Raw genomic sequence first — 57235 nt, 5'->3', positions numbered from 1 at the left:
CCCGGCACCCCCTGGGGTGCCGGGCTCCGTCGCGCGCTTCCGGGGTTTACAGTCCGGCGGCGTTCTTGAGGGCGTCGACGCGGTCGGTGCGCTCCCAGGTGAAGTCGGGCAGCCCACGGCCGAAGTGACCGTAGGCGGCCGTCTGCGCGTAGATCGGGCGCAGCAGGTCCAGATCACGGATGATCGCGGCCGGACGCAGGTCGAAGACCTCACCGATCGCGTGCTCGATCCGCTCCGGCTCCACCGTGTGCGTCCCGAAGGTCTCCACGAACAGACCCACCGGCTCGGCCTTGCCGATCGCGTAGGCCACCTGCACCTCGCAGCGCGCCGCCAGACCCGCCGCCACCACGTTCTTCGCCACCCACCGCATCGCGTAGGCCGCCGAACGGTCCACCTTCGAGGGATCCTTGCCCGAGAACGCCCCGCCACCATGCCGGGCCATCCCGCCGTAGGTGTCGATGATGATCTTCCGGCCGGTCAGGCCCGCGTCACCCATCGGACCGCCGATCTCGAACCGGCCCGTCGGGTTCACCAGCAGCCGGTAACCCTCCGTGTCCAGCTTGATCCCGTCCTCCACCAGCCGCGCCAGCACGTGCTCGACGACGAACTCACGGATGTCCGGGGCCAGCAGCGACTCCAGATCAATGTCCGAAGCGTGCTGCGAGGACACCACCACGGTGTCCAGACGCACCGCCTTGTCACCGTCGTACTCGATGGTGACCTGCGTCTTGCCGTCCGGACGCAGATAGGGAATGGTCCCGTTCTTGCGGACCTCGGTCAGCCGCCGCGAGAGCCGGTGCGCGATGTGCACCGGCAACGGCATCAGCTCCGGCGTCTCGTCCGACGCGTAACCGAACATCAGACCCTGGTCCCCGGCCCCCTGCCGGTCCAGCTCGTCCTCATCGCCCTCGACCCGCTTCTCGTACGCGGTGTCCACACCCTGGGCGATGTCCGGCGACTGCGACCCGATCGACACCGACACACCGCACGAAGCGCCGTCGAAGCCCTTCTTCGAGGAGTCGTACCCGATCTCCAGGATCTTGTTGCGCACCAGGGTGGGAATGTCCGCCCACGCCTTGGTGGTCACCTCACCGGCCACATGCACCAGACCGGTCGTGATCAGCGTCTCCACCGCCACGCGCGAGGTCGGATCCTCACGCAGCAACGCGTCGAGAATGGTGTCGCTGATCTGGTCAGCGATCTTGTCGGGATGTCCCTCGGTGACGGACTCCGAGGTGAACAGACGACGGGACACAACGCTCCCTGGGGTTGCAGCGGCTGCTGGCTACTCTGGCTCGGACCGGCAGGGGGCTGCGCCCCTCGACGTTCCGCGAACAGTCTATCGGTCGTGGTCGGGCAATGGACCAGGTGTCTCGCCCGGCGGATGCTCTCGGGTTTCGGAACCGGTCCCCGGTGGGGCACCGATACCCGCGCCGCCGGGGCGTGAATCACCCGGGAGGAGGCGCTTTCCGCCGCCTCCCGGGTGACGCGGAGCGACGGCCCGCCGCACCCCGGATCGTTCCGGCCGCGTCTCAGACCGTGGGACGCAGCCGGGGCAGGACCAGGTCCCAGACCGTCTCGGCGAGCGCTTCCTTCGGCCCGTACGGCACGGGGGTCTCGGTGCCGTCGGCGGCGAGGACCACGGCCTCGTTCTCCTCGGAGCCGAAGGTCCTGCGCTCCCCCACCTCGTTGACGACGAGGAGGTCGCACCCCTTGCGGCGCAGCTTCTCGCGCCCGTTGGCGAGGACGTCGTCGGTCTCGGCGGCGAAGCCGACGACCACCTGCCCGGGCAGTGCCCGGCCGGCGGCCAGTTCGGCGAGGATGTCGGGGTTGCGGACGAGTTCGACGACGGGGGCTCCGTCGTCGCCCTTCTTCTTGATCTTGCCGGGGGCGTAGACGGCGGGCCGGAAGTCGGCGACCGCGGCGGCCATGACCACGGCGTCGGCGTCGGCGACGGCCCCGAGGACGGCCTCGCGGAGCTGGAGGGCGGTGCCGACGCGGACGACGTCGACGCCGGCCGGGTCGGGCAGGCCGGTGTTGGCCTCGACCAGGGTGACCCTGGCCCCCCGGGCGGCGGCGGTGCGGGCGAGGGCGTAGCCCTGCTTCCCGGAGGAGCGGTTGCCCAGGTAGCGGACGGGGTCGAGGGGCTCGCGGGTGCCGCCCGCGCTGACCACGACGTGGCGGCCGGCGAGATCGGGGACGGTGGCGCCCCGGGCGAGGACGCGGCGGCAGACCTCGAAGATCTCGCCGGGGTCGGGGAGCCGGCCCTTGCCGGTGTCGACGCCGGTGAGGCGGCCGACGGCGGGCTCGACGACGACGGCGCCGCGGCGGCGCAGGGTCGCCACGTTCTCCCGGGTCGCCGGGTGCTCCCACATCTCGGTGTGCATGGCGGGGGCGAAGACGACGGGACAGCGCGCGGTGAGCAGCGTGTTGGTGAGGAGGTCGTCGGCGAGGCCGTGGGCGGCCTTGGCGAGCATGTCGGCGGTGGCGGGGGCGACGACGACGAGGTCGGCGTTCTGGCCGATCCGCACGTGCGGCACCTCGTGGACGGACTCCCACACCTCGGTCGAGACGGGGTTGCCGGAGAGCGCCGACCAGGTGGCGGCCCCGACGAAGTGCAGGGCGGAGTCGGTCGGCACGACCCGGACGTCGTGGCCCGACTCGGTGAGCCGGCGGAGCAGCTCGCACGCCTTGTAGGCGGCGATGCCGCCGGTGACGCCCAGAACGACCTTCGGCTTTGCCACGACTTCCACGACTCCCCGCACTCGGATCCCGCACTCGGACACGCACGCGGATGCGTACGGCTCCATGAGACACCACGGGCCCGGCGGATGTTCCGCCGGGCCCGTGGTGGCACGTCTTGCAAGCGCTGCGCGCTTCCTGCTTACTGCGCGGGGCCCTCGATGGCCTCGGACGTCAGCAGACCCGCGTTGATCTCGCGCAGGGCGATCGAGAGCGGCTTCTCGTGGACGTGGGTGTCGACGAGCGGACCCACGTACTCCAGCAGGCCCTCGCCGAGCTGGGAGTAGTACGCGTTGATCTGACGCGCGCGCTTGGCCGCGTAGATCACGAGGCTGTACTTCGAGTCCGTGGCCTCGAGCAGCTCGTCGATCGGCGGGTTGATGATGCCCTCGGGCGCGGTGATGGAAGAGGACACGCTCTACCTTCCGAAGATGGAAAAAGATCAGACAAGCCGTTGGGAACCGGGGATCATTCCCCAGAAGTCAACAGCATCAACGTTAGCAGCTCGCGGGCCACGTCCTCGACGGAGGTGTTGACAAGGGTGGTGTCGAACTCCGACTCCGCGGCCAGTTCGACCTTCGCGGCGCCCAGACGGCGCTCGATGACCTCGGACGACTCGGTGCCGCGGCCGGTGAGGCGGCGGACCAGCTCCTCCCAGCTCGGCGGGGCCAGGAAGACCAGCCGGGACTCCGGCATGGAGTCCTTGACCTGGCGGGCGCCCTGGAGGTCGATCTCCAGGAGGACCGGCTCGCCGGAGTCCAGCCGATCGAGGACGGCGGCGCGCGGGGTGCCGTAGCGGTTGCCCGCGAACTCGGCCCACTCGAGGAGCTCACCGTTGGCGATCAGCTTGTCGAACTCGTCGTCCGTCACGAAGAAGTAGTGGACGCCGTGCTTCTCGCCGGGGCGCGGCTTCCGTGTCGTCGCCGACACCGAGAGCCAGACCTCGGGGTGGACCTTGCGCATATGCGCGACGACCGTGCTCTTGCCGACCCCTGAGGGGCCGGAGAGCACGGTCAGCCGCGGACGTACCTCTGCTGCCATGCGGCGATTATTCCAGTGGTTCACCCCTGCTTGCGCGGGGAGGAGGCCGCATGCCGGGAATGCCCCGAAAGGTCAGGCTCCGGTGGAACCGAACTCGCGCTCCAGGGAGGCGATCTGGTTGGAGCCGAGACCGCGCACCCGGCGGCTCTCGGAGATGCCGAGCCGCTCCATGATCTGCTTGGCGCGGACCTTGCCCACGCCCGGCAGGGACTCCAGGAGCGCGGAGACCTTCATCTTGCCGATGACGTCGTTCTCCTGGCCGGTCTTGATGACCTCCTGGAGGGAGGCTCCGGAGTGCTTGAGTCGATTCTTGACCTCGGCCCGCTCCCGGCGAGCCGCGGCGGCCTTCTCGAGCGCGGCAGCGCGCTGTTCAGGGGTAAGGGGCGGAAGAGCCACGCCTACGTCACCTCGGATGTCGATCTGTCGGATACGGACCGGTGAGGAACCAGTGCCCCACACCAGTGGAGCGACGCCCAACGGAGTGGTCGCTGAACGCCTGCTCTGCCCCGGAGACTAGCGGCCGAGGCCGCTCCAGTCAGCGAGAAAGAAGGAAAAGTCCTGGTCAGCATCGATCGACCAGGACTTTTCCGGCATAACGACCCGCTTTTGAGCCAAGTTTTCGTCAAGGAGCGGAACGACCGGGCGAAACCTCCGCCCCCTCACCCCCCGGACCGGGCCCGATCCGCTCCGACCTGCGGATTGGCCGGCGGGACCCGGACGGAGGTCACACGGCGACGGCCGCGCGGATCTCGTCCGCGTACCGGAGCGCCGCGTCGCGCAGGGCGGTCGCGTCCGGGCCGTGCCGCAGCACCCCCCGGCTGACGTTCGGGACGACGTCGCGGACCGCCGCGCCGAAGACGGCGGGGAGGTCGGCGGGGGTCGCGCCCTGGGCGCCGATGCCGGGGGCGAGGAGCGGACCGTTGATGTCCAGGTCGAAGGAGGACAGGTCGCCGAGGGTGGCGCCGACGACCGCGCCGAAGGAGCCCATGGGGGTCTCCCCCGCGTTCTCCTCGGCCAGGTGGGCGAGCATCGTCGCGGCGACCGTGCGGCCGGCCGGGTCGTCGGTGCGGACGGCCCGCTGGACCTCGCCGCCCTCCGGGTTGGAGGTGAGGGCCAGGACGAAGAGGCCGGCGCCGGACTCCCGGGCCAGGTCGACGGCCGGCTTCAGGGAGCCGTAGCCGAGGTACGGGGAGACCGTGAGCGCGTCGGAGAAGAGCGGGGAGCCCTTCCGCAGGAACGCCTCGGCGTAGGCGGCCATCGTGGAGCCGATGTCCCCGCGCTTGGCGTCCATGACGACCAGGCCGCCCGCCGCGCGCAGGTCGGCGACGGCGCGTTCCAGGACGGCGACGCCGCGCGAGCCGAAGCGCTCGAAGAAGGCGGACTGGGGCTTGAAGACGGCCACGGTGCCGGCGAGGGCCTCGACGACGGTGAAGGTGAAGCGCTCCAGGCCGGCGATGTCGTCGCCGAGGCCCCAGGAGTCCAGCAGGGCGGCGTGCGGGTCGATGCCGACGCAGAGCGGGCCGCGCTCGTCCATGGCGGAGCGCAGGCGGGCGCCGAAGGAGGGGGTCGGGGTCACGGGGCGGCCTTTCGGTTGTCGGCGCCGACGGCCTCGGCGAGGGTGGCGTACGGGGAGGCGGCGAGGCGCGCGGCGAGGCCCTTGTGGATCGCGCGGGCGTAGAACGGGCCCTCGTAGATGAAGGCGCTGTAGCCCTGGACGAGGGTGGCGCCGGCGAGGATGCGCCGCCAGGCGTCCTCGGCGTTCTCGACGCCGCCGACGCCGATCAGGACCAGGCGGTCGCCCACGCGCGCGTGGAGGCGGCGCAGGACCTCCAGGGAACGCTGCTTGACCGGGCGGCCGGACAGCCCGCCGGTCTCCTTGATCAGCTCGGGCGCGGACCTCAGGCCGAGGCCCTCGCGGGCGACGGTGGTGTTGGTGGCGATGATGCCGTCGAGGCCGAGTTCCAGGGCGAGGTCGGCGACCGCGTCCACGTCCTCGTCGGCCAGGTCGGGGGCGATCTTGACCAGCAGCGGGACCCGGCGGTCGGTGACCGTGCGGTCGGCGGCCTCCCGCACGGCGGTCAGGAGCGGGCGCAGGGAGGCGGTGGCCTGGAGGTTGCGCAGGCCGGGGGTGTTCGGGGAGGAGACGTTGACGACGAGGTAGTCGGCGTGGGCGGCGAGGCGCTCGGTGGACTTCACGTAGTCGGCGGCGGCCTCGGCCTCGGGGACGGTCTTGGTCTTGCCGATGTTGACGCCGACGACGGTCCGGAAGACGGGGTTGCGGGCGGCGAGCCGGGCGGCGACGGCGGCGGAGCCCTCGTTGTTGAAGCCCATGCGGTTGATCAGGGCGCGGTCCGGGACGAGCCGGAAGAGGCGCTTCTTCGGGTTGCCGGGCTGGGCCTCGCCGGTGACGGTGCCGATCTCGACGTGGTCGAAGCCGAGCATCGCCATGCCGTCGACGGCGACGGCGTTCTTGTCGAAGCCGGCGGCCAGGCCGAAGGGCCCGTGCATGCGCAGGCCCAGTGCCTCGGTCCGCAGCTCCTCGTACCGGGGGGCGAGGGCGGCGGCGACGAAGGTGCGGAGCACCGGGACGCGGGCGGCCAGGCGGATCCAGCGGAAGGCCAGGTGGTGGGCCTTCTCGGGGTCCATCCGCTTGAAGACCAGGTGGAAGAACAGCTTGTACATCGTCCGGAATATCCCTTGTTCGGTCATGAAGAGGGGGACACCGCGCGGTGGTCGGTGTCCCCCTTCTCCGTACGGGCTGCTAGTCGCGGGCCGCGGTCAGGTGCTCGGCGTGCTCCTGGAGGGAGCGCACGCCGACGCCGCCGTGGTGGAGCGCGTCGATGCCCTGGACGGCCGCGGCGAGCGCCTGGACCGTGGTGAGGCACGGGACGCCGCGCGCGACCGCGGCCGTACGGATTTCGTAGCCGTCGAGGCGGCCGCCGGTGCCGTACGGGGTGTTGACGATGAGGTCGACCTCGCCGTCGTGGATGAGCTGGACGACGGTCTTCTCGCCGTTCGGGCCCTCTCCCTCGCTGAGCTTGCGCACGACCGTGGCGTTGATGCCGTTGCGCTTGAGGACCTCGGCGGTGCCGGAGGTGGCGAGGAGTTCGAAGCCGTGGGCGACGAGCTCGCGGGCCGGGAAGATCATCGAGCGCTTGTCCCGGTTGGCGACCGAGATGAACGCGCGGCCCTTGGTGGGCAGCGGGCCGTAGGCGCCGGCCTGCGACTTGGCGTACGCCGTGCCGAAGACGGAGTCGATGCCCATGACCTCGCCGGTGGAGCGCATCTCCGGGCCGAGGACGGTGTCGACGCCGCGCCCGTGGATGTCGCGGAAGCGGCTCCACGGCATCACGGCCTCCTTGACGGAGATCGGCGCGTCGAACGGCAGGGTCCCGCCGTCGCCGTTCCGGGGCAGCAGGCCCTCGGCGCGCAGCTCGGCGACGGTGGCGCCCAGCGAGATGCGGGCGGCGGCCTTCGCGAGCGGGACGGCGGTCGCCTTCGAGGTGAAGGGGACGGTCCGGGAGGCGCGCGGGTTGGCCTCCAGGACGTACAGGATGTCACCGGCCATGGCGAACTGGATGTTGATCAGGCCGCGGACGCCGACGCCCTTGGCGATGGCCTCCGTGGAGGCGCGCAGCCGCTTGATGTCGTGGCCGCCGAGGGTGATCGGGGGCAGGGCGCAGGCCGAGTCGCCGGAGTGGATGCCGGCTTCCTCGATGTGCTCCATGACGCCGCCGAGGTACAGCTCGTGGCCGTCGTAGAGCGCGTCCACGTCGATCTCGATGGCGTCGTCCAGGAAGCGGTCGACCAGGACCGGCCGGGTGGGGCTGATCTCGGTGGACTCCGCGATGTACGACTCCAGGCGGGCCTCGTCGTACACGATCTCCATGCCGCGCCCGCCCAGCACGTACGACGGGCGGACCAGGACGGGGTAGCCGATCTCGTCCGCGATGGCCTTGGCGTCCGCGAAGGTGGTGGCGGTGCCGTGCTTGGGGGCCGGGAGGCCGGCCTCGGCGAGGACCCGTCCGAAGGCGCCGCGGTCCTCGGCCGCGTGGATGGCCTCCGGAGAGGTGCCGACGACCGGCACGCCGTTGTCCTTGAGCGCCTGGGCGAGACCCAGCGGGGTCTGGCCGCCGAGCTGGACCACGACGCCGGCGACGGGGCCGGCGAGCGTCTCGGCGTGGACGATCTCCAGGACGTCCTCCAGGGTGAGCGGCTCGAAGTAGAGCCGGTCGGAGGTGTCGTAGTCGGTGGAGACGGTCTCCGGGTTGCAGTTGACCATCACGGTCTCGTAGCCCGCGTCGCTCAGGGCGAAGGAGGCGTGGACGCAGGAGTAGTCGAACTCGATGCCCTGGCCGATGCGGTTCGGGCCGGAGCCCAGGATGATCACGGCGGGCTTCTCGCGCGGCGCGACCTCGCTCTCCTCGTCGTAGGACGAGTAGAAGTACGGGGTCCTGGCCGCGAACTCGGCGGCGCAGGTGTCGACCGTCTTGTAGACCGGGCGGACGCCGAGGGCGTGCCGGACCTCGCGGACGACGTCCTCGCGCAGGCCGCGGATCTCCGCGATCTGGGCGTCGGAGAAGCCGTGGCGCTTGGCCTCGGCCAGGATCTCCGGGGCGAGCTTCTCGGCGGCGGCCAGCTCGTCGGCGATCTCCTTGATCAGGAAGAGCTGGTCGACGAACCACGGGTCGATCCTCGTGGCGTCGAAGACCTCCTGCGGGGTGGCCCCGGCGCGGATGGCGGCCATGACGGTGTTGATCCGGCCGTCGGTCGGGCGGACGGCCTCGCGCAGCAGCTCCTCCTTGTCGCCGGGGTCGCCCACGAAGGTGAACTGCGAGCCCTTCTTCTCCAGGGAGCGCAGGGCCTTCTGGAGCGCCTCGGTGAAGTTGCGGCCGATCGCCATGGCCTCGCCGACCGACTTCATGGTGGTGGTCAACGTGGAGTCGGCGGCGGGGAACTTCTCGAAGGCGAAGCGCGGGGCCTTGACGACGACGTAGTCGAGCGAGGGCTCGAAGGACGCCGGGGTCTTCTCCGTGATGTCGTTCGGGATCTCGTCCAGCGTGTAGCCGACGGCGAGGCGGGCCGCGATCTTGGCGATCGGGAAGCCGGTCGCCTTGGAGGCGAGCGCCGACGAGCGGGAGACGCGCGGGTTCATCTCGATGACGATGATCCGGCCGTCGGCCGGGTCGATCGCGAACTGGATGTTGCAGCCGCCGGTGTCGACGCCGACCTCGCGGATGATCGCGATGCCGATGTCGCGCAGCCGCTGGTACTCGCGGTCGGTGAGCGTCATGGCCGGGGCGACGGTGATCGAGTCGCCGGTGTGGACGCCCATCGGGTCGAAGTTCTCGATGGAGCAGACGACCACGACGTTGTCGTTCTTGTCGCGCATCAGTTCCAGCTCGTACTCCTTCCAGCCGAGGATGGACTCCTCCAGGAGCACCTCGGTGGTGGGCGAGAGGGTCAGGCCCTGGCCGGCGATGCGGCGCAGCTCCTCCTCGTCGTGGGCGAAGCCGGAGCCGGCGCCGCCCATGGTGAAGGAGGGGCGGACGACGACGGGGTAGCCGCCGAGCGTCTCGACGCCCGCGAGGACGTCGTCCATGGAGTGGCAGATGACCGAGCGGGCGGACTCGCCGTAGCCGATCTTGGCCTTGACGGCCTCCACGACGCCCTTGAAGAGGTCGCGGTCCTCGCCCTTGTGGATGGCCTCGACGTTGGCGCCGATGAGCTCCACGCCGTACTTCTCCAGGACGCCCTGCTCGTGCATGGAGATCGCGGTGTTGAGCGCGGTCTGGCCGCCGAGGGTGGGCAGGAGGGCGTCGGGGCGCTCCTTGGCGATGATCTTCTCGACGAACTCGGGGGTGATCGGCTCGACGTACGTGGCGTCGGCGATCTCCGGGTCGGTCATGATCGTGGCCGGGTTGGAGTTGACCAGGATCACCCGCAGGCCCTCGGCCTTGAGGACCCGGCACGCCTGGGTGCCGGAGTAGTCGAACTCGGCTGCCTGGCCGATGACGATCGGGCCGGAGCCGATGACCAGGACGGACTGGATATCGGTGCGCTTAGGCACGCTCGGCCTCCATCAGGGAAGTGAAACGGTCGAAGAGGTACGCGGCGTCGTGCGGGCCCGCGGCCGCCTCGGGGTGGTACTGGACGGAGAAGGCCGGCCGGTCGAGCAGCCGGAGCCCCTCCACGACGCCGTCGTTCAGGCAGACGTGGGAGACCTCGGCACGCCCGTAGGGGGTGTCGGAGACCTCGTCGAGGGGGGCGTCGACGGCGAAGCCGTGGTTGTGCGCGGTGACCTCGACCTTGCCGGTGGTGCGGTCCTGGACCGGCTGGTTGATGCCCCGGTGGCCGTACTTCAGCTTGTAGGTGCCGAAGCCGAGGGCGCGGCCCAGGATCTGGTTGCCGAAGCAGATGCCGAAGAGCGGGGTCCCCCGCTCCAGGACGGCCCGCATCAGGGCGACGGGTCCGTCGGCGGTGGCCGGGTCGCCGGGGCCGTTGGAGAAGAACACCCCGTCGGGCCGGACGGCGTAGACGTCCTCGGCGGTGGCGGTGGCGGGCAGCACGTGGACCTCGATGCCGCGCTCGGCCATCCGGTGCGGCGTCATGCCCTTGATGCCGAGGTCGACGGCGGCGACGGTGAACTTCTTCTCGCCGATCGCGGGGACGACGTACGTCTCCTTGGTGGCGACCTCGGCGGAGAGGTCCGCGCCCTTCATCCCGGGCTGTTCCCTGACCTTGGCGAGCAGGGTCTCGTCGCGGACGCCGGCGCAGGCGTCGCCGGAGAAGATGCCGACGCGCATGGCGCCGCGTTCGCGCAGGTGGCGGGTGAGGGCGCGGGTGTCGACGCCGGAGATGCCGACGACTCCCTGGCGCTCCAGCTCCTCGTCGAGGGAGCGGCGGGCGCGCCAGTTGGAGGAGACGCGGGCGGGGTCGCGGACGACGTAGCCGGAGACCCAGATGCGGCCGGACTCGGGGTCCTCGTCGTTGACGCCGGTGTTGCCGACGTGCGGGGCGGTCATGACCACGACCTGGCGGTGGTACGACGGGTCGGTGAGGGTCTCCTGGTAGCCGGTCATGCCCGTGGAGAACACGGCCTCGCCGAAGGTCTCCCCCACGGCCCCGTAGGAGCGGCCGCGGAAGATGCGGCCGTCCTCCAGGACGAGTACGGCGGGAGCCTGGGCGGCTCCCCTGGTGGAGGTCGTCATCGTGCGCCTTCCGTTGCGTTGGTCATGGAGTTGACGGTCTCGACCCAGGCGGCGTGCTCCGCCGCGCGGTCGGACCGGAAGCCGGAATCGAGGAGTTCGCCGCCGTGCTCCCAGGTGATGATCAGGAGGCCGCCCTCGGTGAGGACCTTGCCGGCGATGCCCTTGTCGAGGCGGGCTCCGCGCAGGGCGGCGGCCGGGAGGAAGAAGTCCCGCGCCCCGGGGCGCACGACCGTGATCCCGGCGTCGGTGAGGGTGAGCTCGACGCGGCTGCGGACGCCCAGGCCGTGGGCGACGATCCGGTCGAGCCACTGCCCGGCGGTGGTGGAGCCGTGGTAGCGCCCGTGGAGGGTCAGTCGCGCCTCTCCGGTCCGCTCCGGCGCTCCGGGCAGTTCCGGGAGGCCGGACTGGAGGCTGCCGCGCCACTTCCATCCCTGGCGCATCAGCCAGTACACGAAGGCGACGAAGAGCAGCAGTCCGGCGACCCAGCCGAGCCGTCCGGCCCAGTCGGTCACCTCCGCCGACTTCTGGTCGGCGGCCTCCGCGGCGATTGCTCCCGCGGCGATTGTGATGAGTGGTGTCACGCCAGCTTCCCGTCCACGACCGTTGCCCGGCCCCGCAGGAAGGTGTGGGTGACGCGTCCCGGCAGCTCGCGCCCCTCGTACGGGGTGTTGCGGCTGCGGGAGGCGAAGTCCGCGGGGTCCACGACTCCACGGTAAGCCGGATCGACCAGCGTCAGGTTCGCGGGCTCACCGGGTGAGACGGGGCGTCCGTGGCCCTCGGCCCGGCCGATGCGGGCGGGGGCGAAGGACATGCGGTCGGCGACGCCCGCCCAGTCGAGGAGGCCGGTCTCGACCATCGTCCGCTGGACGACGGAGAGGGCGGTCTCCAGGCCGACCATGCCCATGGCGGCGGCGGCCCACTCGCAGTCCTTGTCCTCGTGGGGGTGCGGGGCGTGGTCGGTGGCGACGATGTCGATCGTGCCGTCGGCCAGCGCCTCGCGGAGCGCGAGGACGTCCTTCTCGGTGCGCAGCGGCGGGTTGACCTTGTAGACGGGGTTGTACGAGCGGACCAGCTCGTCCGTGAGGAGGAGGTGGTGCGGGGTGACCTCGGCGGTGACGTCGATGCCCCGGGACTTGGCCCAGCGGACGATCTCGACGGAGCCGGCGGTGGAGAGGTGGCAGATGTGGACGCGGGAACCGACGTGCTCGGCGAGGAGGACGTCGCGGGCGATGATCGACTCCTCGGCGACGGCGGGCCAGCCGCCGAGGCCGAGCTCGGCGGAGACGACGCCCTCGTTCATCTGGGCGCCCTCGGTGAGGCGGGGCTCCTGGGCGTGCTGGGCGACGACGCCGCCGAACGCCTTCACGTACTCCAGGGCGCGGCGCATGATCACGGCGTCGTCCACGCACTTGCCGTCGTCGGAGAAGACGGTGACGCCCGCGGCGGAGTCGTGCATGGCGCCGAGCTCGGCGAGCTTCCTGCCCTCCAGGCCGACGGTGACGGCGCCGATGGGCTGCACGTCGCAGTAGCCGGACTCCTTGCCGAGGCGCCAGACCTGCTCGACGACGCCGGCGGTGTCGGCGACCGGGTGGGTGTTGGCCATGGCGAAGACGGCGGTGTAGCCGCCGGCGGCGGCGGCGCGGGTGCCGGTGAGGACGGTCTCGGAGTCCTCGCGGCCGGGCTCGCGCAGGTGGGTGTGGAGGTCGACCAGGCCCGGCAGGAGGATCTGTCCGCCGGCCTCGATCACGGTCGCGCCCTCGGCGGAGAGCCCGGTGCCGACCTTCGCGACGGTCTCGCCGTCGATCAGGACGTCCTGCGGCTCGCCGCCCAGTACCTTCGCGCCGCGGATAAGGATCTTGCTCATGGTTACTTGTTCTCCTCGGTGCGCGCGGCGGGGGTGGTGGTGACGGCGGGCTCGGAGCCGCCAAGGAGCAGGTAGAGCACGGCCATGCGGACGGACACGCCGTTGGCGACCTGCTCGACGACCGTGCAGCGGTCGGAGTCGGCGACCTCGGCGGTGATCTCCATGCCGCGGACCATGGGGCCGGGGTGCATCACCAGGGCGTGCTCGGGCATCTTCGCCATCCGCTCGCCGTCGAGGCCGTAGCGGCGCGAGTACTCGCGCTCGGTGGGGAAGAAGGCGGCGTTCATCCGCTCGCGCTGCACGCGCAGCATCATCACCGCGTCGGACTTCGGCAGCACGGCGTCGAGGTCGTACGAGATCGCGCAGGGCCAGCTCTCGACGCCGACGGGGACCAGGGTCGGCGGGGCCACCAGGGTGACCTCGGCACCGAGGGTGTGCAGCAGGTCGACGTTGGAGCGGGCGACGCGGCTGTGGAGGACGTCGCCGACGATCGTGACGCGCCGCCCGGCCAGGTCCCGTCCGAGTCCGGCGTCCCGGCCGACGAGGCGGCGGCGCATGGTGAAGGCGTCCAGGAGGGCCTGGGTGGGGTGCTGGTGGGTGCCGTCGCCGGCGTTGACGACGGGGGCGTCGATCCAGCCGGAGGTGGCGAGGCGGTACGGGGCGCCGGAGGCGCCGTGCCGGATGACGACCGCGTCGACGCCCATGGCCTCCAGGGTCTGGGCGGTGTCCTTGAGGGATTCGCCCTTGGAGACGCTGGAGCCCTTGGCCGCGAAGTTGATCACGTCGGCGGAGAGGCGCTTCTCGGCCGCCTCGAAGGAGATCCGGGTCCGGGTGGAGTCCTCGAAGAAGAGGTTGCAGATGGTGCGGCCGCGCAGGGTCGGCAGCTTTCTGATGGGGCGGTCGGCCACCCGGGCCATCTCCTCGGCGGTGTCGAGGATCAGTACGGCGTCGTCGCGGGTGAGGTCGGCGGCCGAGATGAGGTGACGCATCATCGGGGTTTCTCTCCGTGGTGGGGAGGCGTGAGGGCATGCGGGGGCACAGGGGGGTGCCCCGGCCCCGGCGGAAGGGCCGGTCCGGCTAGGAGGCGGGCTTGGAGCCGAGCAGGACGGTGTCGCGACCGTCCTCCTCGGCGAGCAGGACCTTGACCGTCTCCCGCAGCGACGTGGGGAGGTTCTTGCCGACGTAGTCGGCGCGGATGGGCAGCTCGCGGTGGCCGCGGTCGACGAGGACGGCGAGCTGGACGGCGCGGGGGCGGCCGATGTCGCCGAGGGCGTCGAGGGCGGCGCGGATGGTCCGGCCGGAGAAGAGGACGTCGTCCACGAGGACGACGAGGCGTCCGTCGACGCCGTCGGCGGGGATCTCGGTGCGGCCGATGGCGCGGGCCGGCTTCATCCGCAGGTCGTCCCGGTACATGGTGATGTCGAGGGAGCCGACGGGAATCTCGGTGCCGGTGATGGAGGCGAGCTTCTCGGCGAGCCGGCGGGCGAGGAAGACGCCGCGGGTGGGAATGCCGAGGAGGATCACGTCGTCGGCGCCCTTGGCGCGCTCGACGATCTCGTGGGCGATGCGGGTGAGGACCCGCGCGATGTCGGGGCCTTCGAGAACGGGCCGCGCGTCGTCGCCGTACTGCTGCTGGGTGTCCAGCCGGGTGTCCATGGGAAACGGACCTCCTTCTCCGCCTCACGGGACGGCTCTTAAAGGACGTCTGACTTGCGCGTCAACTCTACCAGGGGTGGTGCGGCGCCCCTCGCGCACCCCCGTGCTCCCCCGGGCGCCGTCCCCCGGGAGGGGGCGGTACGGACCTTTCGGCTTGACGGGTGGGTGTAACGCTGCGTAACCTCACAGTGAGTTACCAGCCGCGCGGCGCAGCCGCATGTCGTCACAGCGTCCGGGAGCGTTATGTCCAGCGAATACGCCAAGCAGCTCGGGGCCAAACTCCGTGCCATCCGCACTCAGCAGGGTCTCTCGCTCCACGGGGTGGAGGAGAAGTCCCAGGGCCGTTGGAAGGCCGTGGTGGTCGGCTCGTACGAGCGCGGCGACCGTGCCGTGACCGTGCAGCGCCTCGCCGAGCTGGCCGACTTCTACGGGGTGCCGGTGCAGGAGCTGCTGCCGGGCACCACGCCGGGCGGGGCCGCCGAGCCGCCGCCGAAGCTGGTCCTGGACCTGGAGCGCCTGGCCCACGTCCCCCAGGAGAAGGCCGGCCCCCTCCAGCGCTACGCGGCGACGATCCAGTCGCAGCGCGGCGACTACAACGGCAAGGTGCTGTCGATCCGCCAGGACGACCTGCGCACGCTCGCCGTCATCTACGACCAGTCCCCCTCGGTCCTCACGGAGCAGCTGATCAGCTGGGGCGTGCTGGACGCGGACGCGCGGCGCGCGGTCGCCCACGAGGAGGGCTGACCCCCTCCGGGGTCGGCAGAAACGTACCGCCGGGGCCCGTGGACGTCATCGACGTCCACGGGCCCCGTGCCGTTGCGGCCCCCGCCCCCGGGAACGGCCCCGGAGCACGCCGAAGGGCCCGCGGCAGCAGGTGCCGCGGGCCCTTCGGCCGCCGGGGGACGGGGGACTCAGGCGTCCGCGTCCCGGCGCAGGCGCGGCTTCAGGTCCTTGAAGCGCGCCAGCAGGCCGTTGACGAAGGCCGGGGACTCGTCGGTGGAGAACTCCTTGGCGAGCTGCACCGCCTCGTCGATCGCGACCGCGTCCGGCGTACCGTCCTCCCAGATCAGCTCGTACGCGCCGAGGCGCACGATGTTCCGGTCGGCGGCGGGCATCCGGTCGAGGTCCCAGTCCACCGCGTAGGTGGCGATGAGCTCGTCGATCCGCGCCACGTGGGACGCGTACCCCTCCACCAGCTGCATGGTGAACTCGTTCACCGGCGGCTGCCGGTCGTCCGTCCGGGCGTGCCGGACCTGGTCCGCGAGGACCTCCTGGACGGAGGCGCGGCGCTGGTCGGCCTCGAAGAGGATCTGGAAGGCGCGCTTGCGGGCCTTGCTCCGGGCGGCCACGGTTAGTCGTTCACCCGGCCGAGGTAGTCGCTGGTGCGCGTGTCGACCTTGATCTTCTCACCGGTGGTGATGAAGAGCGGGACCTGGATCTCGTGACCGGTCTCCAGCGTGGCGGGCTTGGTGCCGCCGGTGGAGCGGTCGCCCTGGACGCCCGGGTCCGTGTGCTGGATCGTCAGCACGACGGCGGCCGGCAGCTCGACGTAGAGCACCGAGCCCTCGTGCTGCGCGACGGAGGCGGTGAAGCCCTCGACGAGGAAGTTGGCGGCGTCGCCGACGGCCTTGCGGTCGACGTGCAGCTGGTCGTAGGTCTCCATGTCCATGAAGACGAAGTAGTCGCCGTCCATGTAGGAGAACTGCATGTCGCGGCGGTCGATGGTGGCCGTGTCGACCTTCACGCCCGCGTTGAAGGTCTTGTCGACGACCTTGCCGGACAGCACGTTCTTGAGCTTGGTGCGCACGAAGGCCGGGCCCTTGCCGGGCTTGACGTGCTGGAACTCGACGACGGACCAGAGCTGGCCGCCTTCGAGCTTGAGCACCATGCCGTTCTTGAGGTCGTTCGTGGAAGCCACGGTTGCGGAATCTCCTGGACTGACGTGGGACCGGGGAGGCGTACGCGCCTCACAGCGCGAGCAGCTCCTTGGTCGTGATGGTGAGTAGCTCGGGTCCGCCGTCCGCCTCCTGGCGCACGACGAGCGTGTCATCGATCCGGACTCCGCCCCGGCCCGGGAGGTGGACCCCCGGTTCGACGGTGACCGGCACACAAGCGTCCAGTTTACCCATGGCCGAGGGCGACAACTGCGGGTCCTCGTCGATTTCCAGTCCCACCCCGTGCCCGGTGAGGGGTACGGCGGTCTCCGCGTGCCCCGCCGCCTTCAGTATCCGGCGGGCCGCCCGGTCCACGTCCCGGTACTCGGCGCCGGGCACCAGGGACTCCCGCGCGGCCCGCTGAGCGGCGAAGACGAGTTCGTACAGGTCGATCTGCCAGTCGGCGGGAGCGGTTCCGATGACGAAGGTGCGGCCGATCTCGCACCGGTAGCCGCGGTAGTCGGCGCCGAGGCAGACGGAGAGGAAATCGCCCTCCTCAACCCGGCGGTCGGTGGGCCGGTGGCCCCGGCGGCCGGAGTGCGGGCCGGTCGCCACCGAGGTGGGGAAGGCGGCCCCGTCGGCGCCGTGGTCCACGAGCCGGCGCTCCAGTTCCAGGGCGAGGTGCCGTTCGGTCCGTCCCACCAGGATCGATTCCAGGAGTTCCCCGAGGGCCTGGTCGGTGATCTCGGCGGCGATCCTGAGGCAGGCGATCTCGTCCTCGTCCTTGACGATCCTGAGCTGCTCCACGGCGCAGGCGAGGTCGGTGAGGCGCGGTCCGGGCGCGACGGCGCCCATCGCCCGGTGGCGGGCGACCGTCAGGTGGTGCTCCTCGACGGCGAGCGCGTCGGCGCCCGCGCGGCGGGCGAGGCCGACGGCCGTGACGGCCGGGTCCCCTCCCCCGGTGGGCAGGACCTGCTGCCGGAGCAGTTCGTCGATCCGTCCGTCCGCCGGTTCACCCCCGGCCGCGACGGGGCGGAGCAGGACGTCCGCCTCCGGCTCCGGGCCGACGAGCAGGACGGATCCCGGCGGGGAACCGCCCGCGAGATAGCGGACGTTGGCGGGGCGGGAGACCAGGGCCGCCGGGCTGCCCGCGGCCGCGCACCGGTCGCGCAGCCGTACACGGCGGTCCGCATACACCTCTGACATGCTCCGAGCCTACGAGGAGCGGGCCGCGGCGGCCTGTTCAGGGCGGCCGACCGGGCGGGACCCGGGTCACCAGGCGGGCGGGCTCGCGATCGCGCGGGCGAGGACGTCGTCCAGGACGCGGGCGGTGGTCTCGACGTCGTACGTGGAGTTGTCGATGATCGGCAGGCCCGAGCCGTACCAGCCGGCCATCCGGCCGTGGATGGCGGCGACCTCCTCGTCCGAGAGGCGCCGGTTGCCGCTGCGCTCGGCGTTGCGCTCCAGGACGACCTCCAGGCCGGGCAGGAGGACGACGGGCAGCAGGCCGGGGCCGACGTGCCGCTTCCAGCCGCCGAGGCCGACGACGGGCCGGTCCGGGAAGACCGCGTCGTCCACGATGCAGGAGATGCCGTTGGCGAGGAAGTTGCGCGCGGCGAAGCCGCAGGTGCGGCGGGCGAGCCGGTACTGCGCCTCGGAGTGCTCGTTCCACCCGGACCGCGGGTCGGCGAAGCCGGAGCAGACCCACTCGCGCACGTCGTCCAGGCTGATGTGGGCGGTGGGCACGCGGCGGCGCCGCGCCCAGTGCCGGGCGACGGTCGTCTTGCCGGCGCCGGCCGGGCCTATCAGCAGCACGGCGAGGGTGGCGGCGCCGGTCCCCGCGCCGTGCTCCGCGGCCGGCGCGGCGGGCGAAAGCGGCACCTGTCCGGTGGGGTCGCCCGGGTGCGGGGCCCCGGGGGGCACCGGCCCGGCGACCGGGGGCGGCGGTACGGGCCCCGGCGCGCCGGACGCCGGGACCGGCGGGGCGTACGGGAGCCCGGGGGCCCCGCCCGGGGGGACGGGGTGGACACCGGGCAGGGGACGGACGTCCGGCCCCGGGTGCGGGGCGGCGCCCCGCGCTACGGGCGGCGGTCCGCCCCTGGTGCCGTCCCCCGCCGCGGGAACGGGGCCGGAGGCCCCGCCCGGCCGCCCGTGCGGTGGCGGCGGGCCCCCCACTGCGTGCTGCATCCGGTGCCACTCCGTCTCGTACGCCTGATGTCCTCCGGGGTCGGTCGTGTACCCCGGACGGCGGAACGTTACCGCCCCCGGCCCCCCTGGGGGGAACGGCCGGGGGCCTCCCCCGGTGCCCCGTCAGCCGGCCAGTTCCCCGGCGAGCGCCCGCAGCGCCAGCCGGTAGGAGCCGATGCCGAACCCGGCGACGGTCCCGGTCGCCACGGCCGCGATCACCGAGGTGTGCCGGAATTCCTCGCGGGCGTACGGGTTCGAGATGTGCACCTCGATCAGTGGCGCGGTCCGCTGGGCGGCCGCGTCCCGCATCCCGTACGAGTAGTGCGTGAACGCCCCCGGGTTGATCACCACCGGGACCGAGCCGTCCGCCGCCTCGTGGAGCCAGCGGATCATCTCGCCCTCGTCGTTGGTCTCCCGCACCTCGACGTCGAAGCCGAGTTCCGCGCCGAGGGCGCGGCAGGACTCCACGAGCCCCTGGTAGGAGGTGGCGCCGTAGACGTCGGGCTCGCGGGAGCCGAGCCGGCCCAGGTTCGGGCCGTTCAGGACGAGGACCGGGCGGCCCGGACGCGGCTCGCTCACGCCGACACCTCGCCGTACGCCGCGACCAGGACGGCCGGATCGGGGCCCTCCAGGACGGTCGGCCTGCCGAGCCCGTCGAGCACGATGAAGCGCAGCAGGTCGCCTCGGGACTTCTTGTCGACCCGCATGGTCTCCAGGAGCTTGGGCCACTGGTCGCCGCGGTAGGTGAGCGGCAGGCCGACGGACTCCAGGACCGCGCGGTGCCGGTCGGCGGTGGCGTCGTCCAGGCGCCCGGCGAGGCGGCCGAGTTCGGCGGCGAAGACCATGCCGACGGAGACGGCGGCGCCGTGGCGCCACTTGTAGCGCTCGTTCTTCTCGATGGCGTGGGCGAGGGTGTGGCCGTAGTTGAGGATCTCGCGGCGGCCGGACTCCTTGAGGTCGTCGGAGACCACCTCGGCCTTGACCCGGATCGAGCGGACGAGCAGCTCGGTGGTGTGCGGTCCGGCCGGCGTGCGGGCCGCCCCCGGGTCCTCCTCGACGAGGTCGAGGATCACCGGGTCGGCGATGAAGCCGGCCTTGATGACCTCCGCGAGGCCGCTGACGTAGTCGTGCACCGGCAGCGAGTCGAGGGCCGCGAGGTCGCAGAGGACCCCGGCGGGCGGGTGGAAGGCGCCGACGAGGTTCTTGCCCTCGGCGGTGTTGATGCCGGTCTTGCCCCCGACGGCCGCGTCGACCATGGCCAGGACGGTGGTCGGCACGGCGATCCAGCGCACGCCCCGCAGCCAGGTCGCGGCGACGAAGCCGGCCAGGTCGGTGGTGGCGCCGCCGCCGACGCCGACGACGACGTCGGTGCGGGTGAAACCGGTCTGGCCCAGGGCCTTCCAGCAGTAGGCGGCGACCTCGGCGGTCTTGGCCTCCTCGGCGTTCGGCACCTGGATGGCGACCGCCTCGTACCCCTGGTCGGCGAGGTCGGCGCGGAGGGCCTCGCCGGTGTCGGCCAGGGCCTCGGGGTGGATCACGGCGACCCGCTTGGCGCGGTCGCCGATCAGGGCGGGGAGCTCGCCGAGGAGCTGTCGGCCGACCAGTACCTCGTACGGCTCCGTACCCGCGCTGCCCGCCACGTGGATGCGGGTCACTTCCTGGTCCGTGCTCATGCGTCCTTCTTGAGTTCCAGTGCCGAGAGGACCGCGTCCGCGACCTCTTCGGGGGTGCGGTCGTCGGTGGCGACGACGGCGCGGGCGACTTCGGTGTACAGGTGGCGGCGCGCCTCCATCAGCTCGCGCCACTGCCGGCGGGGGTTGACGGCGAGCAGCGGCCGCGCGGTGTTGAGACCGACGCGGCGGACCGCCTCCTCGACGTCCATCGAGAGGTAGGCGACGGGCAGTCCGGCGAGCAGGCCGCGGGTGCCGGCGTCGAGGACCGCGCCGCCGCCGAGGGCGAGGACGCCCTCGTGCTCGGCGACGGCGCGGGCGACGGCGGCCCGTTCCAGGGCGCGGAAGTGCTCCTCGCCGTCCTCCACGAAGATGTCGGAGATCTCGCGTCCCTCGGCGGCGACGATGTCGGCGTCGGTGTCCCGGTAGGGCGCGCCCAGCCTCTCGGCCAGGAGCGCGCCCACCGTGGACTTGCCGGACCCCATCGGGCCGACGAGGACGACCAGGGGTCCGGCGGTCACCGGATCTGGAGGTTGTCGAGGTACGACCGCACGTTGCGGCGGGTCTCCGGGACGCTGTCCCCGCCGAACTTCTCCAGGACGGCGTCCGCGAGGACGAGCGCGACCATGGCCTCGGCGACGATGCCGGCGGCGGGGACCGCGCAGACGTCGGAGCGCTGGTGGTGGGCGGCGGCGGCCTCGCCGGTGGCGACGTCGATGGTGGCGAGGGCGCGCGGGACGGTCGCGATGGGCTTCATCGCGGCACGGACGCGCAGCAGTTCGCCGGTGGTGAGACCGCCCTCGGTGCCGCCGGCGCGGCCGGAGGAGCGCCTGATGCCGTCCTCGGTGCGGACGATCTCGTCGTGGGCCTTGGAGCCGGGCACGCGGGCGAGGTCGAAGCCGTCGCCGACCTCGACGCCCTTGATCGCCTGGATGCCCATGAGGGCGGCGGCGAGCCGGGCGTCGAGGCGCCGGTCCCAGTGGACGTGGGAGCCGAGGCCGACGGGCACGCCGTAGGCCAGGACCTCGACCACGCCGCCGAGGGTGTCGCCGTCCTTGTGGGCCTGGTCGATCTCGGCGACCATCGCCTTCGACGCGTCGGCGTCGAGGCAGCGGACCGGGTCGGCGTCGAGCTTCTCGACGTCGGCGGGGGTCGGGCGGACGCCGTAGGGGGCCTTGGCGGCGGCCAGTTCGACCACGTGGGAGACGACCTCGATGCCCGCGGCCTCCTTGAGGAAGGAACGGGCGACGGCGCCGAGGGCGACGCGGGCGGCGGTCTCGCGGGCGCTGGCGCGCTCCAGGATCGGCCGGGCCTCGTCGAAGCCGTACTTCTGCATGCCGGCGAGGTCGGCGTGGCCGGGGCGGGGCCGGGTCAGGGGGGCGTTGCGGCCCGTCTCCTTGAGCTCCGCGGGGTCGACCGGGTCGGCCGACATGACCTTCTCCCACTTGGGCCACTCGGTGTTGCCGATCATGACGGCGATCGGGGAACCGAGGGAGAGGCCGTGCCGGACGCCGCCCAGGAAGGTGACCTCGTCCTGCTCGAACTTCATCCGGGCGCCGCGTCCGTAACCGAGGCGCCTTCGCGCGAGGTGGTCGGCCACCAGCTCCGTGGTGACCGGGACACCGGCGGGGAGACCCTCGAGGGTCGCGACCAGCGCGGGTCCGTGGGATTCTCCAGCCGTCAGCCAACGCAACCTGCTCAACGATGCTCCTCATGCTCGCGCCTGGCACTGCGACGGCGCGCCCGGGTGCGCGGCCCTGGCCCGCCGCCCCCGATCCTCCCACGCCGGAGCGACCGCTCGGTTGCCGGTCCGGTCACCGGACAGGAAGCGCGTGCGGCGGAGCGGCCCGCCCGGTCCCGCCGGTGCTCTCCGGGGCGGCGTCGGCCGGTTCCCGGCGCTGGGAGGGGCGCCTACCGGGCCGCCAGCGCCCGCTCGCCCGCCGCCCTCATGGCGGCGAGGGGGGCCGGCGCGCGACCCGTCATCAGCTCGACCTGGAGGACGGCCTGGTGGACCAGGAGGTCGAGGCCGCCGACGACCTTGCCGCCCCGGTCGGCCCAGGCGGCGGCCAGCGGGGTCGGCCAGGGGTCGTAGAGGACGTCGAAGAGGGTGCCGACGGCGTCGGGGACGGCGGTCGCCAGGGCGTTCGTCGTGCCGGCGGGGGTGGTCGCGATCACCAGCGGGGCCTCGAACGCCTCCGCCGCGCGCTCCCAGTCGGCGGTGCGCACGTCCACGCCGAGCCGCTCGCCCCAGCCGCGCATCTCCCCGGCCCGCGCCTCGCTCCGTACGTACGCGGTGACGGGCCCCGCGCAGACGCGGGCCAGCGCCGCGAGCGCGGAGGAGGCGGTGGCGCCGGCGCCGAGGACGGCGGCGGCCTCCACCTTCTCGACGCCCCGCTCGCGCAGGGCGGCGATCATGCCGGGGATGTCGGTGTTGTCGCCGACCCGCCGCCCGTCTTCCCGGAGGACGACGGTGTTGACGGCCTCCACGGACGCGGCCGTGTCGCTGACCTCGTCGAGCAGCGGGATGACCGCCCGCTTGAGCGGCATGGTCAGCGAGAGCCCGGCCCAGCCGTCGTCCAGCCCCTCCATGAACCCGGGCAGCGCGGCCTCGTCCACCTCGAAGCGCTCGTACGACCAGGCGTCGAGGCCGAGCGCGGCGTACGCGGCCCGGTGCAGGACCGGGGAGAGGGAGTGGGCGATCGGCGAACCGAGGACGGCGGCGCGGCGGACCACCTCACTGGCTCGTGGTGGCATCGAACTTTTCCTTCAGCTTGTTGTGCTCGGCGAGGGTCTTGGCGAACTCGGTCTTGTGCATGCCGTCGGTGGCGACGAAGTAGATCCAGCCGTCCTTCGTCGGGTCGAGCATGGCGGCCAGCGCCTCGTTCCCCGGATTTCCGATCGGCCCCGGAGGCAGCCCCCTGTGCACGTACGTGTTGTACGGGTCCCGGTTGCTGTTGGCCTCCTTCTCGGAGATCTTGATCTCGCTCTGCCCCTTCAGGTAGTTGAGGGACGAGTCGAACTGGAGCTTCTGGTTGGTCTCGTAGTTGTCCGGCTTGAGGCGGTTGTAGACCACCTCCGCCATCTTGCGGAAGTCGTCGTGGGTCTTGCCCTCCGCCTGGACCAGGCTCGCGACCGTGACGAGTTCCCAGGGCCCCGCGACGCCCAGGGACTTCGCCTTCTCCTCCAGGTTCAGCTTGTCGTACTCCTGGTTGGCGCGGGTCACCATCTTGCGCAGCGCGTCCTCGGGCTTGCCGCCCTTGGCGACGGGATAGCTCGCCGGGAAGAGGAAACCTTCCAGCGGGTCCTTGACGTCGGGGTGCTTCTTGGCCCAGGCGGGCAGACCGAGGGAGTCCGCCTTCGCACGGGCGATCTCCTTCGTGGTGCCCGGCTTGAGGCCCAGGCGCTCGTCGAGCTTCTCGTAGACCCAGACGTTCCGCTTGCCCTCGGGGACGACCAGGTTGGCCTGGCTCGCCGGGTTGAGCATCAGCTTGACCGCGCTCTCCGCGGACATCTCCTTCTTCAGCGTGTAGACGCCGGCCTGGATCGTGTTGCCCTTGGGGTCCTTCTGCTGGGCCGACACGAAGGCGTCGACGCTCTTCACGACGCCCGCCTTCTTCAGGATGTTGCCGATGTCGGAACCGTAGGAGCCCTTGGGGATCTCGACCTGGATCTCGCCGCTGCCGCTTCCCGCGTAGTCGGGAACGGCGCCGAACTGGCCCTGCCAGAACTTGTAGCCGAAGTACCCGATGCCGCCCACGGTGCCGACCAGGACGGCCGCGACGACCAGGCAGGCCATGCCGTTCTTGCCCTTGCGCTTCTTCGCCTTGCCCCGGCGTTCGCGGTCGTCGCCGCGGGAACCGCGTCCGCGCGCCGGTTCCTCGTCGTCGTGGTCGTCGTAGCCGTCGTGGTCGTCGCGGCCGCCCCGGTCGTCGTCCCCGCCGGTGAAGAAGGGGTGGTTCTCCTCCTCCGGCTCCGGGTGCTCCTCCGGCGCCCAGTCGATCACCGGCTCCGGCGGACCCTGCCGGCGGCCGGGGGGCTGGGGCGGGGGGTAGGCCCCGGGGGTGCCGTACAGGTCCGGGTCCTGGCCGCCGTACGGATCGGCCGGGGGCGTGCCGTACGCCATGGCCGCCTGGCCCGACTCCCAGCCGCCGTCGTACTGCTGACCGAGGTGCCCGGGCGCGTCGTAACCGCCCTGGTGCCCCGTCCCGTACTGCTGCTGGTCGTAGACCTGCTGGTACTGCTGCTGCTGATGCGGGTGCTGATGCTGTTGCTGCTGATGCGGGTGCTGCTGGTCGTGCTGCTGCTGGTACTGGGGGTCGGCGTAGTCCTGCGGCTGCTGCCGGTACTGCTGCGCCTGCTGCCCGTACTGCTGGTACTGCTGGTACGGGGCGTCCTCGTACCCCTGGCCGCCATGACCCCCGTGACCGTCCCGGCCGTACGGGTCCTGGTGGCCCTGGTCCTCGTGGCCGTACTGGTTCGCCTGCTGCGGGTGCGGGTACTGCTGCCGGCCGTCCCACCCCTGGTCCCCGTAGAGCGGGTCCTCGGGGTGCCACGGTTCGGAGCCGGAGCCCCGGCCATACTCAGTCATCGATCCCCAAAACAGCCGCGAGGCTTCCGGACGATCCGCCTCTCCGTAGTACGGCAGCTGTTCGAACGCCGCCGTATCGCGCGGAACGTTACCGTATCGCGATCAGATGACCGCTTCGACGCCCTCACCGGGCGGATTACCTGATACCCGTTCGGACTCAAGAGCGTTCTGCAGGATGATCACGGCGGCGGCCTGGTCGATGACGGACCGCCCCTTCTTCGCCTTCACGCCGGAGGCCCGCAGGCCCTGGGTGGCGGTGACCGTGGTCATGCGCTCGTCCACCAGCCGGACCGGGACCGGGGCGATGCCCTTCGCCATCTCCCGGGCGAAGGCGCGGACCTTGGTGGCGGCGGGGCCCTCCCGCCCGCTGAGCGAGCGGGGCAGGCCCACGACGACCTCGATCGGCTCGTACTCCTCGACGATCCGGCGGAGCCGCCGGTGGGCGGCCGGGACGTCGCGTCCCGGCACGGTCTCCACCGGCGTGGCGAGGACCCCGTCGGGGTCGCACGAGGCGACCCCGATCCGGGCGTCCCCGACGTCGACCGCGATGCGGCGGCCGCGGCGCATCGTCACGCCGTCTCCCCCACGAGGCGCTCGACGGCGGCGACGGCCTCGCCGACGGCCTCCGGGTTCTGGCCGCCGCCCTGGGCGACGTCCGGCTTGCCGCCGCCGCCACCACCGAGGGTCTTGGCGGCCGTGCGGACCAGCTCGCCGGCCTTGAGGCCCCGCTCGCGGGCGGCCTCGTTGGTGGCGATGACCGTGAGCGGCTTGCCGCCCACGGTGGTGAAGAGGGCGACGACGGCCGGACGGTCGCCCGGAATCCGGCCGCGCACGTCGAGGACCAGCCTGCGCAGGTCGTCGGCGGTGGTGCCGTCCGGCACCTGCCCGGTCACCAGGGCGACGCCCCGGATGTCACGGGCGGACTCGACGAGGCCGGCGGCGGCCTGGAGGACCTTCTCCGCACGGAACTTCTCGATCTCCTTCTCAGCGTCCTTCAGCTTGCCGAGCATGGAGGAGATCTTCTCCGGCAGCTCCTCGGGGCGGCCCTTGACCAGCTCCTGGAGCTGGGCGACGACCGTGTGCTCCTTGGCGAGGAAGTGGTACGCGTCGACGCCGACGAGGGCCTCGATGCGGCGCACGCCGGATCCGATCGAGGACTCGCCGAGCAGCTTCACCAGACCCAGCTGGGCGGTGTTGTGGACGTGGGTACCGCCGCACAGCTCCTTGGAGAAGTCCCCGATGGTGACGACGCGGACCTTCTCGCCGTACTTCTCGCCGAACTCGGCGATGGCGCCCTGGCGCTTGGCCTCGTCGATCGGCATGACCTCGGCGTGGACCTCCAGCTCGCGCGCGAGGACCTCGTTGATCTTCTGCTCGACGTCGGTGAGGACCGCGCCGGGAACGGCGTTCGGGGAGCCGAAGTCGAAGCGGAAGCGGCCGGGCTGGTTCTCGGAACCGGCCTGGGCGGCCGTCGGGCCGAGGGCGTCGCGCAGCGCCTGGTGGGTGAGGTGGGTGGCCGAGTGGGCGCGGGCGATGGCCCGGCGGCGGCGCACGTCGATGGCGGCGTAGGCGGTGGCGCCCACGGTCACCTCGCCGACCTGCACGGAACCCTTGTGCACCGAGACGCCCGGGACCGGCTGCTGCACGTCGCGGACGTCGATGACGGCACCGCTGTGCAGCCTGATGCGGCCCTGGTCGGCGATCTGGCCGCCGCCCTCGGCGTAGAACGGGGTGCGGTCGAGGACGACCTCGACCTCGTCGCCCTCCGAGGCGGCCGGCGAGGGGACGCCGTTGACGAGGAGGCCGACGACCGTGGTCTCGCCCTCGGTGCTGGTGTAGCCGGTGAACTCGGTGGCGCCCTTGCTGTCCGCGATCTCGCGGTAGGCGGTGACGTCGGCGTGGCCGGTCTTCTTGGCCCTGGCGTCGGCCTTGGCCCGGTCCCGCTGCTCCTTCATCAGGCGGCGGAAGCCGTCCTCGTCCACGGAGAGGCCCTGCTCGGCGGCCATCTCCAGGGTGAGGTCGATCGGGAAGCCCCAGGTGTCGTGGAGCAGGAACGCCTTGTCGCCGGAGAGGACCGTGCCGCCGGACGACTTGGTCTCGGTGACGGCGGTGTCGAGGATGTTGGTGCCGCCCTTGAGGGCCTTCAGGAAGGCGGCCTCCTCGGCGAGGGCGACGGTCTCGATGCGCTTGCGGTCGGTGATCAGCTCCGGGTACTGCTCGCCCATCGTGCCGATCACGGTGTCCACGAGGTCCTGGACGACCGGGCCGGTGGCGCCGAGCAGGCGCATGTTGCGGACGGCGCGGCGCATGATGCGGCGCAGCACGTAGCCGCGGCCCTCGTTGCCGGGGGTGACGCCGTCGCCGATGAGCATGACGGAGGTGCGCATGTGGTCGGCGACCACGCGGAGCGAGACGTCGCTCTCGTGGGCCTTGCCGTACTGGACGCCGGTCAGCTCGGTGGCCTTGTCGATGACGACCTTGAGGGTGTCCGTCTCGTACATGTTCTGGACACCCTGGAGGATCATCGCCAGGCGCTCCAGGCCGAGGCCCGTGTCGATGTTCTTGGCGGGCAGGTCGCCGAGGATCGGGAAGTCGTCCTTGCCGGAGCCCTCGCCGCGCTCGTACTGCATGAAGACCAGGTTCCAGATCTCCACGTACCGCTCGTCGTTGACGGCCGGGCCGCCCTCGACGCCGAACTCGGGGCCGCGGTCGTAGTTGATCTCGGAGCAGGGGCCGCAGGGGCCGGGGACGCCCATGGACCAGAAGTTGGGGCCCATGCCCAGGCGCTGGATGCGCTCGGCGGGGACGCCGACGACGTCGCGCCAGATGCGCTCGGCCTCGTCGTCCTGCTCGTAGACGGTGATCCAGAGCTTCTCCGGGTCGAGCCCGTAGCCGCCGTGCTCGACCGGGGTGGTCAGCAGCTCCCAGGCGAGCTTGATGGCGCCTTCCTTGAAGTAGTCACCGAAGGAGAAGTTGCCGCACATCTGGAAGAACGTGCCGTGGCGGGTGGTCTTGCCGACCTCTTCGATGTCGGGCGTGCGCACGCACTTCTGCACGCTGGAGGCGCGCGAGAAGGGCGGCTTGACCTCGCCCAGGAAGTAGGGCTTGAAGGGCACCATGCCGGCGGGGACGAGCAGCAGAGTCGGGTCGTCCGCGATGAGCGACGCCGAAGGGACGACGGTGTGCCCGCGCTCCTCGAAGAAGCTCAGCCAGCGGCGGCGGATTTCAGCCGACTCCATCAGTGGTCCTCATTCCGGTTGAACGAACTCGTGGGGGACGTGAAGTACGTGGGTGCGGGGCCGAGCGCGGCCCTGCGACGGGGTTCCGGAAGCTCCCGGGCCGCGTCCGCGCCGTCGGCGGCGTCGAGCCCGAGCGCCTCCCCCAGCTCGGCCTCCCGCTGGACCATGCCCGCCCTCACGTCGAGGGCGAAGTCCTTGAGGCGGTGGCCGGTCTCGACCGCCTTGTTCGCGGCCTGGGCCGCGAGGCTCTCGGGGGTCAGCTGCTTCAGCTTCCGGTTGACCTTGGTGGTGGCCCACACGCCGGCGGCTGCGCCGGCCGTGAACCAGAACGTGCGGCGGAACATACGGCTCAGCCCTTCTGCTTCCGGGGTCGCGAGAACGGCACGGTACGGCCGACGACCACGGTACGGCGCGCGGAGGCGCGCGGGGCGCCCTCCCCGTCCCGGCTCCGGCCCAGCGCCCGGCGCACGCCGTAGCCGAAGGCGGCCACCTTGACGAGCGGGCCGCCGAAGGTGGAGGCGACGGTGGTGGAGAGCGCGGAGGCGTTGGAGGTGACCTCCTGGACGTCCGAGGCGATGGCGTCCACCCGGTCGAGCTGGGTCTGCGCCGACCGCACCGTGGCCGAGGCGTCGGCGAGCAGGGGAACGGCCTGTTCGGTCACGTCCGCCACGAGCTTGGTGGTCGCCCTGAGCGTCTGCGCCAGCCTCGCCAGTGCCACGGCGAGGAAGGAGACGAGGATCGCCCAGAAGACGGCCACCAGGAGCCCGGCAACCTCTCCACCGGTCACGCTGCACCGCTCTCTGCTGTCGTTGGGCCTTGTGAAAAGTCGTCCCCCGACCCTATCGCGCCCGGACTGCCGTGCCGTACCGCATTACCGCCCGCGTCGGCGCCCTCGCGGCCCGTGGAGGACCGGCGGCGGAAACCGGTCGTACGGAGCGCGCGGGGGTGAGCACGCTCCGTGCCCCGCGTGGCGGAGCGGTCCTCCCGGCGGAGCCGGACCGGTCCGCCGCACGGGCCGCCGGGCCCCCGGGAACGCGGAAGCCCGCCGGCTCCCCCGCCGGAAAGGGCGGGGAAGCGGCGGGCCGGACACCGCGGGGGCGGTACCGCGCTCGCGTCAGCGGGCGTAGTACTCGACGACCAGCTGCTCGTCGCAGATGACCGGGATCTCCTTGCGGTTCGGGTCGCGGTCGAGGCGGAACGCCAGCGCCTTCAGGTTGACCTGGAGGTAGCGGGGGGTCTCGCCGTCGGCGGCGAAGCCACCCTCGCGGGCGACCTCGAACAGCGGCTTGGTGCGGCTGCGCTCGCGGACCATCACGACGTCGTCGGGACGGACGCGGAAGGACGGCTTGTCGACCTTCTGGCCGTTGACCTGGATGTGGCCGTGGACGACCATCTGGCGGGCCTGGTAGATGGTGCGGGCGATGCCCGAACGCAGGACCAGGGCGTCGAGGCGACGCTCGAGCTCGACGACCAGCGCCTCGCCCGTCTTGCCCTCGGCCTTCTTGGCGCGGTCGTAGGCGCGCGCCATCTGGCGCTCGCTGATGTCGTACTGGGCGCGCAGACGCTGCTTCTCGAGCAGACGGACCTTGTAGTCCGAGTTCTGCTTGCGGCCGCGGCCGTGCTCGCCCGGCGGGTAGGGGCGGGCCTCGAAGTACTTGACGGCCTTCGGCGTCAGCGCGATGCCGAGGGCACGCGACTTCTTGACCTTGGGGCGGGACTGGTTCGGCATGAACCAACCTCTCTGTGGGAAAGAAACGGCTTCACCAGGGTTAGGGGAGGTCGCATCCGCAGCCGGGAAACCCGCCGGGTCCGTACGGGACGGACCTGCCGGGCAGCCGCTCCCAGGTCTGGGCACATACGTGCAGCACGCGAACGACCCATCGCCGCTCCCGGGATTCCGGGGGGGGTGATGGGTGGCACGCGACACCTTCGAAGGTGCGCGACGCTCCTGGAGACCCCGTCCGAGGACCGGGTCTCCGACTGACTGTCCCGTTCTGGTGGTGCCGACCGGAGCCGGACACGGGACGCAGCGATCCGGACCAGTGTACCGGGTCCGAGCGGGCCCCGCGCACACCGCGGTCCCGGAGGCGGTCCGGAGCCCCGGGGCCTACTCGTCGCCCCGCAGCCGTGCCCGCACGCGCTCCACCACGTCCGCGTACCTCGCCTCCGCGCCGTAGCGGGTGGGCTCGTAGTACTGGCGGCCGTGGACCGTGTCCGGGGCGTACCGCTGGGCCGCGATGCCGCCGGGCACGTCGTGCGGGTACACGTACCCCCGGGCGTGGCCCAGCGCGGCCGCGCCCTTGTAGTGGCCGTCGCGCAGGTGCGACGGGACCGGGCCCGCGAGGCCGGCCCGCACGTCGGCGAGGGCGGCGCCGATGGCGGTCGTCGCCGCGTTCGACTTCGGGGCCAGGGCCAGGGCGATGGTGGCGTGGCTCAGGGTCAGCGCCGCCTCGGGGAAACCGATCATGGCGACGGCCTGGGCGGCGGCCACGGCGATCGGCAGGGCGTTCGGGTCGGCCAGGCCGATGTCCTCGCTCGCGGAGATCATCAGCCGCCGCGCGATGAAGCGCGGGTCCTCCCCCGCCTCGATCATCCGCGCCAGGTAGTGCAGGGCCGCGTCCACGTCCGAGCCCCGGATCGACTTGATGAGCGCGCTGGCGACGTCGTAGTGCTGGTCGCCGTCCCGGTCGTACGCCACGGCCGCCCGGTCGACGGTCTCCTCGACCGTCCCGAGGGTGATCTCCGCCTCGCCCTTGGCGATCGCCGCCCCGGCGGCGGCCTCCAGGGCGGTCAGGGCGCGGCGGGCGTCGCCGCCGGCGACCCGGAGGAGGTGGGCCTCGGCGTCCTCCGGCAGGGTCACCGCCCCGCCGAGTCCCCGCTCGTCCGTGAGCGCCCGCGCGAGCAGGCCCTTCAGGTCCTCGTCGGTCAGCGGCTCCAGGGTGAGGAGCAGCGAGCGGGAGAGGAGCGGGGAGATGACGGAGAAGTAGGGGTTCTCGGTGGTGGCCGCGATCAGCGTCACCCAGCGGTTCTCGACGGCCGGCAGGAGGGAGTCCTGCTGGGCCTTGGAGAAGCGGTGGATCTCGTCGAGGAAGAGGACGGTCTCCCTGCCGTAGCCGCCGGCCGCGCGCCGGGCGCCCTCGATGACGGTCCGGACCTCCTTGACGCCGGCGGTGATCGCGGACAGCTCCACGAACCGCTTGTCGGTCGCCTTGGAGACCACGTACGCCAGGGTGGTCTTGCCGGTGCCCGGCGGGCCCCAGAGAATCACGGAGGAGGCGCCGGCGGGGCCGCCCGCGCCGCTCCCCACGAGCCGGCGCAGCGGCGAGCCGGGTTTGAGCAGATGCCGCTGGCCCGCCACCTCGTCGAGGGTGCGGGGGCGCATCCGGACGGCCAGCGGGCTGCTGGACGGGTCCTTCTCCTGGCGGTCTTCGGCGGCTGCGGTAAAGAGGTCGGGCTCCACGTTCATGAAGCCTAGGTCACGCCGCCGACAACGCCGCCGGGATCAGCTCGTCCAGAAGTCCCACCAGCGGGTCAGGACCAGCATGCCGATGATCCCGATGTGCAGGGCGGGCAGGACCCAGGTGAACTCGCCGAAGAAGGTCCTCAGCCACGCGGGGGCGGGGATCACGCCGTGGCGCACGTTGTGCGAGGTCACGTACCAGAACATGACGATGGTCCCGACCCAGGCCAGGCAGCACCACAGGCAGAGCGCGTTGATCTCGTACAGCGACTGGTAGGTGAGCCAGGCGCAGAAGCCGACGCCGAAGAGGGTGCCGGCGTGGAGGCCGAGCCAGTACCAGCGGCGGTAGCGGGCGCCGGCGAGCAGGCCGACGCCGATCGCGACCACCATGCCGTACGCGACGAGGCCGAGCATCGGGTTGGGGAAGCCGAAGACCGCCGCCTGCCCGCTCTTCATGATGTTGCCGCAGGAGACGACCGGGTTGAGGCTGCACCCGGGGGTGAAGCCGGGGTCCTCCAGGAGCTTGAACTTGTCGATCGTGATGACCCAGGCGGCGAGCAGTCCGGCCGCGCCGGTGACCACCAGGAGCCACGCGAGGGCCCGGCTCGCTCCGATCGTGCCGGGTGCCGGGTCGTCCACCGCTGCCTTCGTCATGTTTCCGATCCCTCGCTCGCGGGCTGCTGGGCACGGACATTCTGCCGCACGGAGGTCCGTGTCCACCGTTCGGTGGACATAAGGAAGGGCCCGGCCGCTCGCGCGAACCGGGCCCGCTTCCGTGCGTGCGACCGGGCGTCAGGCCAGCTCGGCCCGCACCGCGTCCAGGAGGCCGTCCAGGGCGACCGCCCGCTGCTCGCCGGACTCCATGTCCTTGAGCTGGACGACGCCCTCGGCGAGGTCGCGCTCGCCGGCGACGACGGCGAGGCGGGCGCCCGAGCGGTTGGCGTCCTTCATGGAGCCCTTGAGGCCCTTGCCGCCGAAGGAGAAGTCCGCGGCGACACCGGCCCTGCGCAGCTCGGTGACCTTGCCGAAGAGGACCCGGCGGGCCTCCTCGCCGAGGGCGACGGCGAAGACGCTGGTGGCGGAGGGCAGGTCGAGTTCGACGCCCTCGGCCTCCAGGGCGAGGACCGTGCGGTCCACGCCGAGCGCCCAGCCGACGGACGGCAGCGCGGGGCCGCCGATCATCTCGGAGAGACCGTCGTAGCGGCCGCCGCCGCCGACCGCCGACTGCGAGCCGAGGCCGTCGTGGACGAACTCGAAGGTGGTGCGGGTGTAGTAGTCGAGGCCGCGCACCAGCTTCGGGTCGTCCTCGAAGACGACGCCCGCCGCGGTGATCAGGGCGCGCACCTCCGCGTGGTACGCCGTGCACGCGTCGCACAGGTGGTCACGCAGGAGCGGGGCGTCGGTGAGCTGCTTCCGCACGGACTCGCGCTTGTCGTCGAGGACGCGCAGCGGGTTGATCTCGGCGCGGCGCAGGGTGTCCTCGTCCAGGTCGAGGCCGCGCAGGAAGGTCTGGAGGGCCTCGCGGTAGGCGGGACGGCACTCCTTGTCGCCGAGCGAGTTCAGCAGGATGCGGAAGTTCCGCAGGCCCAGGGAGCGGTACGCCTCGTCGGCCAGGATGATCAGCTCGGCGTCGAGCGCCGGGTCCTCGGCGCCGATCGCCTCGGCGCCGACCTGCGAGAAGTGCCGGTAGCGGCCCTTCTGCGGGCGCTCGTAGCGGTAGTACGAACCGGAGTACCAGAGCTTGACCGGCAGGTTCCCCTGCTTGTGGAGGTTGGCTTCCAGGGCGGCGCGCAGCACGGAGGCGGTGCCCTCGGGACGCAGGGCGAGGCGGTCGCCGCCCTTGGTCTCGAAGGCGTACATCTCCTTGGTCACGATGTCGGTGGACTCGCCGACGCCGCGGGCGAAGAGGTTCACGTCCTCGAAGCCGGGGGTCTCGACGTAGCCGTAGCCGGAGCGGCGCAGGGGGGCCGCGATGGCCTCGCGGACGGCGAGGTAGGTCGCCGAGACCGGCGGGATGAGGTCGTAGGTGCCCTTGGGGGCCTTGAAGGTGCTCACGTGGGTCGTCACATTCCTCGTCGGGGAGCGTCGGGGCTCCCGAGGCCGGCGGCCACCTGCCGGAGGTAGGGGTTGGTGGCGCGTTCCTGGCCGATGGTCGTCTGGGGACCGTGCCCCGACAGCACCACGGTCGAGTTGTCGAGCGGCAGGCACACGCGGGCCAGCGATCCGAGCATCTCGTCCATGTCACCGCCGGGCAGGTCGGTGCGTCCGACGGAGCCGGCGAACAGCAGGTCCCCGGAGAAGAACACGGAGGGGACCTCCGCGGTCTCGGGCATCCTGAAGGTCACCGACCCCTTGGTATGGCCGGGCGCGTGGGCGACCGAGAACTCCAGACCGGCGAGCCTCAGCTCGGAGCCGTCCGCGAGTTCGCGCACGTCGTCGGGCTCCCCCACGGTCAGCTCGCCCATGAGGGGCATGCCGATGGAGCGGCCGAGGGCCTTCTCCGGATCGCTCATCATGTAGCGGTCCGAGGGGTGGATCCACGCGGGGACGTCATGGGCGCCGCACACCGGGACGACGGAGGCGACGTGGTCGATGTGCCCGTGGGTGAGGACGACGGCGACGGGCTTGAGCCGGTGCTTCCTGAGCGTCTCCTCGACCCCCTGCGCGGCCTGGTGGCCGGGGTCGACGATCACGCACTCCTCGCCCGCGGCGGGGGCGACCAGATAGCAGTTGGTCCCCCAGGCCCCGGCGGGGAACCCGGCAATCAGCACGTTCGTCCTTAGGGTCGTCCGGCACAGGGGCGCGGGATTCACGGGAAACGCAAGAAACACGGGAAACGCAAGAAACACGGCAAACACGGAATGCGGCGGATCAGAGCCTACCGGCGGTGCCGCTTCCACAGCCAACCCGTATACGGTACGGGCACATCCGGCCAGGCCGGGAACAGACGAGCGACAAGGAGCGGACCCGGTGGTCAGCAGCGATCAGCGGCGGCGGCAGCTTGCCAGGGAGAAGTACGTGCGGCAGCAGCAGCGGCGGGAGGAGAAGCGCCGCAAGGCCAGGCGCCGCAACACCGTCGTCGCCTCCGCCCTCGCGGTGGTGCTGGCGGCGGGCGGCGCCGTGTACGCCTCGGTGAAACTGACCGGCGACGGCACGAAGGGCTCGGACGGCGCGGCGGGCGGCACGCCCATCCCCGGGGCCCCCTCCTCCACGCCGGCGCCCTCGCGGTCCGCGAACCCCGAGCCGGAGCTCACCGTGGACCGGAACGCCTCGTACGACATGGTGCTCAGGACCAGCGAGGGCGCCGTCACGATCACCATGGACGCGGCGAAGACCCCGCGCACGGTGAACTCCTTCAAGCACCTCGCGGACAAGAAGTACTTCGACGGGACGAAGTGCCACCGGCTCACCACGCAGGGCATCTACGTGCTCCAGTGCGGCGACCCCCAGGGCACCGGCACCGGCGGCCCCGGCTACACCATCCCGGACGAGAACCTGGACGGCCTCGGCAAGGCGGGCGCGGACGGCACGGTGACCTTCCCGGCCGGCAGCGTGGCCATGGCGAACACCGGGCAGCCGGGCAGCGGCGGCTCCCAGTTCTTCCTCGTGTACAAGGACACCAAGCTGCCGCCGACGTACACCCCCTTCGGGAAGATCGACGCGGCCGGCCTCAAGGCGGTCCAGGACGTCGCCGCGGCCGGTGTCGCGGGCGGCGCCACGGACGGCGCCCCGAAGAAGGCCGTCACCATCGAGAAGGCGACCGTCACGAAGAAGTGAGCCGGAGCGGACGCGCGGGCCCGCGCGTCCGCTCCCGCGCGCCGGCCGTCGAATCTCGGTCCCGCCGAGTGCGGACAGCCGGGCCGCGGTTCGCCTAGATTGGCGGTGTGCAGCGTGGGCCGTCGGCCGCGCTGCGGAAGGCGGGCGAGGCCCGCCGGGAAACTGTGGACGATGCCGGGGGGTACGACCCCGCGACGGCATCATGGTGAGGAGGCGCTGTGAGCAGCGACCCGTGGGGCCGCGTCGACGAGACGGGCACCGTGTACGTGCGGACGGCCGAGGGCGAGAAGGTCGTCGGATCGTGGCAGGCCGGCACCCCCGAGGAGGCCCTGGCCTACTTCGAGCGCAAGTACGAGGGCCTGGTGGTCGAGATCGGCCTCCTCGAGAAGCGGGTGAGGACCACCGACCTCTCGGCGAAGGACGCCACCGCGGCGATCGAGCACATCCGGCACCAGATCGACGAGCACCACGCCGTCGGCGACCTGGCCGCGCTCGGCGCCCGCCTGGACAAGCTCGTGGAGACGGTCGAATCGCGCCGCGAGGAGCGCAAGGCCCAGAAGGCCCGGCAGACCGACGAGGCGCGGGCCGCCAAGGAGAAGCTCGTCGCCGAGGCCGAGGAACTGGCCGGGAGCGAGCAGTGGCGCTCCGCGGGCGAGCGGCTGCGGGCGCTCGTGGACACGTGGAAGGCCCTCCCGCGGCTCGACCGCAAGTCCGACGACGAGCTGTGGCACCGCTTCTCGCACGCCCGCTCGGCGTTCTCGAAGCGCCGCAAGGCCCATTTCGCGTCCCTGGACGCCCAGCGCGAGGACGCCCGCAAGGCGAAGGAGCGCCTGGTCGCGGAGGCCGAGTCCCTGTCGAACTCCACCGACTGGGGGGCCACGGCGGCCCGCTACCGCGAGCTGATGGCGGACTGGAAGGCGGCGGGCCGCGCCCAGCGCGAGCACGAGGACGAGCTGTGGAACCGCTTCCGCGGCGCCCAGGACGTCTTCTTCGCGGCGCGCGGCGAGGTCTTCGCCGAGCGGGACGCGGAGCAGACCGAGAACCTGAAGCTGAAGGAGGAGCTGGCGGCCGAGGCCGAGAGGCTCGTCCCGGTGACGGACCTGAAGGCGGCCCGTGCGGCCTTCCGCTCCCTCAACGAGCGCTGGGAGGCGATCGGTCACGTCCCGCGTGACGCCCGGCCCAAGGTGGAGGGCCGGATGCAGGCGGTGGAGCGGGCGATCCAGGAGGCCGAGGAGGCCGAGTGGCGCCGGACGAACCCGGAGGCGCGCGCGCGTGCCGCGGGTCTGACCGGCCAGCTCCAGGACGCGGTCGAGAAGCTGCGCAAGCAGATCGACGCGGCCCGTGCCGCCGGAAACGACGCCAAGGCCGACAAGCTCTCGCGCGAGCTGGAGGGCCGCCAGGCCCTGCTCGACCAGGCCCTGAAGGGCCTGGAGGAGTTCGGCGGCTGACACGGCCGTCACGAAGGGGGCGGTTCCGGTGCGCACCGGAACCGCCCCCTTCCCGTTCCTTCGCTACGGCCTGCGGGCCGAGGTCACGCGGTACACGTCGTAGACGCCCTCCACGCCCCGCACGGCCTTCAGGACGTGGCCCAGGTGCTTCGGGTCGCCCATCTCGAAGGTGAAGCGGGAGGTGGCCACCCGGTCGCGGGAGGTCTGCACGGCCGCCGAGAGGATGTTGACGTGCTGGTCCGAGAGGACCCGGGTGACGTCGGAGAGCAACCGGGAGCGGTCCAGCGCCTCGACCTGGATGGCGACGAGGAAGACGGAGGACTGGGTGGGGGCCCACTCGACCTCCAGGATCCTCTCCGGCTCCCGGGAGAGCGAGTCCACGTTGACGCAGTCGCTGCGGTGAACCGATACTCCACTGCCCCGGGTGACGAACCCGATGATCGGATCGCCGGGCACGGGGGTGCAGCAGCGGGCCAGCTTCACCCAGACGTCCTCGACGCCCTTGACGACGACGCCGGGGTCGGTGTTGGAGCGGCGCTTGGAACGCCCGCGGGTCGGCGGGGTGGCCTCGTCGATGTCCTCGGTGGCCGCCTCCTCGCCGCCGAGCGCCTGGACCAGCTTCTGCACGATGGACTGGGCGGTGACGTGGCCCTCGCCGATCGCCGCGTACAGCGAGGAGATGTCGCTGTAGCGCATCTCGTGGGCGAGGGTGACGAGGGAGTCGCCGGTCAGGATGCGCTGGATCGGCAGGTTCTGCTTGCGCATGGCCCGCGCGATGGCGTCCTTGCCCTGCTCGATGGCCTCGTCCCGGCGTTCCTTGGAGAACCAGGCCCGGATCTTGTTGCGGGCGCGCGGGGACTTGACGAAGCCGAGCCAGTCGCGGGAGGGCCCGGCGCCGGCGGCCTTGGAGGTGAAGACCTCGACCAGGTCGCCGTTGTCGAGGGTCGATTCGAGCGGGACGAGCCGCCCGTTGACCCGCGCTCCTATCGTGCGGTGGCCGACCTCGGTGTGGACCGCGTACGAGAAGTCGACGGGGGTGGCCCCGGCGGGCAGCGCGATGACGTCGCCCTTGGGGGTGAAGACGAAGACCTCGTTGCGGGAGAGGTCGAAGCGCAGGGACTCCAGGAACTCGCCGGGGTCCTCGGTCTCCTTCTGCCAGTCGAGGAGCTGGCGCAGCCACGCCATGTCGTTGAGGTGGTCGTCCTTGCCGGTCCTCCTCGGCGCCTCGGCGCGAACCTTGGAGGCACCGGCGACGGCCTCCTGCTTGTACTTCCAGTGCGCGGCGATGCCGTACTCGGCGCGCCGGTGCATGTCGAAGGTGCGGATCTGGAGCTCGACGGGCTTGCCGTTGGGTCCGATGACCGTCGTGTGCAGCGACTGGTACATGTTGAACTTCGGCATCGCGATGTAGTCCTTGAACCGGCCGGGGACCGGGTTCCATCGCGCGTGGACGGTGCCGAGGGCCGCGTAGCAGTCGCGGACGGTGTCCACGAGGACGCGGATGCCGACCAGGTCGTAGATCTCCGCGAAGTCACGGCCGCGGACGATCATCTTCTGGTAGACGCTGTAGTAGTGCTTGGGACGGCCGGTGACGGTGGCCTTGATGCGGGCGGCGCGCAGGTCGGCCTGGACCTCGTCGGTGACCACCGCGAGGTACTCGTCCCGCTTGGGGGCGCGCTCGGCGACGAGCCGGACGATCTCGTCGTACATCTTGGGGTAGAGGATCGCGAAGGCGAGGTCCTCCAGCTCCCACTTGATGGTGTTCATGCCCAGGCGGTGGGCCAGGGGGGCGTAGATCTCCAGCGTCTCGCGGGCCTTCTTCTCCTGCTTCTCCCGCTTGAGGTAGCGCATGGTGCGCATGTTGTGCAGGCGGTCCGCGAGCTTGATGACCAGGACGCGCGGGTCCTTGGCCATGGCGACGACCATCTTGCGGACGGTCTCGGCCTGGGCGGCCTCGCCGAACTTGACCTTGTCGAGCTTGGTGACGCCGTCGACGAGGAGCGCGACCTGGTCGCCGAAGTCCCGGCGCAGGGTGTCGAGGCCGTACTCGGTGTCCTCGACGGTGTCGTGCAGGAGCCCGGCCATCAGGGTCGCCGGGTCCATGCCCAGCTCCGCGAGGATGGTGGTGACGGCGAGCGGGTGCGTGATGTACGGGTCGCCGCTCTTGCGCTTCTGGCCCCGGTGCCAGCGCTCGGCGACCTGGTAGGCCCGCTCGATCTGGCGGAGCGTGGCCGTCTCGATCTTGGGGTCGTTGGAGCGGACGATCCGCAGGAGCGGTTCCAGGACCGGGTTGTACGGGGAGGAGCGCTGGACGCCCAGGCGGGCGAGGCGGGCGCGGACGCGGTTGGAGGAGCCGCCGGAGCGGGCGGGCGGGGCCGGTGCGGGGCGCGCGGGCGAGGCCGGCTCGGACGCGGCGGCGGGCGCGGGCCCGGCCTCCGCGGGCTCGTTCCGTGGCGCCCCGGTCCCCGGCGCGGCCTCCTCGGCCTTCGGGTCGGGCTGCGCGGCGGAGAGTGGCTGGGCCTCGTCTGGCAAGAGCGCTCCTCTGGGGTCCCCCCGGACGGGGTCTGGGGGAGGTTCCGGGTCCCCCGGTCAGGCCCGGAAGGCCATCGTATCGAGCCGTGTCCCGCCCCGCTCACGCGCCCGGAGCGGACGGGCGTCCCGGGTGCCCCCGGCGTACCGGACCGGGGCACTCCGGAAAACGACGGGGGCGCCCCGGTGATTCCCGGAGCGCCCCGCGCGGGTGGAGACCCGGCGTCAGACGGTGATCAGCGCCGTGAGCGGAGCGCCCTTCAGGGCGGGCTCCAGGCGGGCGCGGCCCGGAAGGAAGCCCAGCTCCATGAGGACGGCGACGCCCGCGACCTCGGCGCCCGCGCGGCGGATGAGCTCGACGGACGCCCCGGCCGTGCCGCCGGTGGCGAGGACGTCGTCGATGACCATGACGCGGTCGCCCGCCGCCAGGTCCTCGGCGTGCACCTCGATCTCGGCGGTGCCGTACTCCAGCTCGTACGCCTGGCGCAGCGTGGCCCCGGGGAGCTTGCCGGCCTTGCGGACCGGGACGAAGCCCAGGCCCGCGCGGACGGCCGCCGGCGCGGCCAGGATGAAGCCGCGGGCCTCCAGGCCGACGACCTTCGTCGCGCCGTGCGCGGAGCACAGCCCGGCGAGGGCGTCGGTGAGCGCGCCGAACGCCTCCGGGTCCGCGAGCAGCGGCGTGATGTCCTTGAACAGCACGCCCGGCTTCGGGTAGTCCGGCACGTCGCGGATGCGGCTCAGCAGGAGGCCGGTGACGTCCGGGGCTCCCGCGGTCATCCTCGGTGCTCCTCGGTACGGCCCCGGCGGCCGGCCCGGGGGCCGACGACGGCGGTCTCGGCGCCCTCGCCGAACGCGTCCGTCCCGTCCGCCCGCTCGTCCTTGGCGGCGGCCCGCTTGGCCAGGACGCGCCGCTTGAGGTCCTTGATCGCCGGGTCGCGTTCCTTGAGGTCGGCGACGAGCGGGGTGGCGATGAAGATCGACGAGTACGCGCCGGCGGCGAGGCCCACGAACAGCGACAGCGAGATGTCGTTGAGCATGCCGGCGCCGAGGACGCCGCCGCCGATGAAGAGCAGGCCGGCGACCGGCAGCAGCGCGACGACGGTGGTGTTGATCGAACGGACCAGGGTGCCGTTGATCGAGCGGTTGGCCAACTCGCTGTAGGTGAAGCGGGCCTGCTTCTTCGTGAGGTCCTTCGTGGACTCCTTGAGGGAGTCGAAGACGACGACGGTGTCGTACAGCGAGTAACCGAGGATCGTCAGCAGGCCGATGACGGTGCCGACGGTGACCTCGAAGCCGACCAGGGAGTAGATGCCCACGGTGATGGTGAGGTCGTGGATGAGGGCGACGAGCGCCGCGACCGCCATTCTCCACTCGAAGGCGATGGCCAGGTAGATCACCACGAGGATCATGAAGACCCCGAGGCCGGTCCACGCCTTGTTGGCGATCTGTTCGCCCCAGCTGGGACCGACCAGCTCCGCCGCGATCTTGTTCTCGGCGACCTTGAGGTCCTTGGCCAGCTCCGAGCGGACCTGGTCGGACTTGTCGGTGTCGAGGCCGCCGACCTGGATGCGCAGCGAGCCGTTGCCGAGCTGCTGGACGATCGCGTCGTGGCCCGACGCCTCTTCCGCGTACTCCTGGGCCTGGCTGACGGAGACGTCCGTCTTCGGGGTGGTGAAGACGGCGCCGCCCTGGAACTCGATGCCCATGTTGAGGCCGCGGACGGCCAGGGCGACGATGGCGGTGATGGTGATCAGGACGGACAGGCCGTACCAGAGCTTGCGGTTGCCGATGAAGTCGTAGCCGACCTCACCTCGGTGGAGTCGGGCGCCGAGATCGCCGAGCTTCGACATCTCACGCCTCCTTCGGGTCGACAGGGCCGGCGGGGGCGGTGGTGCGGCGGGTGCGGCGCAGCGGCGGCTTGGCGCCGAGGCGCTTCGGGTCCAGACCGGACCACGGGTGACCGTTGCCGAAGAACTTGGTCCGCGCGAGCAGGGTCATGACCGGCTTGGTGAAGAGGAACACCACGACGATGTCGAGCAGGGTGGTCAGACCGAGCGTGAACGCGAAGCCCTGGACCTTGCCGACGGTGACGACGAAGAGCACGGCCGCGGCCAGGAACGACACGAAGTCGGAGACCAGGATGGTGCGGCGGGCCCGGGGCCAGGCGCGCTCGACGGCCGGACGGATCGTGCGGCCCTCGCGGAGTTCGTCGCGGATGCGCTCGAAGTAGACGATGAACGAGTCCGCGGTGATGCCGATGGCGACGATGGCGCCGCAGACGGCCGGCAGGTTCAGCGCGAAGCCGATGGCCGGACCGAGCAGGGCCATGATCACGTAGGTGAGGAGCGCGGAGGCGCCGAGGCTGAGGATGGCGATCAGCGACAGGCCGCGGTAGTAGACGACCAGGTAGATCACGACGAGCCCGAGACCGATGGCACCGGCGATCAGGCCGGCCTCCAGCTGGTCGCCGCCGAGCGCGGCGGTGACGGTGTCGACGCTCTGGGTCTGGAAGGAGAGCGGCAGGGCGCCGTAGGACAGGATGTTGCCGAGGTCCTGGGCGGACTGCTGGTTGAAGTTGCCGGAGATCTCGGCGCTGGCGCTGAGCGTCTGGCGCACCGAGGGGGCCGAGACGACCTCGCCGTCCAGGACGATCGCGAACCGGTTCTGCGGGTCGGTCTGCGAGGACAGCTTGCCGGTGATCGCCTGGAACTTCTTCGAACCGGCGTCCGTGAAGTCCATGGTGACGATCCACATGCCGCGCTGCTGGTCGAAGACGCCCTTGGCGTCGTCGACGTCACGGCCCTCCACCTCGGCCGGGCCGAGGATGTACTTCGACCACGCGCCCGGCCCGTCCTCGCCGCAGGCCACGGTGGGCTCGGACGGCTTGACGCCCTGGCCGGCGGCGGAGCGCTGCTTGGGGTCGAGGCAGTTCAGCGCGGTGAACTTCTGCTCGAGGGCCGCGGCGGCGGGGTCCGGAGCCGGGGTCGCCGCGGGGGTGCCGGTGGCCTTCGGCGTCGCGGAGGCCGGGGCGCTTCCGGTGGGGGTCGGGGTCGGGGCCCTGAGGGCCTCGGTGAGCGCGCGGCCCTGGGGAGGGGCGGTGGTCTTCGGAGCGGTGGTCTTCGGGGCGGCCGTCTTGCCGCCCGCGGTCGCGCCGGAGGCGGACGGCGCCGGAGGGGCCGTGGGAGAGCCGGAGGAACCGGCGGTCGGCGCGGGCTGGGGCGCCCCGCTCGTCACCGCGAGGACGGGCCGGAAGTAGAGCTGGGCGGTGGTGCCGACCTGCTCACGGGCCTGCTTCTCGTCCGTCCCCCGGGGGATGTTGACGATGATGTTCTCGCGGCCCTGCGTCTGGACCTCGGCCTCGGAGACACCCAGACCGTTGACACGGCGCTCGATGATGTCGACCGCCGTGTTCATGTTGGTCTCGTTGACCGCCGACTCCTGGCCGGGGTCGGCCTTGGCCTTGAGCGTGATCGACGTACCGCCGGCGAGGTCGATGCCCAGGCGCGGGGTGGTGTGCCCCGACCAGAACATGCCGCCGGTGAGCGCGACCATGGCGATCAGGATGAGTGCCAGGGCGCGGCCCGGCCGGCTCTGTCCCCCCGCCGGCCTTCGGCCCTTCTTCGGTGCTGCCACCTGTCGTATCTCCCTGTCCAACCACCGCGCGCCGGGTGTGCGCGCGGTGGCCACGAAGTATGTGTGGGGACCTTCCCCCGCAGACGTGGAACCGTTCCGGGGCCGCGCACTCCCGGAGGCGTGCGCGTGTTCCCCGGCCGCGACTACTTCGCGTCGGTCTCGCCGTCGGCCTTGCCGTCCTTCTGGCCCTCGACCGCGTCCGACTTCTTCGTCAGGTCCGCCTTGGGGGCGTCCTCGGCGGTGATGTCGGTGGCCCCCGTCAGGGAGGAGGCGTCGTCCGGGACGACGGCGTCGGAGTCCTGCGCCTCGTCGCCCTCGTCGCCGTGGACGATCCGGTTGTACTCGGAGTCCTCCAGGACCGCGCCGATGGCGTTCTTGGCGTAGACGGCGTGCACGCCGGGCGCGACCTCCAGGAGGACGGTCTCGTCGCCGATCTCCTTGACGGTGGCGTACATTCCCCCGATCGTGCGTACGCCGGTGCCGGGCTGCATCTGGTTGCGCATCTCCGCCGCCTGCTGCTGCTTCTTCTTCGCAGAGCGGGTCATCAGGAACATCGCCCCGATGAGCACGATGAACGGGAGGAGCATGCCGATGTTATTCACGGGACGGAAATCCTTCGCACGGTCACGGAGAACCCGCGGCCTGGTCTTCGGGGGTGGGCGCGCCGACCAGAAAGGGCGGCATCGGCGGAGTCTAGGCGAGTCCGCATCGATGGAACAACGCCCAGCATGGCACCGTGGTTCCTGCTCGGGCGACACTCCGCGCCGTCACCCGCCCGTCACCCGGGCCCCTCACGCCCCGAAGAGCCCCTGCTGTCCGCCTCCGGGCGCCGCCGGGCCCGCCGTCCCCGGCGGAACGAGCCCGAGGTGGGCCCACGCGGCGGGAGTGGCGACCCGGCCCCGGGGGGTACGGGCCAGCAGGCCCTCGCGGACGAGGAAGGGTTCGGCGACCTCCTCGACGGTCTCGCGCTCCTCCCCCACCGCGACCGCGAGGGTGGACAGGCCGACGGGGCCGCCGCCGAAGAGCTTGAGCAGGGCCTCCAGGACGGCGCGGTCGAGCCGGTCGAGGCCGCGGCCGTCGACCTCGTACACCCTCAGGGCCGCCTCGGAGATCTCCCGGGTGATGACCCCGTCCGCCCTGACCTGGGCGTAGTCGCGGACCCGGCGCAGCAGGCGGTTGGCGATGCGGGGGGTGCCGCGCGAGCGGCCGGCGATCTCGGCGGCCCCGGCCGTGTCGATCTCGACGTCGAGGAGCCCGGCGGAGCGGTGGACGACGCGCTGGAGTTCGGACGGGTCGTAGAACTCCATGTGGGCGGTGAAGCCGAAACGGTCGCGCAGCGGGGGCGGCAGGAGACCGGCCCGGGTGGTGGCGCCGACGAGGGTGAAGGGCGGCAGTTCGAGGGGGATGGCGGTGGCGCCGGGGCCCTTGCCGACGATGACGTCGACGCGGAAGTCCTCCATCGCCATGTAGAGCATCTCCTCGGCGGGGCGGGACATCCGGTGGATCTCGTCGAGGAAGAGGATCTCGCCCTCCTGGAGGGAGGAGAGGATCGCGGCGAGGTCGCCGGCGTGCTGGATGGCGGGGCCGGAGGTGATGCGGATCGGGGCGTTCATCTCGGCCGCGATGATCATCGAGAGGGTGGTCTTGCCGAGGCCGGGGGCGCCGGAGAGCAGGACGTGGTCGGCGGTGGCGCCGCGCTGCCGGGCGGCCCTGAGGACCAGGTCGAGCTGCTGGCGGACCTTCTCCTGGCCGACGAACTCGCTGAGGTCCTTGGGGCGCAGGGCCGCCTCGACGGCCTGGTCGTCACCCTCTGCGGCGGCGCCGACGATGCGCGCCTCGGCGTCGGGTGCCTCGGCGGCGGTGTCGTCGTCCCAGTTCACGGTGGTGCCTTCTCGTTCGTACGGGGCCGGTGGGGTGCCGGGGGTCAGCGGGCGCGGTTGAGGGTCTGCAGGGCGGCACGGAGCAGCTGCGGCACGGGGGCGGTGCCGGTCTCGGCGAGGGCGGCCTCGGCCTGGGGGGCGACGGCGTCGACGGCCTCCTCGGCCTCGCGGGGCGCGTAGCCGAGGCCGACGAGGGCCGCGGCGAGCTGCTCGGTCCAGGGCGCGGGGCCGGAGGCGGCGCGCCGGACGCCGGCGGGGCCGCCGCCGCCGAGGGGGGTGCCGAGCTTGTCCTTCAGCTCCAGGAGGAGCTTCTGCGCGCCCTTCTTGCCGATGCCGGGGACGGCGGTGAGGGCCTTCTCGTCGCCGGTGGAGACCGCGAGGCGCAGCGCGTCGGGGCTGTGCACGCCGAGCATGGCCTGGGCGAGGCGGGGGCCGACGCCGCTGGCGGTCTGGAGGAGTTCGAAGACCTGCCGCTCGTCGTCGTCGGCGAAGCCGTACAGGGTGAGGGAGTCCTCGCGGACGACGAGGGAGGTCGCGAGCCGGGCCTCCTCACCGATCCGCAGTCCCGCGAGGGTCGCCGGGGCGCACTGGACGGCCATGCCCACGCCGCCGACCTGGATGACGGCCGTGGTGGGGGCGAGGGCGGCGACGGGGCCGCTGACGAAGGCGATCATCGGGTTCGGCCTTTCCCTGCGGACGCGTGCCGTGCGGCCGCTTCCTGGAGACGGTTCTGGGCGGCGACGGCCTGCTGGAGGCGGTTCTGGGCGGGGGCCCGCCAGATGTGGCAGATGGCGAGGGCGAGGGCGTCGGCGGCGTCGGCCGGCCTGGGCGGTTCGGAGAGCCGGAGCAGCCGGGTCACCATCGTTCCGACCTGGGCCTTGTCGGCGCGGCCGCTGCCGGTGACGGCGGCCTTGACCTCGCTGGGGGTGTGCAGGGCGACCGGGATGCCGCGCCGGGAGGCGCAGAGCATGGCGACCGCGCTGGCCTGGGCGGTGCCCATCACCGTACGGACGTTGTGCTGGCTGAAGACCCGCTCCACGGCGACGAGTTCGGGTGAGAAGCGGTCGATCCACTCCTCCAGGCCCCGCTCGATGCCGACCAGGCGCATGCCGATGTCGGCGTCCGCGGGCGTCCGCACCACGCCGACGCCGAGCATGGTCAGGGGCCGGCCGGCGACGCCCTCGACGACGCCGACGCCGCACCGGGTGAGCCCGGGGTCCACTCCGAGTACGCGCACGTCGCCCCCTCTCTTCGATCTCCTGTTTGAGCAGGCTATCGGCTGCCACCGACAACGCAGCGGGCCGACGGGAGCGTGTCCCCGTCGGCCCGCTGCGGAAAGAGCGCGATCAGGCGTCGACCTTCGCCATGACCTCGTCGGACACGTCGAAGTTGGCGAAGACGTTCTGCACGTCGTCGCTGTCCTCCAGCGCGTCGATCAGCTTGAACATCTTGCGCGCGCCCTCCTCGTCCAGCTCGACCTGCATGGTCGGGACGAAGCTGGACTCGGCGGAGTCGTAGTCGATGCCGGCCTCCTGGAGGGCGGTGCGGACCGCGACCAGGTCGGTGGCCTCGCTGACGACCTCGAAGGACTCGCCGAGGTCGTTGACCTCCTCGGCGCCCGCGTCGAGCACCGCGTCCAGGACGTCGTCCTCGGTCAGGTCGCCCTTGGGGAGCACGACGACGCCCTTGCGGTTGAACAGGTACGAGACGGAGCCCGGGTCCGCCATGGAGCCGCCGTTGCGGGTCATGGCGACGCGCACGTCGGAGGCGGCGCGGTTGCGGTTGTCGGTGAGGCACTCGATGAGCACCGCGACGCCGTTCGGGCCGTAGCCCTCGTACATGATCGTGGCGTAGTCGACGCCGCCGGCCTCCAGGCCGCCGCCGCGCTTGACCGCGGAGTCGATGTTCTTGTTGGGCACCGAGCTCTTCTTCGCCTTCTGGATGGCGTCGTAGAGCGTCGGGTTGCCGTCGGGGTCGGCACCGCCCGTGCGGGCCGCGACCTCGATGTTCTTGATCAGCTTCGCGAAGAGCTTGCCGCGCTTGGCGTCGATCACGGCCTTCTTGTGCTTCGTCGTAGCCCATTTAGAGTGGCCGGACATCTGCCTGTCTCCTTCGCGTAACCCATTCCTGAACGAACCCCAGAGATCCTACCGGGATCGGATCAGCCCGCCGTGCGCACCATGTCGACGAACAGGGCGTGGACGCGGTGGTCCCCGGTGAGCTCGGGGTGGAACGAGGTGGCGAGCGCCCGGCCCTGCCGTACGGCGACGACGTGGCCCCCGTGCTCGGCCAGGACCTCGACGTCCGCGCCGACCGACTCCACCCAGGGGGCCCGGATGAAGACGCCCTCGACGGGGCCCCCCTCGACGCCCGCGACGGTGACGCCGGCCTCGAAGGACTCGTTCTGCCGCCCGAAGGCGTTGCGGCGGACGATCATGTCGATGCCGCCGAAGGTCTCCTGGCCCGAACGCGGGTCCAGGATCTTGTCGGCGAGCATGATCAGGCCGGCGCAGGTGCCGTAGACCGGCAGGCCCCCGGCGATGCGCTCGCGCAGCGGCTCCGCGAGGCCGAAGAGCGCGGCCAGCTTGGAGATGGTGGTGGACTCGCCGCCGGGAAGGACCAGGCCGTCCACCTCGGCGAGTTCTTCGGGGCGCCTCACCGGCCTGGCCACGGCGTCCGCCGCAGCCAGGGCGATCAGGTGCTCCCGTACGTCGCCCTGGAGCGCCAGGACACCGATCACAGGAGTGCTCATGGGTGGTTACCAGCCGCGGTTGGCGTAGCGCTCGGACGCGGGGAGGGTGTCGCAGTTGATGCCGACCATGGCCTCGCCCAGGTTGCGGGAGGCGTCCGCGACGACCTTCGGGTCGTCGTAGAAGGTGGTGGCCTTCACGATGGCGGCGGCGCGCTTGGCCGGGTCGCCCGACTTGAAGATGCCGGAGCCGACGAAGACGCCCTCGGCGCCGAGCTGGCGCATGAGCGCGGCGTCGGCGGGGGTGGCGACGCCACCGGCGGAGAAGAGGACGACCGGCAGCTTGCCGAGCTCGGCGACCTCCTTGACCAGCTCGTACGGGGCGCGCAGCTCCTTGGCGGCGGCGAACAGCTCGTTGTTGTCGTAGCCGCGCAGCCTGGCGATCTCGTTCTTGATCTGGCGCAGGTGGCGGACGGCCTCGACGACGTTGCCGGTGCCGGCCTCGCCCTTGGAGCGGATCATGGCCGCGCCCTCGGCGATGCGGCGCAGGGCCTCGCCCAGGTTGGTGGCGCCGCAGACGAAGGGGGTGGTGAAGGCCCACTTGTCGGAGTGGTTGACCTCGTCGGCCGGCGTGAGGACCTCGGACTCGTCGATGTAGTCGACGCCGAGCGACTGCAGGACCTGGGCCTCGACGAAGTGGCCGATGCGGGACTTGGCCATCACGGGGATGGAGACCGCCCCGATGATCTCCTCGATCATGTTCGGGTCGGACATGCGGGCCACGCCGCCGTCCTTGCGGATGTCGGCGGGGACCCGCTCCAGGGCCATGACGGCCACGGCGCCGGCGTCCTCGGCGATCTTCGCCTGCTCGGCGTTGACCACGTCCATGATCACGCCGCCCTTGAGCTGCTCGGCCATGCCGCGCTTCACGCGGGCGGTGCCGGTCTCGGGGGACGGGGAGGGGGTGGAAGGCGTGGTGGACACGGATACCTCACTGGTGACAACGGGGGTTGACGACAGAGTCGAGGAAACAGTCCACTCGCGGTCCACCACAAGGGCCAATGGGGACCCGGTGGATCGTTTTCGCAGGTTACGGAGGGTCAGACCGGACGATCGGCAAGGGCCACCGGCGGCTCGTCGTCCATTTCGAAGGCCAGTGGAAAGGGGGCGTGGCCCGCGAGCCGGAGCCAGCGGACCGTACGGTGGCGGCGCAGCGCCCGAGCGGCCCGTACGGCGTCGTTGTGGAAGCGGCGGGCCATCGGCACCCGGCGGACGGCCTGCGCCAGTTCCCCCACGGCCTCCTCACCGCCGGGGGCCTCCCGTACGAGTTCCATCTGCTCGGGCTCGCCGAAGACGGCCCGCAGCGCCTGGCTGAGTTCGCTCTCGGCGACCTCCCGGTGGTCCTCCTCGGCCTGCCGGGCGGCGTGCGCGGCCTCGTACAGCACGATCGAGGCGGCCGGGTCGAGGATCCCCGAGGTGGCCAGTTCCTGGGTGACCGAGGCCCGTCGGAGCAGCTGCGCGTCCAGGGCGGCGCGGGCGGCGTCGATGCGGGAGTGCAGCCGGTCGAGCCGCCCGGCGGTCCAGCTGAGGTAGACGCCGACGAGGATCAGCGCGGCGACGGTCCAGATGAGGGTTTGGGTCACGGGCGCACAGGCTACCGGGGCGGTGGCAGCACGCCGTCCCAAAGGGCGTGGTCGTGGGCGAACAGGACACGGGCCGGGCGGCCGGCGGCCAGTTCGGCGAGCCGGCCGAGCCAGGGGCGGTACGGGACGCCGAACTCGCCCGCGATGTCGTACGCCTGGCCCGCGAGGACGGTCACGCGGTCGCCGTGGTCGAGGAACAGCGACTGGTGCCCCTCGGTGTGGCCGGGCGTGGGCACGACGAGGACGCCGGGCGCGATCTCGTGCTCGCCGTCCAGCTCCTCGTACCGGACGCCGGGAAGGAGCGAGTCGATGGTGTGCCCGCCGGCCCGGGCGAGGGCGAGTTCGGCGCGCTGAACGAGGACGGGGGTGCCGGGGAAGCGCTGGTTGCCGCCGATGTGGTCGAAGTGCAGGTGGCAGTTGACGACGGCGTCCACGTCCCCGGGGCGGACGGCGAGCGGCCTGCGGACCGGCCGGTAGTGGGCGTCGGTCTCCGGCGAGCCGGTGCCCATGCCGGTGTCGAGGAGGACCGTCCCGCGCGCGTGCCGCACGAGGTAGCCGAACACGGGCTCCACGCGCGCGTGGGGCCCGCCCCACTCCTCGGCGGGGCGGGTGAAGTGCCCGAGGTCGAGCCGGTGCACGGTGATCGGGTTCATCGTCCCAGCGTGCCCCGCGGCTCCCGGCGCGAGGCGGGTTCCGCCGGGAGCGTACGGCCGCCGGTCCGGCCCGCCGCGGGCCCGTGGGCGTCGCGGGGGTCCGTACGCCCCGGGGCCCGCCCGTCCCCGGCCCCGCCGGGCGCGGTCCGCGGGCGCTACAGCCCCAGCCGCGCCCGCAGCCCGCCCGCCCGTTCGTCGGTGTCCACCGCCGCCGCGCCGGCCGTGACGGTCTCGTAGACCGAGAGGACGTCCGCGCCGACGGTGGACCAGTCGAAGCGGCGGACGTGGGCCGAGCCCCGGGCGCTCAGTTCCGCGCGGCGCTCCCCGTCGCCCAGGAGGCGGATCGCCGCCTCCGCGAGGGCGTCCGCGTCCTCGTTGGCGAAGAGTTCGCCCGCGCCGCCCTGGTCGAGGACCTGCGCGAAGGCGTCCAGGTCGGCGGCGAGCACGGGCGCCCCGGCCGACAGCGCCTCGACCAGGATGATGCCGAAGCTCTCCCCGCCGGTGTTGGGCGCCACGTACACGTCGACGCTGCGCAGCAGCCGGGCCTTGTCCTCGTCGCTGACCATGCCCAGGAACTCCACCCGGGACCGCGTCTCGGGAGGCAGCGAGGCCACCGCCTCCTCCTCGTCCCCGCGCCCTGCGACCAGGAGCCGCGTCCCGGGCCGTTCGGCGAGGATGCGGGGCAGCGCCCTCATCAGGACGGGCAGGCCCTTGCGGGGCTCGTCGATGCGGCCGATGAAGCCGAGGGTGCCGCCCTGCCACTCCTTCCTCGGCTCGGCGCGGGCGAAGAAGTCCACGTCGACGCCGTTGGGGATGACGACGGCGTCGCCGCCCAGGTGCTCCACCAGCGTGCGCCGCGCGTACTCGCTCACGGCGATGCGGGCGCTGATCTTCTCCAGGGCGGGCTGGAGGATCGGATACGCGGCGATCATGGCGCGCGAGCGCGGGTTCGAGGTGTGGAAGGTGGCCACGATCGGCCCCTGCGCCGCCCAGCAGGTGAGCAGCCCCAGGGAGGGCGAGGTCGGTTCGTGGATGTGGACGACGTCGAACGCGTTGTCGTGCAGCCAGCGGCGCACCCGCGCGGCGGAGAGGAAGCCGAAGTTCAGCCGGGCCACCGAGCCGTTGTACGGCACGGGGACGGCCCGGCCCGCGGAGACCACGTAGGGCGGCAGCGGGGTCTCGTCGTCGGCGGGGGCGAGGACGGAGACCTCGTGGCCGAGACCGATCAGGTGCTCGGCGAGGTCGCGGATGTGGAACTGGACGCCGCCCGGCACGTCCCAGGAGTACGGGCAGACGATCCCGATCCTCACGCCGTCCCGCCCTCGTTCCGCTCCGGAGCCCGCCCGTCCGCGCCGCGCCCCTGCGCGTCCCGCTCCTCCAGGTCGGCGAGCCAGAGCCGTTGCAGCATGTGCCAGTCCTCCGGGTGCTCCGCGATGCCCTCGGCGAAGGCGTCGGCGAGGGCCTGGGTCATGAGCGCGGTCCTCTCGGCCCGCGTGCCCGTCCCGGGCACCTCCACGGGCGGGTGGATCCGCCCCCTCATGACCGCGGCGCCGTCGTACCAGAGCGTCGCCGGCAGCAGCAGCGCGCCCGTCTGCTGGGCGAGTATCGCCGGGCCCGCCGGCATCCGCGCGGTCTCCCCGAAGAACGTGACCTCGGTGCCGGAGGCCGACAGGTCCCGGTCCGCGACCAGGCAGACCAGGCCGCCGGCCCGCAGCCGCCGCGCGAGCCGGCCGAAGGCGGAGCCGCCGGTGTGCGGCACGACCTCCATGCCGAGGGACTCGCGGTAGGCGACGAACCGGTCGTACAGCGACTCCGGTTCGAGCCGCTCCGCGACCGTGGTGAACGGCACGCCCAGCGCGCGGGTCGCCCAGACGCCCGCCAGGTCCCAGTTGGCCAGGTGCGGCAGGGCGAGGACGACCCCGCGCCCGGAGGCGAGACCTTCTTCGAGGAGGTGGATGTCCTTGATGTCCACCGCCCGCCCGACCTGCTCCCTGCTCCAGGTCGGCAGCCGGAAGGACTCCATCCAGTACCGCATGTACGAGCGCATGCCGGCCTTCGACAGCTCGGCGAGCCGTTCGGGCGTGGCGTCCGGCACCACGCGCGCGAGGTTGGCCTCCAGGCGCAGGACGCGCGGGCCGCGCCGTTTCCACGCGAGGTCGGCGATCCCCCGGCCGAGGCCGGCGGCCACCGGCTCGGGCAGTTTCTTCACGGTCGCCCAGCCGAGGCCGTACAGGCCGTCGGTGAGCCGGTCCTTCAGCGCGCTCATGCCGTTCCCCCGCTTCCCCCGGCCGCGGCGGCGTCCGCCTCGGCCGATTCCCGCCGTACCGTCACGACGCGCTGGCCCAGGGTGACCGCGCTGCCGACGGCCACGGCCCACAGGGCGATCGGCAGCAGCACCTGGACGCCGGGGACGCCGAAGGCGTGCAGTCCGGCGAGTCCGGCGGCGACCAGCGAGACGACGAGCCGCTCGGCGCGCTCGACGAGGCCGTTGACCGCGACGGGCAGGCCGATCGATTCGCCCCGGGCCTTGGTGTACGAGACGACCTGGCCGCTCGCCAGGCAGAAGATCGACACGGCGCACATCACGTCGTCGTCGCCCTTGCCCGCGTACCAGAGCGCGAAGCCGCCGAAGATCGCGCCGTCCGCGACCCGGTCGAGCGTCGAGTCGAGGAAGGCCCCCCAGCGGCTGGAGATCCCGGCCTGCCGGGCCATGTTGCCGTCGACGAGGTCGGAGAAGACGAACAGGGTGATGACGATGGTGCCCCAGAAGAATTCCCCGCGCGGGAAGAAGACCAGCGCGCCGGCCATCACCCCCGCCGTGCCGATGAGCGTGACCGCGTCGGGGCTGACGCCCCTGCGGAGCAGAAACGCGGCGAACGGTGTGAGGACACGCGTGAAAAAGGCACGCGCGTACTTGTTCAGCATGGCCTTCCCGAGGTTCGGTGGGCCGCGCGGCCCCTACGACCACCGGCCCGCCCATCGTAGTCACGAGCGCCCCCGGTCATCGGCGGGTGCCCGCCCGTTCGCGTCGGCGTGCCTCGGGACCGGGGCCCGGCGGGCGGGCGCCTCCGCCACGGATGGACGCCTCCCGGGGAGGGTGCCAAGCTCGAAGGACCACCACGGAAGCCGGTGCCGGGCCCGGAGGGCCGCCACGGGCACCGGCGCCGGGCCGAAGGGCCGCCGCACGCGCCACGAGGGCCGGTGCCGGGCCCCGGAGGGCCGCCGCGGGAGCCGTGCCGTACGGCGCGCCGCTCCCCGCGCCCGCGTCCCGTTCGCGCCGCGCGAGCAGTCGGGAGGAACACGTCATGGGTGACAGGGCGAAGACGGCCGCCGGGGCCGCCGGCGGGGTTCCGGCGGCCGACCGGCCCTCGGCCGTGCGGAACGTGGTGCTGGTCGGCCACTCCGGATCGGGCAAGACGACGCTCGTCGAGGCCCTCGCGCGGACCGCCGGGGCGGCCGGCCGGGCCGGGCGGGCCGAGAACGGCGGCACGGTCTCCGACCACGACGGGACCGACCGGCGGCACCACCGCTCCGTGCAGCTCTCGCTCGTCCCGGTCGACTGGGACGGGTACAGGATCAACCTCCTCGACACCCCCGGGTACGCCGACTTCGTCGGGGAGCTGAGGGCCGGTCTGCGCGCGGCGGACGCGGCCCTCTTCGTCGTCTCGGCCGCCCAGGAGGCCGACGCCGTCGCCGCCTCCACCCGTGCCGCCTGGGAGGAGTGCGCCGCCGTCGGCACGCCCCGCGCCATCGTCGTCACCCATCTCGACACCGCCCGGACCGGCTTCGCGGAGCTGACCGAGGTCTGCGCCGGGCTCTTCGGCCACGACGACCCGGACGCCGTCCTCCCCCTCTACCTGCCGGTGCGCGGCGCCGAGGGCTCCGACGGGCGCGCGCCCGTCACCGGTCTGGCCGGCCTGCTCTCGGAACGCGTCCTCGACTACTCCACCGGAGTGCGGCGGGAGGAGCCGCCCGACGGGAGGCGGGCGGAACTCGTCGCGGGCGCCCGCGCCCGGCTGATCGAGGGGATCATCGCCGGGAGCGAGGACGAGAGCCTCATGGACCGCTACCTCGGCGGCGGGCCGATCGATCCGGAGACCCTCGTCGGCGACCTGGAGAAGGCGGTCGCCCGGGGCGCCTTCCACCCGGTGCTCGCGGCCGCGCCCGCCGCCGACGGCGGTGCGCAGGGCCTGGGCACCGTCGAACTCCTGGAGCTGATCACCCGCGGCTTCCCCTCGCCCCTGGAGCACGGGCCGCGCGCCGTCACCGCCCCCGACGGGAGCGACCGGCCCCCGGTCGTCTGCGACCCCGGGGGTCCCCTGGTGGCCGAGGTCGTCAAGACCGCCTCCGACCCCTACGTGGGACGGATCTCCCTGGTCCGGGTGTTCTCCGGGACCCTGCGCCCCGAGGAGGCCGTCCACGTCTGCGGACGCGGTCCCGCGGGCCGGCGGGAAGGGAGCCGGGGGGACCGGGACCTCCACGAGGCGGACGACCGGACCGGCGCCCTCACCTCCCCCTTCGGCGGGCGGCAGCGTCCCGTGACGCACTGCGTCGCGGGGGACCTCGTCTGCGTCGCCCGGCTCGGGCACGCCGAGTCCGGTGACACCGTCTCCGCCGAGGACGACCCGCTCCTGATGGAACCGTGGCCCCTGCCGGAGCCCCTGCTGCCGCTCGCCGTCCGGGCCCGCGGCAGGGCCGACGAGGACCGGCTGTCGCAGGGCCTCGCCCGGCTGGTCGCCGAGGACCCGGCACTGCGGCTCGAACAGAACCCGGACACCGGGCAGACGGTGCTGTGGTGCCTGGGCGAGGCCCACCAGGAGGTCGCCCTCGAACGCCTCCGCGAGCACCACGGCGTCCGGGTCGACGCCGTGCCGTACGAGGTGGCGCTGCGCGAGACCTTCGGCGGCGCCTCCTCCGGCCGGGGCCGGCACGTCAAGCAGTCCGGCGGCCACGGCCAGTACGCCGTCTGCGAGATCGACGTGCAGCCGCTGCCGCCGGGCAGCGGCATCGAGTTCGTCGACGAGGTGGTCGGCGGGGCGGTGCCGCGCCCGTTCGTCGCCTCCGTCGAGAAGGGCGTACGGGCGCAGGCCGCGCGCGGGATCGCCACCGGCCACCCGCTCGTGGACGTCCGGGTCACCCTGCGCGACGGCAAGGCCCACTCGGTCGACTCCTCCGACGCCGCCTTCCAGACGGCCGGAGCCCTCGCCCTGCGCGAGGCGGCCGCCGGCGTCCCCGTCCGCCTCCTGGAGCCGGTGGACGAGGTCGAGGTCCTCGTCCCCGACGAGTACGTCGGCCCGGTCATGAGCGACCTGTCGGGCCGGCGCGGCCGGGTCGTCGGCACCGACCGGGCGGGCCCGGGACGGACCCTCGTGCGGGCCGAGGTCCCGGAGGCCGGGATCACGCGGTACGCGGTCGACCTGCGGTCCGTGTCCCACGGCACCGGGCGCTTCGGCCGTACGTACGCCCGGCACGAGCCGATGCCGCCGCATCTGGCGGAGAAGGTCCGGGAACGGGCCGAAAAGAGCTCCTGACTGACGGCCCGACAGTCGTGACCGACGGACCGGCAGCCGTGACCGCCCGTGCGGGGCGGGCGGCATTCGGCCGTCCCCCCGCACTCCGGTGACGCACGGGGCGGTACCCGGTTACGCTGGGGTGCCCAGCTCAGAAGGTGTGCGGGGCACCGCAGTTGGGAAACAGCCCGCACAGGGACTCGGCGCGATGGGGGCGGCAGTGGCGATGGACGGTTTCGGTCTCGGGGCGCAGATCCCCCTCCAGGGCTCGGACGCGCAGACGGCGGCGACCCACGCCCTCGCCTCCGCCGCGTACCGGGACGGCCCCGTCGACAAGATCCTGGAGGCCGACAACGACCTGTACAAGTCGAAGGTCACCCCGGGCAAGTGGCACAAGCTCTTCCGCCCCGACCTCGGCGAGGCGTTCTCCCACGCCGTCCAGGTGCGGATGCTCGGCGGAGCCCGCAAGGCGCTCGTCCAGTCCTTCGGCGTGGAGCCCCAGCCGGTGGTGGTCCACTGCCTCGCGGCCAACCGCATCCGCAAGCAGCGGGACGTGCGGCTGACCCTGATCACGCTCGTCTGCGGGCTCCTCTTCCTCCCCGGCCTGCTGCTCTGGCTCGCCGTCATCCAGCTCCGCCGGTTCGCCGCCGGCTCCGACAACAGGCGCACCAGCTTCCTCGGCACCGCGGTGCTCGTCGCCGCCGGGTTCCTCGCCCTGCTCGTGATGTTCAAGCTCCCCTTCGCCGGGGTGCTGCCGACCTATCTGCGCGCCATGCTGGTGGCCCCGGTCATCGGCTGGTTCCTCGCCCGCCGCGTCTGCGAGAAGACCGCCGTCGACCTGCGTGAACGCTGGAGCGCCCTGCTCGGCGGCGGCGGCATCGGCGCCAAGATCCCCGAGGCGGCGCCCCGCGACCCGGGCGAGAAGGCCGCCGAGGAACTCCGCCAGAACCTGGAGAAGCTCTCCGCCGAGCAGCAGTCCAACATCGTGTTCTACGCCGGCCCCAAGGGCATCCTCGGCCTGGGCACCCGCTGGGGCAGCTGGACGCTCGCCGAGGAGCTCGTCCCCAAGCACGGCAAGGAGATGCACGACTTCCGCGCCTGGGACGTCGTCCGCAAGATCCACGAGCAGCTCACCCTCCTGGAGCGCGGATCGCTCAAGAGCGGCTTCCCCAAGCCGACGGTGAAACACTGGATCGTCGTCCCGGTCGGCGAGGGGGCCGACGAGGTCAGCCGCCCCGAGGGCGACAGCATCGTCCACTACCAGGTGAAGCCCCACGAGATACAGCGCATCTGCAACGAACAGCAGTTCGGCGCGGGCAACCGCCACTACCTGGGCGTGCAGTTCACCCTCTGGGACGGCAACCTCGTCCTGACCATGATGGTCACCGTGACCTCGCTCCACCACACGCTCCGCGTCGAGGTCACCGGCCACGCCCTCGGCCCCGTCCACGGCCTCTTCACCCAGAAGCCGGCGGCGAAGACCAAGGTGGTCTCCAAGTCCGTCCGCTTCTGGGAGACCCGCGAGGTCAAGCTGCCGCTGACCACCACCGACGACGTCGTGCGGACGGCCGTGCGCGCCCCGCTCACCTGGTTCCCGCCGGTCCTGGAGTTCCTCGGCGGCAAGCTCGTCCTGCCGGAGCCCTTCGGCCTGCGTCACGTCTGGGCCGGTCCGCTCTGGAGGAACCGCTTCATGGCCGACGACGCCATCCGCATGGCGACGCCGGTCCTGCGCGCGGTCCACAACGCCACCATCAAGGTCCTCGACGAGCACAACGTCGACACGGACCGCTTCACCAACCGCTCGCTCGCCCTCAGCGGCGGCGTCCAGGAGGCGAGCCCCAAGAAGGCCGACGTCTACGACGCCTGACGTGGCCGTGGGGGGGGGGCGGGGCGGCGGGGCGGCGCCCCTCTACCCCTGCACTCCCATACCCTACTCTGCTG

At 72.4% G+C, this 57235-nt stretch carries 53 protein-coding genes; 5 read left to right on the top strand and 48 right to left on the bottom strand.

Features of this window, described 5'->3' with window-relative positions; all coding sequences use genetic code 11:
- Nucleotides 1–46: 46 nt before the first annotated feature.
- From metK to pyrR, 13 genes are all read right to left on the bottom strand, one after another.
- Nucleotides 47–1255 (bottom strand): methionine adenosyltransferase, encoded by a 1209-nt coding sequence (gene metK, locus ACZ6AQ_RS20065; protein ID WP_468760943.1) that lies wholly within the window; start codon nt 1253–1255, stop codon nt 47–49.
- A gap of 277 nt (nt 1256–1532) precedes the next feature.
- Nucleotides 1533–2744, bottom strand: coding sequence for a bifunctional phosphopantothenoylcysteine decarboxylase/phosphopantothenate--cysteine ligase CoaBC (gene coaBC / locus ACZ6AQ_RS20060; protein WP_388698556.1), 1212 nt, complete (start codon nt 2742–2744; stop codon nt 1533–1535).
- A gap of 140 nt (nt 2745–2884) precedes the next feature.
- Nucleotides 2885–3157: a DNA-directed RNA polymerase subunit omega gene (gene rpoZ, locus ACZ6AQ_RS20055; RefSeq protein ID WP_005319902.1), complete on the bottom strand. Its 273-nt coding sequence runs from the start codon at nt 3155–3157 to the stop codon at nt 2885–2887.
- Between the two features lie 53 nt (nt 3158–3210).
- Nucleotides 3211–3783: a guanylate kinase gene (gmk, locus tag ACZ6AQ_RS20050; RefSeq protein ID WP_468760942.1), complete on the bottom strand. Its 573-nt coding sequence runs from the start codon at nt 3781–3783 to the stop codon at nt 3211–3213.
- Nucleotides 3784–3855: 72 nt separating this feature from the next.
- Nucleotides 3856–4179, bottom strand: coding sequence for an integration host factor (locus tag ACZ6AQ_RS20045; RefSeq protein WP_030008746.1), 324 nt, complete (start codon nt 4177–4179; stop codon nt 3856–3858).
- Between the two features lie 328 nt (nt 4180–4507).
- Entirely contained in the window at nt 4508–5359 is an 852-nt protein-coding gene (gene pyrF / locus ACZ6AQ_RS20040; RefSeq protein WP_468760941.1) for an orotidine-5'-phosphate decarboxylase, read from the bottom strand.
- Complete coding sequence (locus tag ACZ6AQ_RS20035) at nt 5356–6465, bottom strand: quinone-dependent dihydroorotate dehydrogenase (protein ID WP_468760940.1); 1110 nt, start codon at nt 6463–6465, stop codon at nt 5356–5358. Before ACZ6AQ_RS20035 ends, pyrF begins: the two co-directional genes overlap by 4 nt.
- 79 nt (nt 6466–6544) lie before the next feature.
- Complete coding sequence (gene carB / locus ACZ6AQ_RS20030; RefSeq protein ID WP_468760939.1) at nt 6545–9853, bottom strand: carbamoyl-phosphate synthase large subunit; 3309 nt, start codon at nt 9851–9853, stop codon at nt 6545–6547.
- The gene (carA, locus tag ACZ6AQ_RS20025) at nt 9846–10994 is read right to left on the bottom strand and encodes a glutamine-hydrolyzing carbamoyl-phosphate synthase small subunit (RefSeq protein WP_468760938.1); all 1149 of its coding nucleotides are present in this window, start codon (nt 10992–10994) and stop codon (nt 9846–9848) included. The genes carB and carA overlap by 8 nt, the downstream gene beginning before the upstream one ends.
- Nucleotides 10991–11575, bottom strand: a complete 585-nt coding sequence (locus ACZ6AQ_RS20020) for a PH-like domain-containing protein (RefSeq protein ID WP_468760937.1) — start codon at nt 11573–11575, stop codon at nt 10991–10993. Before ACZ6AQ_RS20020 ends, carA begins: the two co-directional genes overlap by 4 nt.
- Nucleotides 11572–12858 (bottom strand): dihydroorotase, encoded by a 1287-nt coding sequence (locus ACZ6AQ_RS20015; RefSeq protein WP_468760936.1) that lies wholly within the window; start codon nt 12856–12858, stop codon nt 11572–11574. Before ACZ6AQ_RS20015 ends, ACZ6AQ_RS20020 begins: the two co-directional genes overlap by 4 nt.
- Nucleotides 12859–12860: 2 nt before the next feature.
- Nucleotides 12861–13850, bottom strand: a complete 990-nt coding sequence (locus tag ACZ6AQ_RS20010; RefSeq protein WP_388698348.1) for an aspartate carbamoyltransferase catalytic subunit — start codon at nt 13848–13850, stop codon at nt 12861–12863.
- 85 nt (nt 13851–13935) lie between these two features.
- Entirely contained in the window at nt 13936–14514 is a 579-nt protein-coding gene (pyrR, locus tag ACZ6AQ_RS20005) for a bifunctional pyr operon transcriptional regulator/uracil phosphoribosyltransferase PyrR (protein ID WP_468760935.1), read from the bottom strand.
- A 243-nt stretch (nt 14515–14757) separates the two neighbouring features.
- On the opposite strand from pyrR, the gene bldD reads away from it, so the two are divergent.
- A complete protein-coding gene (gene bldD / locus ACZ6AQ_RS20000) occupies nt 14758–15258 on the top strand; it encodes a transcriptional regulator BldD (RefSeq protein ID WP_030355502.1) in 501 nt (166 codons plus the stop codon).
- 167 nt (nt 15259–15425) lie between these two features.
- On the opposite strand, the gene nusB is transcribed toward bldD, so the two are convergent.
- The 19 genes from nusB to ACZ6AQ_RS19905 all read right to left on the bottom strand — a co-directional run bounded on the left by nusB (nt 15426) and on the right by ACZ6AQ_RS19905 (nt 34303).
- Nucleotides 15426–15863: a transcription antitermination factor NusB gene (gene nusB / locus ACZ6AQ_RS19995; protein WP_388698352.1), complete on the bottom strand. Its 438-nt coding sequence runs from the start codon at nt 15861–15863 to the stop codon at nt 15426–15428.
- Nucleotides 15864–15865: 2 nt separating this feature from the next.
- On the bottom strand, nt 15866–16432 hold the full coding sequence (gene efp / locus ACZ6AQ_RS19990) for an elongation factor P (RefSeq protein ID WP_388698355.1): 567 nt from the start codon (nt 16430–16432) through the stop codon (nt 15866–15868).
- A gap of 49 nt (nt 16433–16481) precedes the next feature.
- The gene (locus ACZ6AQ_RS19985; protein ID WP_468760934.1) at nt 16482–17594 is read right to left on the bottom strand and encodes an aminopeptidase P family protein; all 1113 of its coding nucleotides are present in this window, start codon (nt 17592–17594) and stop codon (nt 16482–16484) included.
- 66 nt (nt 17595–17660) lie between these two features.
- Nucleotides 17661–18575 carry an AAA family ATPase gene (locus tag ACZ6AQ_RS19980; RefSeq protein ID WP_468760933.1) on the bottom strand — a complete coding sequence of 305 codons (915 nt, stop codon included), beginning with the start codon at nt 18573–18575 and terminating at the stop codon, nt 17661–17663.
- Between the two features lie 123 nt (nt 18576–18698).
- Nucleotides 18699–19154: a type II 3-dehydroquinate dehydratase gene (gene aroQ / locus ACZ6AQ_RS19975; RefSeq protein WP_388698362.1), complete on the bottom strand. Its 456-nt coding sequence runs from the start codon at nt 19152–19154 to the stop codon at nt 18699–18701.
- On the bottom strand, nt 19151–20248 hold the full coding sequence (gene aroB / locus ACZ6AQ_RS19970; protein ID WP_388698365.1) for a 3-dehydroquinate synthase: 1098 nt from the start codon (nt 20246–20248) through the stop codon (nt 19151–19153). The genes aroQ and aroB overlap by 4 nt, the downstream gene beginning before the upstream one ends.
- A complete protein-coding gene (locus ACZ6AQ_RS19965) occupies nt 20245–20766 on the bottom strand; it encodes a shikimate kinase (protein ID WP_388698367.1) in 522 nt (173 codons plus the stop codon). Before ACZ6AQ_RS19965 ends, aroB begins: the two co-directional genes overlap by 4 nt.
- Nucleotides 20763–21947 carry a chorismate synthase gene (aroC, locus tag ACZ6AQ_RS19960; protein WP_468760932.1) on the bottom strand — a complete coding sequence of 395 codons (1185 nt, stop codon included), beginning with the start codon at nt 21945–21947 and terminating at the stop codon, nt 20763–20765. The genes ACZ6AQ_RS19965 and aroC overlap by 4 nt, the downstream gene beginning before the upstream one ends.
- Nucleotides 21948–22156: 209 nt before the next feature.
- The gene (locus ACZ6AQ_RS19955; protein WP_468760931.1) at nt 22157–22999 is read right to left on the bottom strand and encodes a shikimate dehydrogenase; all 843 of its coding nucleotides are present in this window, start codon (nt 22997–22999) and stop codon (nt 22157–22159) included.
- Nucleotides 22980–24833 carry an endolytic transglycosylase MltG gene (mltG, locus tag ACZ6AQ_RS19950; RefSeq protein ID WP_468760930.1) on the bottom strand — a complete coding sequence of 618 codons (1854 nt, stop codon included), beginning with the start codon at nt 24831–24833 and terminating at the stop codon, nt 22980–22982. The genes ACZ6AQ_RS19955 and mltG overlap by 20 nt, the downstream gene beginning before the upstream one ends.
- 102 nt (nt 24834–24935) lie before the next feature.
- Nucleotides 24936–25400 (bottom strand): Holliday junction resolvase RuvX, encoded by a 465-nt coding sequence (gene ruvX, locus ACZ6AQ_RS19945; RefSeq protein WP_388698559.1) that lies wholly within the window; start codon nt 25398–25400, stop codon nt 24936–24938.
- A gap of 2 nt (nt 25401–25402) precedes the next feature.
- The gene (gene alaS, locus ACZ6AQ_RS19940) at nt 25403–28072 is read right to left on the bottom strand and encodes an alanine--tRNA ligase (RefSeq protein WP_468760929.1); all 2670 of its coding nucleotides are present in this window, start codon (nt 28070–28072) and stop codon (nt 25403–25405) included.
- Nucleotides 28072–28416 carry a DUF6167 family protein gene (locus ACZ6AQ_RS19935; protein ID WP_388698381.1) on the bottom strand — a complete coding sequence of 115 codons (345 nt, stop codon included), beginning with the start codon at nt 28414–28416 and terminating at the stop codon, nt 28072–28074. Before ACZ6AQ_RS19935 ends, alaS begins: the two co-directional genes overlap by 1 nt.
- A 5-nt stretch (nt 28417–28421) precedes the next feature.
- A complete protein-coding gene (locus tag ACZ6AQ_RS19930; protein WP_467391192.1) occupies nt 28422–28859 on the bottom strand; it encodes a DUF948 domain-containing protein in 438 nt (145 codons plus the stop codon).
- Nucleotides 28860–29186: 327 nt separating this feature from the next.
- Nucleotides 29187–29801, bottom strand: a complete 615-nt coding sequence (rpsD, locus tag ACZ6AQ_RS19925) for a 30S ribosomal protein S4 (protein ID WP_030214918.1) — start codon at nt 29799–29801, stop codon at nt 29187–29189.
- A 378-nt stretch (nt 29802–30179) separates the two neighbouring features.
- The gene (locus ACZ6AQ_RS19920) at nt 30180–31532 is read right to left on the bottom strand and encodes a replication-associated recombination protein A (RefSeq protein ID WP_468761015.1); all 1353 of its coding nucleotides are present in this window, start codon (nt 31530–31532) and stop codon (nt 30180–30182) included.
- Between the two features lie 42 nt (nt 31533–31574).
- Entirely contained in the window at nt 31575–32186 is a 612-nt protein-coding gene (locus ACZ6AQ_RS19915) for a vitamin K epoxide reductase family protein (protein ID WP_468760928.1), read from the bottom strand.
- A 138-nt stretch (nt 32187–32324) separates the two neighbouring features.
- Complete coding sequence (hisS, locus tag ACZ6AQ_RS19910; RefSeq protein WP_468760927.1) at nt 32325–33587, bottom strand: histidine--tRNA ligase; 1263 nt, start codon at nt 33585–33587, stop codon at nt 32325–32327.
- An 8-nt stretch (nt 33588–33595) separates the two neighbouring features.
- Nucleotides 33596–34303 carry an MBL fold metallo-hydrolase gene (locus ACZ6AQ_RS19905; protein ID WP_468760926.1) on the bottom strand — a complete coding sequence of 236 codons (708 nt, stop codon included), beginning with the start codon at nt 34301–34303 and terminating at the stop codon, nt 33596–33598.
- Between the two features lie 199 nt (nt 34304–34502).
- Here ACZ6AQ_RS19905 and ACZ6AQ_RS19900 point away from each other — a divergent pair, with 199 nt between their 5' ends.
- Together ACZ6AQ_RS19900 and ACZ6AQ_RS19895 are read left to right on the top strand one after the other, a co-directional pair.
- Nucleotides 34503–35309, top strand: coding sequence for a peptidylprolyl isomerase (locus ACZ6AQ_RS19900; RefSeq protein WP_468760925.1), 807 nt, complete (start codon nt 34503–34505; stop codon nt 35307–35309).
- A 218-nt stretch (nt 35310–35527) separates the two neighbouring features.
- Nucleotides 35528–36757, top strand: coding sequence for a DUF349 domain-containing protein (locus ACZ6AQ_RS19895; protein WP_388698398.1), 1230 nt, complete (start codon nt 35528–35530; stop codon nt 36755–36757).
- Nucleotides 36758–36820: 63 nt separating this feature from the next.
- Here ACZ6AQ_RS19895 and ACZ6AQ_RS19890 read toward each other — a convergent pair whose 3' ends face one another.
- The 16 genes from ACZ6AQ_RS19890 to pgsA form a co-directional block, all read right to left on the bottom strand.
- Nucleotides 36821–39289, bottom strand: a complete 2469-nt coding sequence (locus ACZ6AQ_RS19890; protein WP_468760924.1) for a RelA/SpoT family protein — start codon at nt 39287–39289, stop codon at nt 36821–36823.
- 222 nt (nt 39290–39511) lie between these two features.
- The gene (locus ACZ6AQ_RS19885; RefSeq protein WP_468760923.1) at nt 39512–40063 is read right to left on the bottom strand and encodes an adenine phosphoribosyltransferase; all 552 of its coding nucleotides are present in this window, start codon (nt 40061–40063) and stop codon (nt 39512–39514) included.
- The gene (gene secF / locus ACZ6AQ_RS19880) at nt 40060–41136 is read right to left on the bottom strand and encodes a protein translocase subunit SecF (RefSeq protein ID WP_468760922.1); all 1077 of its coding nucleotides are present in this window, start codon (nt 41134–41136) and stop codon (nt 40060–40062) included. Before secF ends, ACZ6AQ_RS19885 begins: the two co-directional genes overlap by 4 nt.
- A 1-nt stretch (nt 41137) precedes the next feature.
- Nucleotides 41138–42919: a protein translocase subunit SecD gene (gene secD, locus ACZ6AQ_RS19875; RefSeq protein ID WP_468760921.1), complete on the bottom strand. Its 1782-nt coding sequence runs from the start codon at nt 42917–42919 to the stop codon at nt 41138–41140.
- Nucleotides 42920–43062: 143 nt separating this feature from the next.
- Complete coding sequence (yajC, locus tag ACZ6AQ_RS19870) at nt 43063–43506, bottom strand: preprotein translocase subunit YajC (protein ID WP_468761013.1); 444 nt, start codon at nt 43504–43506, stop codon at nt 43063–43065.
- A 204-nt stretch (nt 43507–43710) separates the two neighbouring features.
- On the bottom strand, nt 43711–44799 hold the full coding sequence (gene ruvB, locus ACZ6AQ_RS19865; protein ID WP_468760920.1) for a Holliday junction branch migration DNA helicase RuvB: 1089 nt from the start codon (nt 44797–44799) through the stop codon (nt 43711–43713).
- 44 nt (nt 44800–44843) lie between these two features.
- Complete coding sequence (gene ruvA, locus ACZ6AQ_RS19860) at nt 44844–45473, bottom strand: Holliday junction branch migration protein RuvA (protein ID WP_468760919.1); 630 nt, start codon at nt 45471–45473, stop codon at nt 44844–44846.
- Nucleotides 45470–46036, bottom strand: coding sequence for a crossover junction endodeoxyribonuclease RuvC (gene ruvC / locus ACZ6AQ_RS19855; RefSeq protein WP_388698416.1), 567 nt, complete (start codon nt 46034–46036; stop codon nt 45470–45472). The genes ruvA and ruvC overlap by 4 nt, the downstream gene beginning before the upstream one ends.
- Nucleotides 46037–46145: 109 nt before the next feature.
- Complete coding sequence (locus ACZ6AQ_RS19850; protein ID WP_388698419.1) at nt 46146–46898, bottom strand: YebC/PmpR family DNA-binding transcriptional regulator; 753 nt, start codon at nt 46896–46898, stop codon at nt 46146–46148.
- Nucleotides 46899–46960: 62 nt separating this feature from the next.
- Nucleotides 46961–47551, bottom strand: a complete 591-nt coding sequence (gene pdxT, locus ACZ6AQ_RS19845; protein WP_388698420.1) for a pyridoxal 5'-phosphate synthase glutaminase subunit PdxT — start codon at nt 47549–47551, stop codon at nt 46961–46963.
- 6 nt (nt 47552–47557) lie between these two features.
- Nucleotides 47558–48472: a pyridoxal 5'-phosphate synthase lyase subunit PdxS gene (gene pdxS, locus ACZ6AQ_RS19840; protein ID WP_388698423.1), complete on the bottom strand. Its 915-nt coding sequence runs from the start codon at nt 48470–48472 to the stop codon at nt 47558–47560.
- A gap of 116 nt (nt 48473–48588) precedes the next feature.
- Nucleotides 48589–49131 (bottom strand): hypothetical protein, encoded by a 543-nt coding sequence (locus ACZ6AQ_RS19835; RefSeq protein WP_388698425.1) that lies wholly within the window; start codon nt 49129–49131, stop codon nt 48589–48591.
- An 11-nt stretch (nt 49132–49142) separates the two neighbouring features.
- On the bottom strand, nt 49143–49784 hold the full coding sequence (locus tag ACZ6AQ_RS19830) for an N-acyl homoserine lactonase family protein (protein WP_468760918.1): 642 nt from the start codon (nt 49782–49784) through the stop codon (nt 49143–49145).
- Nucleotides 49785–49939: 155 nt separating this feature from the next.
- Entirely contained in the window at nt 49940–51094 is a 1155-nt protein-coding gene (locus tag ACZ6AQ_RS19825) for a glycosyltransferase family 4 protein (protein ID WP_388698431.1), read from the bottom strand.
- Nucleotides 51091–52050: a phosphatidylinositol mannoside acyltransferase gene (locus tag ACZ6AQ_RS19820; RefSeq protein WP_468760917.1), complete on the bottom strand. Its 960-nt coding sequence runs from the start codon at nt 52048–52050 to the stop codon at nt 51091–51093. The genes ACZ6AQ_RS19825 and ACZ6AQ_RS19820 overlap by 4 nt, the downstream gene beginning before the upstream one ends.
- Nucleotides 52047–52709, bottom strand: coding sequence for a phosphatidylinositol phosphate synthase (pgsA, locus tag ACZ6AQ_RS19815; RefSeq protein ID WP_468760916.1), 663 nt, complete (start codon nt 52707–52709; stop codon nt 52047–52049). The genes ACZ6AQ_RS19820 and pgsA overlap by 4 nt, the downstream gene beginning before the upstream one ends.
- A gap of 380 nt (nt 52710–53089) precedes the next feature.
- Here pgsA and ACZ6AQ_RS19810 point away from each other — a divergent pair, with 380 nt between their 5' ends.
- Together ACZ6AQ_RS19810 and ACZ6AQ_RS19805 are read left to right on the top strand one after the other, a co-directional pair.
- A complete protein-coding gene (locus tag ACZ6AQ_RS19810) occupies nt 53090–55315 on the top strand; it encodes an elongation factor G-like protein EF-G2 (protein ID WP_468760915.1) in 2226 nt (741 codons plus the stop codon).
- 187 nt (nt 55316–55502) lie between these two features.
- Complete coding sequence (locus ACZ6AQ_RS19805) at nt 55503–57161, top strand: hypothetical protein (protein ID WP_468760914.1); 1659 nt, start codon at nt 55503–55505, stop codon at nt 57159–57161.
- Nucleotides 57162–57235: the final 74 nt, after the last annotated feature.

This window comes from Streptomyces sp. NPDC041191 (genome assembly GCF_055591945.1).
This window is presented reverse-complemented; position numbering and strand designations above follow the sequence as displayed.

Coding starts and splice junctions, on each gene's coding strand:
- gmk (WP_468760942.1), bottom strand. CDS start 3,783: ATGGCAGCAGAGGTACGTCCGCGGCTGACCGTGCTCTCCGGCCCCTCA.
- ACZ6AQ_RS20035 (WP_468760940.1), bottom strand. CDS start 6,465: ATGTACAAGCTGTTCTTCCACCTGGTCTTCAAGCGGATGGACCCCGAG.
- carA (WP_468760938.1), bottom strand. CDS start 10,994: ATGACGACCTCCACCAGGGGAGCCGCCCAGGCTCCCGCCGTACTCGTC.
- ACZ6AQ_RS20015 (WP_468760936.1), bottom strand. CDS start 12,858: ATGAGCAAGATCCTTATCCGCGGCGCGAAGGTACTGGGCGGCGAGCCG.
- ACZ6AQ_RS20010 (WP_388698348.1), bottom strand. CDS start 13,850: ATGATGCGTCACCTCATCTCGGCCGCCGACCTCACCCGCGACGACGCC.
- pyrR (WP_468760935.1), bottom strand. CDS start 14,514: ATGGACACCCGGCTGGACACCCAGCAGCAGTACGGCGACGACGCGCGG.
- bldD (WP_030355502.1), top strand. CDS start 14,758: ATGTCCAGCGAATACGCCAAGCAGCTCGGGGCCAAACTCCGTGCCATC.
- ACZ6AQ_RS19985 (WP_468760934.1), bottom strand. CDS start 17,594: ATGTCAGAGGTGTATGCGGACCGCCGTGTACGGCTGCGCGACCGGTGC.
- ACZ6AQ_RS19980 (WP_468760933.1), bottom strand. CDS start 18,575: ATGCAGCACGCAGTGGGGGGCCCGCCGCCACCGCACGGGCGGCCGGGC.
- aroB (WP_388698365.1), bottom strand. CDS start 20,248: ATGAGCACGGACCAGGAAGTGACCCGCATCCACGTGGCGGGCAGCGCG.
- ACZ6AQ_RS19955 (WP_468760931.1), bottom strand. CDS start 22,999: ATGCCACCACGAGCCAGTGAGGTGGTCCGCCGCGCCGCCGTCCTCGGT.
- mltG (WP_468760930.1), bottom strand. CDS start 24,833: ATGACTGAGTATGGCCGGGGCTCCGGCTCCGAACCGTGGCACCCCGAG.
- ruvX (WP_388698559.1), bottom strand. CDS start 25,400: ATGCGCCGCGGCCGCCGCATCGCGGTCGACGTCGGGGACGCCCGGATC.
- alaS (WP_468760929.1), bottom strand. CDS start 28,072: ATGGAGTCGGCTGAAATCCGCCGCCGCTGGCTGAGCTTCTTCGAGGAG.
- ACZ6AQ_RS19935 (WP_388698381.1), bottom strand. CDS start 28,416: ATGTTCCGCCGCACGTTCTGGTTCACGGCCGGCGCAGCCGCCGGCGTG.
- rpsD (WP_030214918.1), bottom strand. CDS start 29,801: ATGCCGAACCAGTCCCGCCCCAAGGTCAAGAAGTCGCGTGCCCTCGGC.
- ACZ6AQ_RS19915 (WP_468760928.1), bottom strand. CDS start 32,186: ATGACGAAGGCAGCGGTGGACGACCCGGCACCCGGCACGATCGGAGCG.
- ACZ6AQ_RS19885 (WP_468760923.1), bottom strand. CDS start 40,063: ATGACCGCGGGAGCCCCGGACGTCACCGGCCTCCTGCTGAGCCGCATC.
- secF (WP_468760922.1), bottom strand. CDS start 41,136: ATGTCGAAGCTCGGCGATCTCGGCGCCCGACTCCACCGAGGTGAGGTC.
- yajC (WP_468761013.1), bottom strand. CDS start 43,506: ATGCTCCTCCCGTTCATCGTGCTCATCGGGGCGATGTTCCTGATGACC.
- ruvA (WP_468760919.1), bottom strand. CDS start 45,473: ATGATCGCCTTCGTCAGCGGCCCCGTCGCCGCCCTCGCCCCCACCACG.
- ACZ6AQ_RS19850 (WP_388698419.1), bottom strand. CDS start 46,898: ATGTCCGGCCACTCTAAATGGGCTACGACGAAGCACAAGAAGGCCGTG.
- pdxT (WP_388698420.1), bottom strand. CDS start 47,551: ATGAGCACTCCTGTGATCGGTGTCCTGGCGCTCCAGGGCGACGTACGG.
- ACZ6AQ_RS19830 (WP_468760918.1), bottom strand. CDS start 49,784: ATGAACCCGATCACCGTGCACCGGCTCGACCTCGGGCACTTCACCCGC.
- ACZ6AQ_RS19820 (WP_468760917.1), bottom strand. CDS start 52,050: ATGAGCGCGCTGAAGGACCGGCTCACCGACGGCCTGTACGGCCTCGGC.
- pgsA (WP_468760916.1), bottom strand. CDS start 52,709: ATGCTGAACAAGTACGCGCGTGCCTTTTTCACGCGTGTCCTCACACCG.
- ACZ6AQ_RS19810 (WP_468760915.1), top strand. CDS start 53,090: ATGGGTGACAGGGCGAAGACGGCCGCCGGGGCCGCCGGCGGGGTTCCG.
- ACZ6AQ_RS19805 (WP_468760914.1), top strand. CDS start 55,503: ATGGGGGCGGCAGTGGCGATGGACGGTTTCGGTCTCGGGGCGCAGATC.